The sequence below is a fragment of the Pseudomonas sp. HLS-6 TE3448 genome (assembly GCF_053629555.1).
Genome location: NZ_JBRJIO010000001.1, coordinates 2,572,489 through 2,627,085 on the forward strand (window position 1 = coordinate 2,572,489; position 54,597 = coordinate 2,627,085).

Here is a 54,597-nt window from a genome sequence, read left to right on the forward strand (position 1 = left end):
GGGTGTGCGCTGGGCCAACCAGACCATGAGCCTGAACATCGTCAATCTTGGCACCGGCGCAGCGCAGTTGTGGAAGGATGACGATCCCATCGACCGTGTGGCATTCGCAGACGAACAACGGCGTAATGCCATTGCCCAGAGTGGCATTGAGGTTATTCCGGTCAGCGGTGTGTTGGTCAGCCGTGGAAGTCACCTCAATGCCTGCGAGACGATGACCAGCTATGAAACGCTGCGCTCCCAACTGCAGCGTGCTGTGGGTGACCCGATGGTCGAGCATATCGTGCTGGATATCGACAGCCCCGGTGGCTCGGCCGTAGGCGCCTTCGAACTGGCCGACGATATCCGGGCGATGACCGCGCAAAAGCCTATCACTGGCCTGGTCAACTTCATGGCCTACAGCGGCGGCTACCTGATCGGATCGGCCTGCAGTGAACTGGTGGTCAGTCGTACCAGTGGGGTCGGCTCCATTGGTGTTATTGCCAGCCATATGGACCGCTCGAAGATGGAAGAGGGGATGGGCGTAAAGGTGACCACAGTGTTTGCTGGGGCGCACAAGAACGACCTGTCGCCGCATGAGCCGATTACACAGCAGTCACTGGCCTTCCTCGACGAGCTGGTGCAGGAGAGCTACCTGATGTTTGTGAATGCTGTCGCCGAGTATCGCGGATTGCCGGTCGCCAAGGTGATCGCTACCGAGGCCGCGCTGTATCGCGGTCAGAACGCAATCAATGCAGGGTTGGCTGACCGCATGCAGAACCCTCAGCACACCGTTGATGAATTGTCGCGTGCTGTTGCGCAGAACCGCGCAACCCGCCAATCAAGCCGCATCAGCGTGCGTGCAGCAGCGTTGGCGATGCAATCGCTCGCCTGACCTAATCAACCGTATCAACTGAATCCAGACCCGCTTAATGCGGGTTTTTTTATGCCCAGGAGGCAGCATGTCCCTTGTACTTCAAATGCGTAACGAACGCGCCGGTCTGGTTGCCCAGGTGCAAGCGCTGGCCCAGATCGAGGCAGGTGGTGGAAGCTTGAGCGCCGAGCAGTTGCAGCAGTTCACCAGCCTGGAATCGCAGATCAACGATCTGACCGCCAAGATCAGTCGTGCAGAGTCGGCTGAGCGGCTGGCGGCTGCGAGCGCGGTGCCAGTCAACGAGTCGGCCCAAGGCGCTACTAGCCCACCTCAAAGCAGCATTTCCGGCCCGTTCGGCGAAAAGGCCAAGCCCGGTACCGGCATGGCGCAGATGGCGCGCTTGTTGGCCGCTGCGCAGGGCAATCAGCAGACTGCTGCTCAGATGGCCAAAGACGGCGGATTCCCTGCTGATGTTCACATGGCGCTGAGCGCCGTTACTCCAGGCGCTGGTGGTGTTCTGGTGCCGCAGAACTTCGCGACCGACGTCATTGAGTCGCTTCGGCCTGTGTCCATTGTCCGCAAGATGGGTGTGACCAGCTTGCCGCTGAACAACGGCAACCTGACTCAGCCACGCATCACCGGCAACACTGTGGTGACGTACATCGGTAGTGATACTGATATCCCTATCACCGGTATGACGTTCGCTGACACCAAGCTGTCGGCGAAGAAAGCAGCAGCCATCGTGCCGATCTCCAACGACCTGCTGGCCATGAGCGGGGTTAACCCTCGCGTCGATGGGCTGGTGCTGAACGACCTGACCGTCAGCATGGGGCTGTCGGAGGATCTGCACTTCATCCGTGCTGACGGCTCCGGTTCGTTGCCCAAGGGTATGCGCCATTGGGCGCTGCCATTCAACATCCTGCCTGCGCCCGTGGTGGATGGCCTGACCCTGGAGAAGATCGATCTGTTCCTGGGCGGGATGATGCTGCGCCTGGAAACGGCGAACGTGATGATGAAGTCGTGCGGCTGGTTGATGGCGCCGCGTGTGTTGCGTTGGTTGCAGTCGTTGCGAGACGGCAACGGCAACAAGGCCTACCCGGAGATCGATGCTGGCATGCTCAAGGGCTACCCAGTCGGCCTGAGCAACCAGATCCCAGTGAACCTGGGTGCTGACGGCAACGAAACCGAGATCTACTTCGTCAACTTCGCTGACTGCATGATCGGTGAAGACATGGACCTGACCCTCAGCTTCAGCAACGAGGCTTCCTACAAGGACGCCCAAGGCGAACTGGTCAGCGCCTTCCAGCGTGATCAGACCTTGCTGCGTGTGATCGCTAAGCACGACTTCGGCCCGCGCCATGTCGAGAGCATCGTGGTAGCGGTGGCCGTGAAGTGGGGCGCTGGCATGTAATCCCTGGCCCCGGATGAGCCGGGGCCGCTCAACTGGATGGAGTGTTTATGGCAAAGGCAATTGTTACGTTCACCGGTGCCTGGCGTGGTTATGGCAAGGGCGAGGTAGCGGGTTTCGAGGAAGATGTAGCGCAGTCGCTGATCGATGGCGGCCGTGCTGAGTTGTACGAAGGCAAGAAAGCTGGCAAGTCCGGTAGCGGTAAGGGCAAGCCGGCACCGGGTGCGAAAGGGCCAGCCCAGTCCGGCCCATCGACGGAGCCGCCACCGAACGAAGGTCCGGACACAACTGGTCCGGAAGACGATGAAGACAAGCCCTGATCATGGCGCGCCGCATCGCCTACACGGGGGCGCCCGTGCTGACGTTGGAGCAGGTCGCGTATCAGTGTCGGGCTGAACCGGAAGACCTTCAGCCCGAGCTGATCAACCAGATCATCATCCCTGGGGTGACGAGCCAAGGCGAATCGAAGACAGGGGCGGCAATCCGTGAAGCGATCTACGAGGAGGACTGGCCGGCGGCCTATCCGTCGGGGCATTCGCTGGATGTTGGCCAGGTGGTTGCCGTCGAGTCCGTGGTAGTGCTGGGGGACGCCGGGCAGGTAAGTCCGTTCACTGGCGAGGTGGAGCTTATCCAGGGAGGAAGGGAGAGCTACCTGCACTTTCCGGGAGGCCGACCCGATGGCCGGCTGCGCATCCGTTACCGGGCTGGTGTGGACTTGGAGGCCTACCCCGGTGTACTGAGCTGGTTGCTGATGGCGGCGGAAACGGTCTTCACCCACCGAGGGCTTTTGGTCGTCGGGCAATCCCTGGCCGAAGTCCCGGCGAGCTTCGTCGACCACCTGTTGGCAGATATCACCGTGCCGCCGAGGTTCTAGCCATGGCGATCAGAGAGCCTTCCTCGGGCGAGCTTCGCGCTCGCATGGCTGTTCGAGTTCGTGTCGACAAGCCAGCAGGCGCCGGCCTGGCGCCTGAGTTCACCCACGTTTGCAACCGCTGGGTAAAGGTTGAGCCGCTGGGAACGGCGACCTATGCCAATGCTCAGCAAACCGGCAACAAGATCACTCACCGCCTTTACTGCCGTCACATTCCGGGTTTGGACTCGGCGCATGAGCTCGTTTGGCATGATCGGGTGTTCCGCGTCCGCCGGCCAACCGATCTGGCGGGGCGCATGGTGTGGTCGGTGATCGAAGTTGAGGAACTGGGGCCAGATGGTCCGCCGGCCAACGAAGGTGGAAGCGATGAGCAATTCGGTTTCCGTTGACGGCTACCTGCATATCGAAGGCTTTGAAAAGTTCGATTTTGAAGCCTTCAACAAGCGCAAGGTTCGGGCAGGCATGCGCAAGGTTGGTGCCTTGGTCACTGGCCGTGCGCAGATGAACCTGGCGCTTGGCGGTGGGCAGGAGGGCTACCCAGAAAGTCGAACCGGCGCGACGGTCGATTCGATCAGCTACAAGGTGTCGCGCTCTGGCTTTCTGGTGCGTATTGCACCGACCAAGACCGAAAGCATGGAAGAATTCTATCCCGCGTATCTGCACTATGGGGTGCGGCTTGGGTCCAGGCCTCGGGCGTTAGCCCCGGGGAAGGGGCGTGGCAAGAGTAATCGCCGTGCCAGTGGCCAGCGGCAGGCGTTGGTGGCTGCCCGGCAGGGAAGCGGGTGGCGTATCACGCCGCGAGACAACTACATGACCGATGCCTTGGCGGATACCAAGGCGGACGTCCAGCGCATCCTGCGACAGACCTTTGCCGATGCGCTGTTGAACTGACGCCCCATGCGCCGCCCAAGCCCCGTAATGGGGCTTTTTTGTGCCCGAGAGGAAAGCATGCGAATCACCCCAGTGATCGAGCAACTGAAACAGCGCTGCCCGTCTTTTGAAAACCGGGTGGCGGGCGGCCTGGATTGGGACCCGGTAAAGGGCAGTGCGCTGATGAAGCTGCCTGCAGCGTATGTGATCCCCACCGGTGACGGGGCCGATGAGCCGGAGCAGCAGAACGTCATTGTTCAGCAGGTCAGGGACGCCATTGATGTGTGCGTCGTACTGAAGAACTACGACGAGCGCGGGCAGCAGGTTGCCGACCAGTTGCATTTGGTTCGGGCCAGTCTCTGGCGTGCTCTGGTTGGGTTTGAGCCTGATAAGGATTACGGGCAACTGCTGTATGACGGCGGGTCTTTGCTGCTTATCGACCGTGATCGGGTGGTTTACCGGTTCCGGTTCTTCGCTGACTTCCAGCTGGGCAACTTCACCATTGGGTCTGGTACCAGCCCGGAAACGTGGCAGGCATGCACGCTGCTGGGCCTTCCTGCGCTGGAAGGGGTCGACACGTCGTTCGACTTTATCGACCCCGTGGTCGACCGCAATGTCGCCCCCGAGGGGCCTGACGGGCGTATCGAAATCAAAACCCGAGAGGACTTATCTCAATGACTCAGATTTACCTGAAGCCGGTAGCGGGGCGTGACAACCCGATGCCGGAGAAGGGCGGCGAACTGCTGCCCGAAGAGGGCGCCTATGTGCCCCGTAATGCGTACTGGGTGCGCCGCCTGAATGCAGGTGACGTGGTAGAAGCCAAGCCCAAGAAAGAGGCCAAGGTATGAGCGTCGGTTTCAGCAGTATTCCGTCTGATATTCGTGTCCCGCTGTTCTACGCCGAGGTTGATAACTCGATGGCGAACAGTGGCGCCGGTGCAGGACTTCGCCGCCTGATCATTGGCCAGGTCAACGACAACGCTGATGCCGCCGAAATCGGTGGTCTGGTGCTGGTGTCGCGCACCGCTGAAGCCATTGCCATCGGCGGCGCCGGCTCGATGCTGGCCGCAATGCACCAAAAGCACCGCGCTATCGACATTTCTGGTGAGGTCTGGTGCCTGCCGTTGAAGGTCGACACCGGCGTGGCAGCGACCTGCAGCGTTACCGTAACGGGCAACGTGACAGCGGCGGGCTTGATCAACCTGTACGTGGCTGGCCAGCGTGTGCGCTCTACCGTGGTTGCCTCGGCGTCGGCTGAGGCAGTGGCCACCAGCTTGGCGGCCAGCATCAACGCCGCCACTGACCTGCCTGTTACTGCTCAGGCTGCAGGCGCTGTCGTGACGCTGACGGCAAAGTTCAAGGGTGACCTCGGCAACGACATTCAGGTCGAGCTGAATCGCCTCGGGCGCGTCAATGGCGAGGTGACACCGGCAGGCCTGGTGCTGGCAGTTACTGCCATGACTGGCGGTGCTGGTTCGCCTGACATGGCCATGGCGCTGGCAGCACTGGGCGATGAAGAGTTTGAGTTCATCACCCAGCCCTGGACCGACAGCGCTACGCTCGATGACTGGAAAGACGTCATGGATGACAGCGCCGGTCGCTGGTCGTGGGCCAAGCAGCTCTATGGCCATGTGTACAGCGCCAAGCGCGGTACGCTCGGCCAACTGGTGGCGGCGGGACGCTTGCGCAATGACCCGCACATGACGATTCACGGCTTTGAGCCCGGCGTGCCCCAACCCGTCTGGGAGGTCGCGGCGCAGTGGGGAGCACGCACGGCGGTGTTCATCAGCGCAGACCCGGCTCGGCCCACGCAGACCGGTGTGTTGGGGGCTATTGCTCCCGCTGCTGCGAGCGACCGTTTCATGTTGTCCGAGGCGGATTCCCTGCTGAAAAGCGGCATCGCTACGGCATCGAGCAGTGGCGGCGAGTACCGCATTCAGCGCGCCGTTACGACCTACCAGCGTAACGCCTTCGGCCAGCCGGATGACTCCTATCTGGACAGCGAAACACTGCACCAGTCGGCGCACGTTATCCGCTACCTGCGCAGCCGGATTACCAGCAAGTACGGGCGCTGCAAGCTGGCCAACGATGGCACCAACTTCGGCGCTGGTCAGGCAATCGTCACGCCGCTGGTGATCCGTGGTGAGCTGATCGCGGCGTACCGCGAGCTGGAGCGCGCCGGGATCGTTGAGAACACCGAGCTGTTCAAGGCGCAGCTGATTGTCGAGCGCGACGCGAGCAACCCGAACCGCCTGAACGTGTTGTTCCCGCCGGATCTGGTCAATCAGTTGCGCGTGTTTGCGCTGCTCTATCAGTTCCGCCTGCAGTACGAAGACGCGGCGTAACCCTTCCACATCCACCCTGGCCCGCCTTATGCGGGCTTTTTTATGGGAGATCCCTTTATGGGTCAGAAAGTCGCGGGCACCTGTTACGTCAAGGTCGACGGCGAGCAGTTGACGATTACCGGCGGTGTTGAGGTGCCGTTGTCCAAGTTCAAGCGCGAGACGATTACCACGGGGGTGTTCAAGGAAGAAGACCTGACGCCCTATGTGGCGGTCGATGCGGTCAAAACCCCTGATTTTCCTCGGGCGAAGCTGGAAAACGGCACCAACATGACGGTCACCGCTGAGTTCAAGGACGGCAGTTGTTACGTGCTGTCCGGTGCGTATGTGGTGGACGAAATGAAAGTGTCTGCCGATGACGCAAAGGTTGCGATCAAGTTCGATGGTATTTCTGGAGACTGGCAGTAATGAGCACTATTAACCACCCGTTGGCCGCGCCGATTAATGCTCACGGTGAGCAACTGACCGAACTGAATCTGCGTCGCCCAACCCCGCAAGAAGCATGCAAAATCAAGACGCTTCCTTACTCCCTCAGCGACAGTATGCAGCCGGTGGCGGATATCGAATCCGCGTCGAAGTACATCGCGGTTTGTGCCGGTATCCCGCCCAGCTCTGTTAGCCAGTTGGACCTGTTCGACCTGAACACATTGGTGTGGATGGTCATTGGTTTTTTCCTGTCACCGGCGACGAAAGCCCCCGATTCCGAAGCCTCAAGCAACTGACTGAGTTGGTCTATGACCTCGCCTGGTTCTGGAAAGTGAACCCGAACGAGGTCATGAACTGGCCGTTAGACCAGCTGTTTGAGAGTGAAGAAAACGCGTGGCGAATCCAGGCGATGTTAGGGGGCGGCAATGGCGGATAAGTTCCAGCTAAAGGCGCTCATCACTGGCGTCGACAAGTTGTCGCCGGTGTTGAGTGGGGTGCGCAAGAACGCAGCCGTTCTGCGCAAGCAGTTGAATAGCTCAGGCCTCGGCAAAATCACCTTCATGGATGCGATTCAAGGGGGCGCTATTGCGACCCCTTTTGTCATGGGGGTTCAGGCTGCCATCGGCTTTGAAAGCGCGATGGCCGACGTCAAGAAGGTGGTCAACTTTGAGACGCCGGCCCAGTTCAAGGAGATGGGTGAGGACGTGCTGAGCATGTCCGAGCGGTTGCCGATGGCTGCCGAAGGTATCGCGCAGATCGTCGCGGCGGGTGGTCAGTCGGGTATTGCCCGGGAAGAACTCAACAGCTTTGCCGAAGCGGCCGTCAAAATGGGTGTGGCCTTCGATCAGAGCGCCGCCGAATCCGGTCAGATGATGGCCAAGTGGCGAACGGCCTTCCACATGAACCAGCAGGAAGTGGTCGCGCTGGCCGACAAGATCAACTACCTGGGTAACACCGGTGCGGCCAGTACCGGGCAAATCTCGGCGATCCTGACGGCCATTGGCCCGCTGGGTGAGGTGGCCGGGGTCAACGCCGGGCAGATTGCGGCGATGGGCTCGGCACTGGCCGGGGTGGGTATCGCCCAGGACGTGGCGGCTACAGGCATCAAAAACTTCATGCTGACCCTGACCGCTGGCACGGCGGCCACCAAGTCGCAGCAAGAGGCCTACAAGGCGCTGCGCCTGGACGCCAACGAAATCGCCAAGGGTATGCAAACCGACTCTGAGGGCACTATCAACAAGGTGCTCAAGACCCTGTCCAAGGTCGAGAAAAGCAAGCAGGCGGCGGTGTTAACCAACCTGTTTGGCAAGGAGTCGGTGGGGGCTATTGCGCCGTTGCTGACCAATCTGGACACCCTGCAGAAGAACTTCAAGTCGGTTGGTGATTCAACGCTATACGCCGGTTCTATGCAGGCTGAGTACGAATCGCGGTCGGCGACCACGCAGAACGCCATGCAGTTACTGCGCAACCGCGTGACCCGGCTGGGCATTACGGTCGGTTCTGTACTGCTGCCGCCGTTTAACGACTTCATGGCGACGGTCGGGCCGATCATCACCAGCGTGACCCAGTTGGCCGGTGCGCACCCGTGGCTGATCAAGGGCATCATCGGGGCGGCGGTCGGCTTCACCGTGTTGCGCTTGGCCACGGCGGGGGCTACTTCCGCGCTCATGCTGATGGATGGTGTGGCAAAAATGAGCGTCATCGGCCTGGTCGTGCGTGGTGTGGCGATTGCGGCGGGTGTGCTGATTGCGAACTGGTCGAGCGTCGCGCCTTACTTCGCTTGGGTATGGGAGAGGATCAAAGACCCGGCTATGACGGTCTGGTCGTGGATGAAAGAGGCCTTCAACTGGAGCCCGCTCGGCCTGGCCATTGCCAACTGGGGGCCGCTGACGGAGTTCTTTAGCGCGCTGTGGGATCTGGTCAAGGCGCTGTCGGTACCGTTCGCGGAGTTCCTTGGGACGTTGTTCGACTGGTCGCCGCTGGGTTTGATCATCAAGCACTGGGAGCCCATCAGCGGTTTCTTCAGGGGACTATGGGACGAGTTGTGGCCCATCGTTGAACCGATGATGAAGTTCCTTGGCATCGAGACGGACGGCGCCGGGGTGATTGGTGCCGCGACGGATAAGGTCAAGCAGTGGACTGCCGAGCAGGAAGCGCGCAACGCGCAGACCGGCATGGCGCCGGGGCAACTGGTCAAGCCGATTGCGCAAGCCCCTGAGTTGATGCCAGAGGCCACGAAGGTGGCCAGCCTGATGCGCAACCCCGCCAATCAGCCGTTGCCCGGCATGGCGCCTTTGGCATTGGTTAGCGCGGTACCGGGTACTCAGGTTGCTCAGGTATCCGGTACTGGGCGACCAAGCCTAAGTGCGGGTGGCTCGGCCTTGCCTGCAGGAAGCCTGCCGCAAAGCCGTGGCTCGTTGGTTCAGGCTGCTGCTGCGACAGCCGCGGCGCGCACCGAACTGGAGGGGTCCATGGTGGTGCGCTTTGAAAATGCACCGCCGGGCATGCGTGTTGATCCTGCGAAGACCAATCAACCGGGACTGTCGGTAAGCCCGTCAGTCGGTTATCGCTCATTGGGTAGGGAGGCAGGATGACGACGTGGCGCGATCAACTGCACCCGGCTTCGTTTCGCGGCGTGGCGTTTCTGGTCGACAGTGACGCTACGCCAGTCGGGCGGCGGGTGCAGGTCCACGAATACCCCCAGCGGGACAAGCCGCTGGTGGAGGATATGGGCAGCAAGACCCGCGAAATCAAACTGACGGCCTTTATCGGCGGTGACGATTGCCTGGACCGGCGGGACGATCTGCTCAATGCCCTGGATAAGCCCGGGGCGGGCGAGCTGGTACACCCGTGGTTCGGGCGCTTGCTGGTCACCGCCGGGGATGGCTGCCAAGTTTCGCATGAGCGCCGTGAGGGTGGCATCGTGCGGTTTGAGCTGGTGTTTATCGAAGGTGGGGAAAAGGGCTACCCGGTCGGGGTGCCCAAGGCATCGCGGCAGGTAGAGGCATCCAGCGAGAGCTTTCTGGAGTCCGCGTTGGCCCGCTACAAAGCCGCGATGGCGGTGGTCAACCGGGCCCGTATGGCGGTAACGGCGCTGCAGAACAGTATCGCCGGGATTCAGATGGCGATTCAGCGGGAGTTTAGCCAGGTGCTTGGCCTTGTCAGTTCGGCTGAGGCGCTGGCTGACATGCTGATCAATGCCCCGGGTAATTTCTCGGCCATGATCCGGGCGCAGTTTTCCAGCGTGGGCGGCAGCACTCGGTCGTCGGGTTACAGCTGGTCGCCGTCGTCCAGCAGCTCGGCCACGGTGGCGGCTGACCCTGAGTTTGCCAATACCGTGGCGCGCCTGGCGAGCACTGAAGAGGTCTTTTCGGGGTTCGTGGACTCAGGTCGTGGCATCACGTCACAGCTTGAACTGGCCCGGCAGTTGATGGCCGAACAGCAGTTCGATGACCTGATGACCAATCCGCCGGGCGGGCTGGCGACAGCCGCTGCCGTCAAGGCGGCACGGGAGTTGATGCGTGATGCCTTGATCGTCAAGGCGGTGCGGGCAGCGGCACTGATGCCGGTGGTGTCGGCGCCTGCCGAGCTGCCCGGTGTTCCAGCCTTGGCGCAGCAGGTGGCGTCACCCCTGGAGCGGCCAGAAGTACCGGCAGCAGATGACGTGATTAGCCTGCGTGATGGGCTTAGCGCGGCGCTGTGGGAGGCCGGGCTGTCGGCATCGCATGAACACTTTGAGCTGATCGAGGCGGTGCGCAAACACGTTAAAGGGCACCTCTCCGAGGTGGCCCGCTCGGGCGTTCGATTGGTTGAGATTGAGCCGAAGGAAAGCCTGCCCGCGTTAGTGCTGGCCTATCAGTGCTTTGGCGACGCATCCCGCGCCGCTGAAATCGTTACGCGTAACAAAGTGCCGCACCCGGGGTTCCTGCCTGTCGGGGTGCTGCACATCGCCCAGGAGTAACCCATGGACCCGTTAAACGCTGTCACGCTGCGCGTGAACGGCCTGGATTATCGCGGCTGGAAGAAAGCCAGCATCAGTGCCGGCATCGAGCGACAGACCCGAGATTTTTCGCTGGATGTGACGTGGCGCTGGCCGGATCAGGCTGAGGAAATTCCGGTAAGGCAGGGCGACTTCTGCGAGGTGTTGATAGGTGATGACCTGGTGCTGACGGGCTGGGTCTTTGCTACCCCGGTGAACTACGACAGCAAGACGGTGAGCCGGGCAATCAGCGGGCGTTCGCTGACGGCTGATCTGGTCGACTGCTCGGCGATCAATCAGCCCGGGCAGTGGCGTGGCCAGAGTGTGCAGAAGATCGTTCAGAGCCTGGCCGAGCCCTACAGGGTCAAGGTGCTGAGCCAGGTGGCCGAGACTACCAAATTGGCTGAGCACAGCATCGAGCCCGGGGAGACTGTGTTTGAGTCGATAGACCGGCTGCTAACACTGTCGCGGCTGCTATCCACCGATGACTCCCGGGGACGCCTGGTGATCATCAATCCGGGCAGCGCGGGGCGGGCGGTTGACCGGCTGGAACTGGGCCAGAACATCCTGACCGGCTCGGCGTCGCTCGACTTTTCCGGGGTGTTCTCCGACTACAAGGTTGTTGGCCAGCGTTCGGGCACGGATGACGAACACGGCGCCAAGGCCTCCGAGGTGCAGGCTGAAGTCACGGACCCGCGTGCGGCACGTAAGCGGGTGTTGATGATTCACGAAAGCGGCCAGATGACGCCCGGCCTTGCCGAGGCGCGGGCGAACTGGGAACGCGGCAGCCGCATGGGTAAGGCGCTGACCCTGCAGTACAAGGTACAGGGTTGGCGGCAGTCGAATGGGGCGCTGTGGCTGCACAACATGATTGTGCGAGTGGTCGACCCTTGGGTCGGTATCGACCGCGACATGCTCATCAGTGAAATCCAGTACAGCCTGGATGAGAGCGGCACCGTGGCCAACATCACGGTGGCCCCGCCAGACAGCTTCGACCCTGAGCCGAAAGACCCGCACAACAGCCGCAAGCTCAAGAAAGGCGGCAAGGCGGACAACTTTGAATACTTGATCCCAGCAGATTGGAAGCCCGAGCAATGAGCGGACTAAAACAGATTTTGGCCCGGGGCGTGGTCACGCTAGTCAAGGCCACGAGCAAGTTGCAAAGCCTGCAGATGACCCTGTTGGCCGGTGAAGTGAAAAGCGGCATGGAGCACTTCGAGCCGTATGGTTTCACCTCAAACGCGCACCCGGGCGCCGAGGGGATCGCGCTCTTTGTGGGGGGCGACCGTTCGCACGGCGTGGTGGTGTGTGTCGCGGATCGACAGTTTCGCCTGCAGGGGCTGAAAAGTGGCGAGGTGGCGTTGTACACCGACGAGGGCGACCGCCTGCACTTCAAGCGCGGGCGGGTGATCGAGGTCGAGACGCTGACGCTCAAGGTCAAGGCCGACACCGCCGTCGAGTTTGACACCCCGGTGATTCGCACCACGGGCCGTATCGAGTCAGCGGGCGATCAGGTGGCTGGTGGTGTGAGCCAGATGCAGCACGTTCATGAAGGCTCGGACAAAAAGCCAGTGGCAGGAGGGTGATATGCCGCTGATTGAAAGCGACGACACCGACCGGGCTTGGCGTCGGGCAACAGAGATCAGTCTTTTTACCTGGCGCCGTGCAAGCCCTGATGACCCACTCGATGACGCCCAGCGCTTTGGCTGGTGGGGCGACAGTTTCCCCACGCAGGCCAACGACTGCATTGGCTCACGTCTGTGGCTGTTGCGCCGGCGGACGCTGACGGCGGACACCGAGCGGGATGCTCAAGCCTTCGCCCGCGAGGCCTTGGCCTGGATGCTGGAAGACGGGCGCGTTACGGCGGTCGGCGTAACGACGACACGCGGTGTTGACCGGCTGGCAATGCGGGTGGTGTTGACCTTGCGCGATGGCCGAACCATCGACGTTCCATTTGAGAATTTATGGGTGGTGATCAATGCCGTTTGAAACCCCAAGTTTGCCCGCGCTGATCAGCCGGGCGCAGTCTGACCTGGGCGGCTCGGCCCTGCTGCGATCCGACGCCGAGGTGCTGGCTCGGGTGCAGGCGGCGGCTTCCTTCGGGCGCTACGGGCATCAGGAATACATCGCCGCGCAGATCCTGCCGGACACAGCAGATGAAGACACCTTGCGGCGAATGGCCCGGGTGCGGCTCAAGCGTGACCGCTTGGAGGCGGTGGTTTCCAGTGGTGCCGCGACCTTTACCGGTGCTGCCTCGGCGCTGCTCGATGCAGGCGTGCTGCTGCAGCGTGATGACGGTGTGCGCTTTCGGGTGACGGCCAGCGTTGTCTTGGTCGGTCAGAGCGGCACCGTCAAGCTGGAAGCCTTGGAGGCCGGCCAGTTGGGTAATACCCCAGCCGGTACGGTTCTGCGCTTGATCTCCCCGGTGCTGGGAATCAATGACACGGTGACCGTTGATGCGCCTGGCCTGCAGGGCGGTACCGAACAAGAGAGCATTGAGGCGCTGCGCGCCCGGGTGATTCGCTCGTATCAGGTGATCCCTCACGGCGGCAACCAAGATGACTATGTGACCTGGGCGTTGGAAGTCCCGGGCGTCACCCGTGCCTGGCTTGTGCGGCACTGGATGGGGCCGGGCACGGTTGGTTTGTTCTTCGTCCGCGACGGCGATCTAGATCCCATTCCCAGCGCAGCCGCCTGCGAAGAGGTGCGGGTGTACATCGAGAAACAGCGCCCGGTCACCGCTGAGCTTTACGTACTGCCGCCGCTGGAAAAGCCGGTTCAGTACGAACTGAAGATTATCCCCGACGGCGGCGCAGTACGCCGGGCAGTGGAGGCTGCCCTGGTCGATCTGCACAACCGCGAGTCGGACCTTGGCGCCGGTCTGCTTTGGACGCACATCGGCGAGGCCCTCAGCGGCGCGCTTGGTGAGCGTGATCATCAGTTGATCAGTCCGGCTGCCGACGTGGTAGCGGCGCGCAACGAGATGCTGACCTATGGGGGTGTGCTGTGGCGATAAGGACCGCCTCCGACTACTACGCGCAGTTACGGGCGCTGCTGCCGCCCGGTCCTGCGTGGGACAAAGAACTGAACCCCGAAGTGGACCAGCTGCTGCAGGCCGCAGCCCAAGAGCTGGCCCGGGAGGATCTGCGCGCCGCCGACCTGCTGGAGGAAAGCTTTCCCGAAACCGTTCGGGAGCTGGTCCCCGACTGGGAGCGGGTCATGCGGTTGCCCGATCCCTGCCTTGGGGATTCACCCAAGTTTGAGGACCGTCAGTTGGCGGTGCGCCGTCGTCTGGTCGAGGTCGGTGGCCAGTCACCGGCGTACTTCGTTGAGCTGGCCATCAGTCATGGCTACCCCGAGGCCCGGGTAATTGAACACCGAGCCCCACGCTTCGGGCGCTCACGCTTCGGCGCGGCGTACTTCGGTACGTGGGTCGCGCAATTCATGTGGACGCTTGAAACCGGGCCTCGGCGCCGCCTTGGTCGCCGGTTCGGCGTGAGCTACTTCGGCGAGCAATTCGGCGGCAACCCAAGCGGCGCCCTGGAGTGTGTGCTGCGCCGTAGTGCGCCGGCGCATGCGGTTGAATTTATTAAGTATGGTGAGGACTGAATGGATTACCCAAAGAGCGTACCCAATGTCGGCCTGGTGGATGGTCAGTTTGCCGACGAGAATCCCGCAACTGGTCAGGTGGGTTCCCTGATCCCATCTGCCTGGGGTAACGCGGTTACCCAGGAACTGCTGAACGTGATCAAGGCGGCAGGCTTTGCGCCTGCCGAAGGTCAGACAAACCAGTTGCTCAAGGCCATTCAGGGGCTGGTGTCTCAGGGCATTAAAAACTCTGTCCGGGTTGCGACCACGGGTGCCATTGCACTGAGTGGCGTCCAGACAATCGACGCGATCGTGCTGGTCGCTGGTGATCGGGTGCTGGTGAAGAATCAGGCCAGCAGTGCACAGAATGGCATCTACGTCGTGGCCGCTGGAGCATGGGTGCGTGCGCTCGATGCTGACGAAAGTGTCGAGGTGAAGCCGGGCATGCTGGTCGGTGTGGATGCAGGTACGGTCAACGGTGGTTCTGTCTGGCGCCTGTCCAATGCTACGCCGCCAACGCTGGGTACCACTGCACTGACCTTTGAACAGGTCTTCGGCAAGACCGGCGTGGTTGCGGGTAGTTATAAAAGTGTCACGGTGGGTGCCGATGGCCGGGTTACGGGGGGCACGAACCCCACTACCTTGGCCGGATTTGGCATCACCGACGCCTTTACCAAGGCTGAAAGTAATGCGGCTATGCAGGCGGCAATTGCGGCCCTGGTGGGTTCTTCTCCAGACGCATTGAATACCATCAATGAGCTGGCAGCCGCTTTGGGCAATGACCCTAACTTTTTGACCACAATGCTCAATCTGCTTGCGGGTAAAGCGGATAAGGCCACCACCCTGGATGGGTACGGCATTATCGACGCACTAAAAATAGGTACCGTGGGGCTGGCTGCGAAAACGGCGCCTCTTTTGCCCGACTTCAAAGCAGTGAACCCGGGTGGTTTATACCAAGCCTACGGCGCTACATACGTTGCAGCGACGCCAAATTCACCGGCAGGAAGCCAAGGTAATGTGTTGGGTGTGATTGCCGTCACGCCGAGGACTGATGCTACTTACTACTTTGTGTTTGAAAATGCTGGAAACTCGTTGAATCGGCGCTTCTGGGTAGGGCAGTACAACAGTGGTACCGATACGCTGTTCTGGTCGGGTTTAATGACCACGGACAAAATCGCCACGCAGGAACAGGTCAATGCGGGCGCCGACGACACGACTATTGTGACGCCGAAAAAGCTGCGTTGGGGTGTTTCGTACTTGCTGGCTGCCAATGGCTATTTAGCGCTCCCAAGTTGGCTTGGTGGGCTCATCATCCAATGGGGTACGGCAATCATTACAACTAACTCCACTGGCGGAAGCACAACCGTAAGCCTGCCATATAGCTACCCAAACAATCATTTTGGGGCCGTTGGTAACTACAAAAAGAGCAGCACTATCAACGACTCATTTCCGGTCAATACCTATCCAACCAGTCTAAGCACCATGGCCATTACCCTTGACGCAGCGACGGCGGGGAGCACCCCCACTGGCGCTCAAGAGGCGTTTTATATTTCGGTGGGGAACTAAGCATGCAGTATCTATTTTGTCACGAAACGATGGGGCTTTATCCGGGCGGCCTGACTGGCGACGCGGTGGGCCGCCCATATATTGAACTGAGTGAGGCAGAGTACCGGGAACTGGCGGGCCATGCGTTAGCCCTGTCCACCGATGGGCGGCCTGTCTTGGCTTCCTCGGTGCCTCCTACCCCTGAGCAGTTGCAGGCATCTGAGCGTGCGTGGCGAGATGGCGAACTGGCGGCTTTGGCTTGGTTGCGTGACCGGCACCGCGATCAGTTGGAAGTCGGTGTTACTACCAACTTGTCGGCGGATCAGTTCGCCGAGTTGCTGGTGTACATGCAGGCGCTACGCGACTGGCCCCAGTCAGAGCAGTTCCCTGTGAATGAGTACCGACCCGTGGCGCCGCCCTGGGTCGCCGAACAACACCAATAGAGCCCCGCACTGTCGGGGCTTTTTCTTTCCTACCGTTTACTTAGGGATGCAACCGATGGCTATTAGCGAGCAGCAACTGCTGCAGATTCTTCCCAACGCTGGCCAGAAAGCCGGCGTTTTTGTTCCTGCTCTCAATGCCGCTATGGGCAAGTATGGGATCGTCACCCGACTGCGCACGGCGGCGTTCATCGCCCAGATCGGCCATGAGTCCGGCCAGCTTCGCTACGTCCGGGAGTTGGGCGGTGACGCTTATCTGGCCAAGTACGATACGGGCACCTTGGCTCAGCGTTTGGGTAATACGCCGGAGCCAGATGGTGACGGTCAGAAGTACCGGGGCAGGGGGCTGATTCAGATAACAGGTCGGGACAACTATGAAGCCTGCAGCGAGGCACTGTTCTGCGACAGTCGTTTGCTCAACACGCCTGAGCTTCTCGAGCACCCTGTCTATGCGTGTCTGTCTGCAGGGTGGTTCTGGCATCGAGCAGGGCTGAATACGCTGGCTGACAAAGGAGCTTTTGTGCTGATCACCAAACGCATCAATGGCGGTATCAATGGTCTGGCTGACCGTGAAGTGCTGTATGAGCGTGCTCTGAAGGTGTTGCCATGAAAGGCATGAATTTTCGTCTGGCCTTCTTGGCTCTGCTGCTAGGGCTCGCCCTGGGTGGTCGGGTGGTGTGGCTGTGGCAGGCCACCAGCTACGGCCAGCAACTGGCCGTGCAGTCCGAAACATTCCAGAGAGAGCGTGAGCAGGCTGCTGCAGCCGTGATTGATTGGCAGGAAGAAGAGCAAGGGCGGCGCCGCGAACTGGAAGACCGCCTGCAGGCCAGTGATGAGGTCCACTACAAGGAATTGACCGATGAACAGAATGACCAGGCTCGCCTGCGTGACCGGCTGGCTACTGCTGATTTGCGGCTGTCAGTCCTACTCGCCGGCCCCGCCACCGTCCCGAGTGGTGGCAGTGGGATGCGAGAAGCCTCCGGTCCCAGCTGCGTGGTTCATGGAGGCACGCGAGCCCAACTTGACCCAGCGCATGCTCAACGAATTGTCGGCATCACCAGTGACGGCGACGAAGGATTGATCGCTCTGAAGGCCTGTCAGGCCTACGTGCGCGGCATCGCGCAATGAAATGAAAGGAGCGAGCCGAGTGGATGCGTCAACATCTGCTCGGCCCGCCAAACCCGCAGACCCTTCCTGCAAGTCCAGCCGAGGCTCCTGCTCTGTGCACAAAGCGCGGGGAGCCTAACACCTGTTTATCCATACAGTAAAGACTTGCTCTCAAATGACGACTCCTATCATTCCTTGGATGGGCGGCAAGCGCCGCCTGGCCGACCGCCTCATTCCGCTCTTTCCCCCTCATGAATGCTATGTTGAGGTCTTTGCCGGTGGTGCTGCGCTGTTCTTTATGCGCCCGCAGCCCGCACCGGTCGAGGTGCTCAATGATCTTAACGGTGACTTGGTGACGCTCTATCGGGTGGTGCAGAACCACCTGGAGGAATTCGTCCGCCAGTTCAAATGGGCGCTGAGCTCACGCCAAATTTTCGAGTGGCAGAAGATGACCCGGCCCGAGACGCTGACGGACATCCAGCGTGCCGCCCGGTTCTTCTACCTGCAGCAGCACGCTTTCGGTGGCAAAGTTACCGGGCAAACGTTCGGTACCGCCACCACCGGGCCTGCCATCAACCTGCTGCGTATTGAAGAGAACCTGTCAGCCGCGTGGCAGCGCCTCGCCGGCACCTACGTCGAAAACCTATCCTGGCTTGCCTGCTCCGAGCGCTACGATCGAGAGCACACCTTCTTCTATATGGACCCTCCTTACTGGCAGACCGCCGGCTACGGCGTGGACTTCCCTTTCGAGGAGTACAAGCGCATGGCCGACTTCATGCGCCGGTGCAAGGGCCGGGTGATGGTCAGCATAAACGACCATCCGGACATCCGCAGAGCGTTCGATGGCTTCCACTTCGAGAGCCTGGATATCCGATACAGCAATACCAACCAGCGGCAGGGCAAGGCCGAGGTTACAGGCGAACTGGTGATCCTAAATTGGCGCCCTGCAGGTCTGGGGCAGCTGTTCTAGTTACGGCATTCGGATTCGTTGGGGTAGGTGCTGCAGACCTGTGGTCCGCCCCTGCGATCTCCTCAAGCCGCGTGTGTGTGATCACCTAGCCAGGTCAAATGATGCGACGAGAAACCGACATTTCCCATTCCATTATTTTCCTTCTGTCGTAGAATCCGCGCTGCCTGCCAGGTTGGTGGCACATGGATATCGTGGATGGGATGATGATTCGGTACAGATCGGAAATTGATGGGCTTCGCGCCTTGGCTATTCTCAGCGTGCTTTTTTATCACGCAGGCTTCGCGTTTATTCCTGGCGGGTTTGTTGGAGTAGATATTTTCTTCGTGATTTCGGGTTTTTTAATAACCTCCATTATCTTGAAGGAAGCCCAGGATGGAACGTTCACATATGCAAGATTTTATGAAAGGCGGATTCGGAGGTTACTCCCTCCTGTGGTCCCTGTGATTTCTGGCTGTTTCCTGTTTTCATTCTTCCTGCTAAGTCCTGATCAATTTTCCAGTTTCGTTAGCAGTTGCTATGCTGTTGTGTTGTTCGTAGCTAATTGGTTCTTCCTCTCGACAGTCGATTATTTCGGCGGTCCAGGAGACCTGACGCCCTTGTTGCATGCGTGGTCGCTCGCAGTTGAAGAACAGTTTTACTTCATTTTTCCTTTCTTTTTGGTGCTGCTTGCTTCGCGGCCGAAGTCAGCGCGCTATGTATTTTGCGCCTCGGTACTAGCCTTGTCTCTAGGTTACTCCGCGTATCTGCTATCACAGGGAGAAGCAGAGACGGCTTTCTATAATTCTTTCGCTAGGTTTTGGGAGTTGATGATCGGCGCGATGTTGGCAGTTTGGAGTCCATCGAAGCCGGAGCAGGCTAAGGCGGATGTCTGTGAGGCCATTGGCGTTGCCTTGATTGCTTATTCGTTTATTTTTTATAATAAGCAGACCATTTTCCCTGGGTTTGGAGCAGTCCCTCCGACGTTGGGTGCCGCTCTGTTAATTTATGCAGCAGGTAACGGTCGAGTAATTTCTAAAATATTGCAATCAAGACCAATGGTCTGGGTGGGGTTGGTATCGTATTCCCTATATCTTTGGCACTGGCCAGTCATCGTATTTATAAAGCTTGTTAAGCCCGGCGCCGGCCCCCTCTTGATGGTGGCTGGACTTCTGGTTTCCTTGGTTTTTGCTGTGCTGTCCTACAAGCTCGTTGAACAGCCGTTCCGTAGGAAGCTTGTGGCTAAGTCAAGGGGGGCGTCGTTCGCATTTGCGGTTTTTTTCATGGCTTCCATTGCTTCAGTCGCCCTTGTGTTGAGCTCTACAAAGGTGGAAGAGCGTCGGGTAGAGTTGTTCGCGAAGGTACGCTCCATGCTGTTTGATGGCGATAAATTGGCTATCGTCGCAACCATAGATACTGAAAACAGATTCTACATGAAGAATCTGAATGTTAACTACTTTGGTAATATGCCTGAGTATAATCAGAGTGTATATGCTGGCTTCACCTGTAGCTACGATAGGAATAATACCGTAGATCGAATTTTTGCATGCGTTAAAGCTCAGGCGAAAGATAGGAACGTCCTGGTGTTGGGCGATAGTGTTGGTAGGGATACCATGCACTCTCTTCGCCGGGTGTACCCTGAGCTGAATTTTATTATGATTCACCAATCAAGTTGTCCGCCTGGTGATGTGGGGGCTCGCTGCTTCCGCCAATCGCGCGAATTGCTGGGTAGGGTTGGTAGAGAGTTAAAGTTTGAGGCTGTTATTATCAATTTCCGGTATCGCCCTCAAGAGTGGCGGGATGTCGAACCTGGAATTGATGCTGCGAAACAAGTTTCTCCGAATGTACTCATGTTCGGTGTGTCGCCCATGTATGCACAGAAAACATCTGACTACATAAAGTCATTGCCTGATTCGTCACCTATCCCCGTATTCATCTCGGCAAAAGACAAAGCTTTGACGCAATGGAGTTACGCTGAGCTTGCCGACCAAGCTAAAGCTATGGCAGAAAAACATAATGTAACCTTTGTGCCCGTTCTCGATTTCTTCTGTCCGTCCGCCAAGTGTCGTATGTGGGTAGACAATCGCCCAGGAGATCCACTGTTTATTGATGAGCAGCATCTCACGAGTAAAGGTATGGACGAATTTGGGGCTTATTTAAAAAATCAAGGGCCTGTGAAATCACTGCTGTAATTAGTCTTGACTTGTAAAGGCTCGCTTCTGCGGGCCTTTTTTTGGTGCGCCCGGCAGGGCGCACTCACTGAGGGGTGAAAGTGCACCTCACACCCGACTGGGGGATGCGCCGGGAAATGATGAGTCGCTCCTACATGACCCAGATCGATCAGCTTTGGCGAGTGAGCTGTACCTAAGACTTGATCGATGGGGCAAAAATGGGGCAAACCGAACGCCTATCTATGCCAATTCACGCCAATTTATGTACGTTTGCGCATATGCAAAAAGGCGCCAAAGCCCTTATGTTATTGTGCTTTGGCGCCTTTTCTCGTTAATACTCCAGCACAATCGGAGTGTGTGCGGAAAGATCAGACATTCAAGGCCTTACAGCGAGCAGTCTTTTGGACAATTGCGAATCGTCTAATACTACAGGGATTTTTTCTGCATTGCTGGCGCTTGGGTAATGTCAATTGCATGCTGGGTCAGTGAGTTGGACGCTCTTTATGCTCATGCATTTTAAGTTCGTTCGGCTGCATTCATTGCTTAGCGCAGTCGGCCGTGGATGTCTTTGAAACTGCTGCGCGCTGCGACACTCGATACCGCAAGGGCGGAGCAGTAGTCGCGCGACCTGCCGCGAGCGTTTCTGCCAAACGATGCTTGGTGTAGGGTAGTGCAGACTTTCAAGGAGCTTGCCATGGACCCGATTACCGTTCTTGCTGCCCGGCTGGGTGAGCATCTGCGTCGCTTCAAGGCTCATGTGACCACCGCCGAGTCCTGCACGGGGGGCGGCATTGCCGAGGCGATTACCCGAATTCCTGGCAGCTCTGCCTGGTTCGAGGCCGGTTATGTGACCTATTCCAATGCACAGAAGACCCGCCAACTCGGGGTTCCTGCGGCGTTGTTCGGCCAGGTTGGTGCAGTCAGTCAGGAGGTTGTCGAGGCCATGGTGCGAGGTGCGCAGGCCGCCAGCGGGGCACGTTTTGCCGTGGCAGTCAGTGGTGTGGCCGGCCCGGAGGGTGGTTCTGCTGCCAAGCCGGTGGGCACTGTATGGCTGGCGTGGGCCGACGGCGAGCAGGTGACGGCCGAGCGCAGGCACTTCGAGGGTGACCGCGAGGCGGTTCGCCGACAAGCGGTAATCGCCGCGCTAGACGGCTTGTTACAGCTTGGGGCGGAGTAAATCGCTATTCGGGGGTAGGCGGAAACAAAACCCTGTGAAATAATACTGGCTACTTATACAGGTGTTCTGGCCGTCAGGGCCTATCGATTACGTGAGGACTTCAATGGACGACAACAAGAAGCGTGCCTTGGCTGCGGCCCTGGGTCAAATCGAACGTCAATTCGGTAAAGGCGCGGTCATGCGCATGGGTGACCATGAGCGCCAGGCGATCCCGGCCATCTCCACTGGCTCGCTGGGGCTGGACATTGCCCTGGGTATTGGCGGTCTGCCAAAAGGCCGTATTGTCGAGATCTACGGTCCTGAGTCGTCCGGTAAAACCACGCTGACCCTGTCGGTGATCGCTCAGGCCCAGAAAATGGGTGCTACTTGCGCTTTCGTCGACGCCGAACACGCACTCGACCCGGAATACGCTGGCAAGCTGGGCGTCAATGTCGACGACCTGCTGGTTTCGCAGCCTGACACGGGTGAGCAGGCACTGGAAATCACCGACATGCTGGTGCGTTCCAATGCAGTTGACGTGATCATCGTCGACTCCGTTGCCGCATTGGTGCCAAAGGCTGAAATCGAAGGTGAAATGGGCGACATGCACGTGGGTCTGCAGGCTCGCCTCATGTCCCAGGCACTGCGTAAGATTACCGGCAACATCAAGAACGCCAACTGCCTGGTGATCTTCATCAACCAGATCCGCATGAAGATCGGTGTGATGTTCGGTAGCCCGGAAACCACCACCGGTGGTAACGCGCTGAAATTCTACGCCTCGGTTCGTCTGGACATCCGCCGTACCGGCGCGGTCAAGGAAGGCGACGAAGTGGTCGGTAGCGAAACCCGCGTCAAGATCGTCAAGAACAAGGTGGCCCCGCCATTCCGCCAGGCCGAGTTCCAGATCCTCTACGGTAAGGGCATCTACCTCAACGGCGAGATCATTGACCTGGGTGTGCAGCACGGTCTGCTGGAAAAATCGGGCGCCTGGTACAGCTATCAGGGCAGCAAGATTGGTCAAGGCAAGGCCAACTCGGCCAAGTTCCTGCAGGACAACCCGGAGATCGCTGCCACCCTTGAGAAGCAGATCCGCGACAAGCTCCTGAACCCGGGTGCGGTAGAGGCTGCTGGCAAGGCTGCGGTCGCCGATGCCGCTCCTGAAGACGATCTGGTCGACGCTGACGCTGACTTCTGATCCCGCCCATGTCCGTCGTACTCGATACCCCCGTCGCCGTAAGGCGGACAGCCATGGACCTGCTCGCGCGCCGCGAGCATGGTCGTGTCGAGCTGACGCGCAAGTTGCGTCAGCGCGGCGCATCTCCCGAGATGATCGAACAGGAACTTGACCGTTTGACGGACGAGGGGCTGCTCAGTGAGGCTCGCTACCTGGAAAGCTTCATCAGTTACCGCTCTCGCTCCGGCTATGGCCCTGCTCGCATACGAGAGGAGTTGAGCCAGCGCGGTTTGCAGCGCTCGGATATCGAGCAGGCCCTGCGTGAGTCAGGGGTAGACTGGCAGGCGCAATTGCTCGATGTCTGGCAGCGCAAGTTCGCAGGGCAATTGCCAAGCGATCCTCGCGGTCGCGCCCAGCAAACCCGCTTTCTGGTTTACCGGGGCTTTCCCATGGACTTGGTCGGCCGCTTGCTGAGCGGCCGAGGTCTGGATGACTAACGTTCCGGGTACTCAGCCTCGATCACATAGCTTCACGTGACCTTCAGCGCTTCCCGTGCATGCTGTGTGGTGTGCATGGGTTGGGGTTTGGCCCAGTTTTCCGGATGGTTGATGAAGTCCACCAGTTCGCGTAGGCGACCGTAATCGCGACCATTGAAGGCGAATGCCAACCGATGCAAATGGCTGAATTGCGGGTCGTCAAGTTCCACACAGCTGTGGGTGTGTTGATGGAAATGACCATGCTGGCGTAGATCTGCAAACACTTCTGCAATATCGAGCATCGCAGCGTCGCTGAGGCGATGATGCATGCGAATGATGAACTGGTTCTTCATCCAGCGACTGGAGTGGTAGTTACTGTAGAACTGGTTGATCTCTTCGACCGCTTCCTCTGTGCTGTGCACCAGGCGCAGCAACTTCATGTCGCTTGGCAGGATGTAGCGGTTTTCTTCCAGCTGATGGGTAATGAATTTCAGGGCGTCCTGCCAGAATGAGCCGCCAGGGGCATCCAGCAGTACCACGGGTACCAACGGGCTCTTGCCCGTCTGGATAAGGGTCAGGACCTCCAGTGCTTCATCCAGCGTGCCAAAGCCACCAGGGCATAGCACCAGCGCATCGGCCTCTTTCACGAAGAAGAGTTTGCGGATAAAGAAGAAGTGGAACGGCAGCAGCTTGTCTGTGCCTTCGACTGTTGCGTTGGCGTGTTGCTCGAATGGCAGAGTGATATTGAAACCCAGGCTATGTTCCACGCCAGCTCCTTCATGGGCGGCAGCCATGATGCCACCACCAGCACCTGTGATGACCATCATGTCCGAGCGAGCCAGTGTGGCGCCCAGTTCTTTTGCCAGGCCATACATGGGGTGTTCGATCGGGGTTCGGGCCGAGCCGAAGACCGTTACCTTGCGCTGGCCTTTGTACTGTTCCAGCACGCGGAAGGCATGATCCAGTTCGCGCAGGGCCTGGAGGGTGATCTTCGCATTCCAGCGGTTGCTGTCGTCATGCGCCATCCGCAGGACGGTCAGCATCATGTCCCGGTAGAGCGACAAGTTGGGGCTGTTGGGGGCGACCAGCTTCAGTTGTTCGTCGACGTTGTCGAGGTTGATTCCGTTGTTCTTGAAGTAGTTCGCAAGAAGCTCATTCGGTTTGTTAGGCATTCAACTTCTCCTTTTGCAGCAAAACTGCTGGCCAGAACGCGTATTTCGATCTGGCTGCAACACTCATGTGTTGCTGGCTGCTTCAGTCCGATTTGCGAGGTCGGCATCTCGATAGGCTCTCTGGGCCTACTGGCAGCACTGATTATCGGTATGGCTATTGTTGCCGCCAGAGGCAGTAGTGTACCGGGTGTGGATACGCCTCCTTGTTGTGCCCGAAATAAAAGTGGTGGTTGGTTATTAATCTAGACCCTGTCGGGTGTTCATGCTGTCGTGATGGCCTGTTCTTCATAGCATAACGATCATGGATTCATGCCGTTTCAGGTGCAGATGTCGACCGCTCATCTGATCGGATCCAATTAGCAGGACAATCTGATTAACTTCAAGGACGATCACAGTGTTTGAGTGCAGGGAGGCATAACCTATGCGTCGGTTGATTCTGGATGTGGATACACAGTTGTATGCGTCGCTGCAAAGCGCAGCGCAGGCCGGTGACCTGAGCCTTGAGGAGGAGTGCCTGCGACGTCTCGAAGGGGGAGAGTGTCGTTCGCGTTACATCCAGGCACTCGTGTCCGAGTTGCGTGCCGATGAAGAGCAGCGGCGCGCCAGTGAGGGGTAACCTGATTATTTCTTTTTCTGGTTCAGGCCGCAGTCGGAGGCGCTGAAGCGCTGTACGGCTACCGGGCGATTGGTTTTGTACTCGGTAAACTCGTAGCGCAGAACCGCACCGCGCGCCAGTAGCTGACGGTAGCCCGTGTTACGACAGACGCTGGCGCCCAATTGCCCACGAACCATATCCGGATTCGCTCGCATTTGCTGCGCATGGCTTTCACGTACGCTCAAATGGTTGATCAGCTCCTTGCCGTCAACGGTATAACCCTGGTCGAGAATGTCCTCGTTGATCGCCCGAGGTGTGCCAACACTGCTTTCCTTGGCAACCTTGTCCAGCATTTTGCCAAGCTCATAGTCCTGCAGCGAAGCAGCATTTGCCGCCAGAGGCAGAGCCAGCAACAGGCCGAGGGTTGGGGCGATAAAGCGCAGCATGAATTTCTCCTGGTTCGGTAACTGGCGGTTGGACCTGCGCTCTGGCGTTGCGTTCCACCATCGGCAGGCCTGTTTGCGCCAGCGCGCATCGATAGGCTGGCGATTATAGGGGAGCACAGAGCCCGGCTCCATGGCAAAAACACTCGGTGGCTGACGGCCTCTGGTAAACTGCGTCAATTGTCTCCTGCCTTCGTTGTGCCATCCATGACCCATGCTGTCTCCCGTCTGCGAGCCGATCGACTGGCCCGCAGCGTCAAACCTTTTGTTGCACGTGGTTCGCGTGCGCCTCGTTGCCCAGGCTGTCGAGTCATTGACAGCCATTGCCTGTGTGCGTGGAAGCCACGGGTTGCCGCCGAGTCGGCCATGTGCCTGTTGATGCATGATACCGAGCCACTGAAACCGACCAATACGGGATGGCTGATTGCCGACATCATTGCCGACACGACGGCTTTTGGCTGGCAGCGCACCTCAGTGGATGAGCAGTTGCTGGCACTGCTGGAGCAGCCTCACTGGCAGCCTTACATTGTGTTCCCAGGGGAGTTTGTCGAGCCGCAACGGGTGGTGACCGAGGTTGTTCGTGAGCCTGGCAAGCGGCCGCTATTCATCTTGCTGGATGCGACCTGGACCGAGGCGCGAAAAATGTTTCGCAAAAGCCCGTACCTGGACCGCTTCCCTGTACTGAGCCTGCAACCTGAGCAACTGTCACGCTATCGTCTGCGTCGGTCCAAGCGCGATGATCATTTTTGTACCGCCGAAGTGGCAGCCATGTGTCTGGAGTTGGCCGCCGATCAGCGAGCTGCCGAGGCGCTTGATGCCTATCTGGATGTCTTCAGTGCGCACTACCTGGGCGCCAAGTTCCACCGTCCTGTCGATGAACAGGATGACGTGCATCAACGGCTGCAGCCCTTCCTATAGTACAAGGGCGTCCACAGTGTGTTCGGTTCATAATGAGCACGCAGGCAGCGCCGCAAGGTGCCGAACTTGACCACCCGGTCTGAGCTCGGCATCCTTGGCGCCGATTCAGTTGTGACGAAGCTTGAAACACTTTTATCGCCTCGTTACGCCATTTTGGCATGTGGTACTGCCTCCCAAGCCTTGAGTTGCTCCCCGCCAGGCGTCCGGTCTTTAGCGCGCCTGCATAGAACAGGATCATTAGATCGATGGCCACGTACGAAATCCTGATTGCCGATGACCACCCACTTTTTCGCAGTGCGATGCGCCAGGCCGTGACGTTGGGCCTTGGCCCGGACGTGCGGCTGGTGGAAGTGGCGAGCATCGCCGAACTGGAAACCCGATTGACTGAAAAGGCCGACTGGGATCTGGTGTTGCTGGACCTCAATATGCCAGGCGCCTACGGATTCTCCGGTTTGGTCCTGCTGCGCGGGCAGTACCCGCAGATTCCTGTGGTGATGGTTTCCGCTCAGGAAGAGGCATCGGTGGTAGTGAAGTCTCGTGAATTCGGTGCTAGCGGCTTTATTCCGAAGTCGAGCCCGCTGGAGACGATTCAGGATGCCGTGCGCAAGGTTCTGGATGGTGATGTCTGGTGGCCGCCTCAGGCGTTCGAGAAAGTTGATGTTTCAGCTGAAGCCAAGGCGGCCAGTGAAGGGCTTGCCAGTTTGACGCCACAGCAATTCCGGGTGCTGACCATGGTCTGCGAAGGTTTGCTGAACAAGCAGATCGCCTATGAATTGAGTGTTTCCGAGGCGACCATCAAAGCGCACGTCACGGCGATTTTCCGCAAGCTGGGTGTGCGCACTCGCACTCAGGCGGCCTTGCTGCTGCAACAACTTGAGTCAGTTTCGGGAAGCTAAAGCCGTCTGCCTTCACGCTTTTTTGACCCGAGCTGAACTAGCCTTCAGCGTTTTTAAGGATGAAGTGGTTCTTTATGTCGCCATTCAAGGGCCAAACCGGCCTCAAGCGTATTTTCAATGCTGCTGGTTATTCGTTCGATGGCTTGCGTGCTGCCTTCACCGGCGAAGCAGCCTTTCGCCAGTTGGTATTGCTCAATGTCGTGTTGATCCCGTTGGCGTTCTGGCTTCAGGTCAGCCGTGCCGAGCGGGCGATTCTGATCGCTGTCTGCCTGCTTGGCCTGATCGTCGAGTTGCTGAACTCGGCGGTGGAAGCAGCAATCGACCGTATCTCGCTTGAGCGCCACCCATTGTCGAAGAACGCCAAGGACATGGGCAGTGCTGCACAGTTGGTGGCCTTGAGCATGGTCGGCCTGGTCTGGGCGGTAATCCTGCTTTAAGGAATGCGGGGTAGCACGATTTCGTCGCTGCGCTGCACCCCGGCCGTGAAGGTTCTGCATAGCTCCAGGAATTCGCGCATCGCCGAGGTCTGGTACTTCTGTTTATGCCAGATGAAGTAGAACTGTCGGGCGAGGTCAAGCTCGGGGGTTTCCAAGGCTACCAGGCTGCCTCGGCGAAAGGCGTCTCGCAGGGCAAGGCGGGAAATGCAGCCGATGCCCAGCCCTGATTCCACTGCACGTTTGATTGCTTCGGTATGTTCCAGTTCAAGGCGGATATTAAGTGCCGAGCGGTGGTGGCGCATCGCTTGATCGAAGGTCAGGCGAGTGCCTGAGCCTTGCTCGCGCAGAATCCATGCCTCCCGTGTCAGCTCGTCAAGGCTGGCCTGGCCGCGCTGCGCCAAGGGGTGCTGGGGGGCGCAGAACACTACCAGTTCGTCCTCGACCCAAGGCTGAACTTCCAGGTCCGGGTGGTTGCAGTCGCCTTCGATTAGACCCAGGTCAATTTCGTAGTGCGCTACCTGATGCACGATATGCGCCGTGTTCTGCACGTGCAGTTTGACCTGGCTTTCAGGGTGAACCTGCATGAAGCTGCCGATCAGCAGCGTAGCGAGGTAGTTTCCGATCGTCAGCGTAGCGCCGACAGCCAAGGAGCCAAACCCGGACTTACCATTGAGCAGGTCCTCAATTTCCTTGGCCTGGTCGAGCAGTGCGACGGCCTGAGGCAGCAGTTGCTGACCCAGTGCGTTGAGGCTGAGGCGCTTGCCGGCACGGTCGAAGAGCTGGCAACTGGATTGACGTTCAAGCTCTGTGATTGATGTGCTGGCGGCGGATTGCGACAACGCCAGTATGCCAGCGGCGCGTGAGACGCTCTGGTACTGGGCTACGGCGACGAAGACTTGAAGCTGACGAAGCGTAAATCGCATATCTATATAACCGATAAGACATATCTTGATAATTCATTTAACAGATATTGTCGCTGCCACTAAACTATTGCGCAATCGCGCTCACGGTTAGCGCCGCGTTTTTCTTCAGGAGCCCTATACATGAGCAACATGAACCACGAACGTGTTCTCAGTGTCCATCACTGGAACGACACCCTGTTCAGCTTCAAGTGCACCCGCGATCCGGGCCTGCGCTTCGAGAACGGTCAGTTCGTGATGATCGGCCTGCAACAACCTAATGGCCGTCCGCTCATGCGCGCCTATTCGATTGCCAGCCCAAACTGGGAAGAGCATCTGGAGTTCTTCAGCATCAAGGTGCCGGACGGCCCGCTGACCTCGCAGTTGCAGCACCTCAAGGAAGGCGATGAGATCATCATCAGCAAGAAGCCTACCGGCACGCTGGTCCTTGACGACCTGAAGCCGGGCAAGCACTTGTACCTGCTGAGCACGGGTACCGGCCTGGCGCCGTTCATGAGCGTCATCCAGGACCCGGAAACCTACGAGCGCTTCGAGAAAGTCATTCTGGTTCATGGCGTGCGCTATGTGAACGAAGTCGCCTACCGCGAGTTCATCACCGAGCACCTGCCACAGAATGAGTTCTTCGGCGAGGCGCTGCGTGACAAGCTGATCTACTACCCAACCGTAACCCGTGAGCCATTCGAGAACCAGGGGCGTCTGACTGACCTGATGCGCAGCGGCAAGCTGTTCAGCGACATTGGTCTGCCGCCGATCAACCCGGAAGATGACCGCGCGATGATCTGTGGTAGCCCGAGCATGCTGGATGAAACCAGTGAAGTGCTCGACAGCTTCGGTCTGAAGGTCTCGCCACGTATGCGCGAGCCGGGCGACTATCTGATCGAGCGGGCATTCGTCGAGAAGTAATCTCGCGGTTTGAACGAAAAAAAGCAGGCTTAGGCCTGCTTTTTTCGTTTTTACACCTTGCTGGTTCGGGGCTATGGCTCGCGCACGACTTCCAGCACCCGGATCATGTCCGGGTGGGGATAGTGCCAGCGCACCTGCACATCCCAGAACTTTACGCCGTAGATTCGCTCGGCGGGGGGAACCTGGTACGCCGGGCGCGGGTCTTGCGCCAGACATTGCTCGATCAGCTCTGCCAGCGGCTCGCTGAGACGCAAGGCGTGCTCTTGTGCCTGATGCAATGCCTGATCGCTCCACTGCACCAGGATCGGTGCGGGCGGGGCGCTGGCCATCGTATTCACCGCATCGCCAATGCTGTCGGCATAGGGAACGTACGGCTTGATATCCAGCACGGGGGTGCCGTCCAGCAGGTCGATACCGGAGAGGAACAACCGACCCGGTTCAACCTTCTCCAGCCTGACAACCGACTGACCGATGCCGTTAGGGCGGTGGGTGGCGCGCGTTGCGAACACCCCCATGGACTTGTTGCCCCCCAGGCGTGGCGGACGCACCTTCAGTCGAGGTTTGTCCTCCAATGCCTGATGGAACAGGAACAGCAGCCAGACGTGGCTGACCTGCTCAAGACCGGCGACTGCATCGCCCTGATCGAACGGCGGCAGCAGTTCGAGCACCCCGCGCGCGGCTGGCGCCAGTTGGGGTTGACGCGGGATGGCAAACTTTTCCTTGAAGCAGGAGTGCAGGATGCCGACGGGGGCGACACTGTGGTTCATCGGCGCCTCAACCACGTACCCGCAGGGTCAGGCCCTTGAGGAAGTTGCGTAGCAACTGGTCGCCACAGGGGCGGTAGTTACTGTGCCCGACCTTGCGGAACAGTGCGCTGAGCTCTGGCTTGGAAACCGGGAAGTCGACGGCCTTGAGAATCGCGTGCAGGTCTTCTTCCTTGAGCTCAAAGGCGACACGCAATTTCTTCATGACGATGTTGTTGGTCACCGGAAGCTCGATCGGCAGGGCCGGGCGGCTCTCGTCCTTGCCGCGCTTGAAGTACACCAGACCGTCAAGGCAATGCGCCAGGACTTCATCCGGGCAGCGGACGAAGCCTTCTTCATCCTCTTTTTTCAGGTAGGTGGCGATGTCGGCCTTGCTGACGTCCAACCCGCCCAGCTTGATGAGTTCAATCAGCTTGGCGTCGTTGATTTCCAGCAGGTAGCGCAGGCTGCGCAGTACATCGTTGTGAATCATGAGAACAATCCTGATCGGGGGCGCCACCCGAGTGGTAGCGCCTGTGGTGCTAGAACTTTTCCTGAGCCGCCAGATAGCGCCATTGGCCCAGAGGCAACTTGCCCATGGCTACGCCGCCGAGGCGTAGCCTGCGCATGCTGACAACGCTCAGGCCGACACTTTTGCACAACTGCACGATGACGCCGGGTGCCGGGTTTTTCAGTGCGATGCGCAGGCGCGTTTCGTTCTGCCAGCTGGCCTTGACCGGCGGCAGTGTATTGCCTTGCCAGATCACCCCGCGGTTCAGTCGTTCAAGGCCGTGGGCGATGATCTCGCCACTGACTTCGACGACATACTCCTGCTCAAGCTTGGCAATGTCCTGGGTGAGCTTGCGCAATACCCGCCAGTCCTGGCTGAACACCTGCAACCCGCTGGCACCTTCCTGAAGCAGCGCGGCACTCGTCAGGCGGCTGAAGTGGCCCTTGAGTGGGCGCTTACCGTAACGGTGCAGTTCGGACAGGCTGAGCGCATTGATACTGGCCAATGCGCTGTCGAGGGTGTCTTCGGGCTGTTGATTGAGCAACAGGGTGACCGGTTCCAGTGCTTCGGCCTTGGCGCCGGGCAACAGTTCGACCTGCTCGCTGCTGACCTTGTGCTGTGGTTCGTCGACGATCTGGCCGTCCACTGTGACCCAGCCACCCTCAATGAACAGCTCTGCCTCGCGTCGGGAGCAGCCGACAACTTCGATAAGGCGTTTGGAAAGACGAATGGGTTCAGACATGACGACAGCCGTGGCACAGGGAAAGGCCACCATTGTACCCGGCTGGCCCCGGTTAATCCCGGCAACATTCGTCGATAGCGCGGTTTTGCCCTATTTCGGAGTAGTACTACGTTGGCTGTCAGCCTGAAGTTAAAGGCAGTGTATGAACAAGCCTTAAGTGGAGTAGGGGGTAAGGTTGTCCCATGCCGTCGGTTTCTGACCGGCCGATGATTTCAAAGCCTTGTTTGAGATAGAAGCCTAGCGCCTGGGGGTTTTGTTCATTGACATCCAGTTGCTCGGCATTCAGGTGCTCGATGGCGTAGCGCAATAGCTGTTTGCCCACGCCCTGGCCGCGGTAGTCCGGATCAACGAAGAGCATTTCCACGCGTCCGGCGGCAACCCCGGCAAAACCGCTGATACGCTGCTGGCGGTCTTTGCAGCAGATCAGCATGACGGCGTCGAGATACTGTTTGCGCATCTGCTCGCGCAGCAGGCAGATATAGTCGTTCGGCAGAAAGTCGTGGGTGGCGCGCACCGAGGCTTCCCAGACGCGGATCAGTTCTGGGTAGTCGTTGAAGCTGGGGGTTTGAACCCGATGAAGCTGGGGCATTTCAAGGGTCTCCTCTGTGGGATGAGGAAACCATAGCCGTAAAAAAGCCCCGCCATCGCTGGCAGGGCTTTTTCAGACGCGGTTGATCAGAGGGTTTCGGCCCACAGATCGTATTCGTCGGCTTCGGTTACGCGGCACAGCACTTTGTCACCAGGCTTGAGGTCGCGGTCGCTTTCGACATAGACCACACCGTCGATCTCTGGCGCATCGAAGAAACTGCGGCCAATGGCGCCTTGCTCGTCGACTTCATCGATGAGCACTTCGATTTCCTTGCCAACTCGCAATTGCAGGCGTGCGGCACTGATTTGCTGTTGGTGGGCCATGAAGCGGTCCCAGCGATCCTGCTTGACGTCGTCTGGTACGACTTCAAGGCCCAGGTCATTGGCCGGTGCGCCTTCGACGGGCGAGTACTGGAAGCAGCCGACACGGTCAAGCTGTGCCTCGCTGAGCCAGTCGAGTAGGTACTGGAAGTCTTCCTCGGTTTCACCCGGGAAGCCAACGATGAAGGTCGAGCGAATAATCAGCTCTGGGCACTGCTCGCGCCATTTCTTGATGCGTGCCAGGGTCTTGTCTTCGAAGGCCGGCCGCTTCATCGATTTGAGCACTTTCGGGCTGGCGTGCTGGAACGGAATGTCCAGGTACGGCAGGATTTTGCCCTCGGCCATCAGTGGGATCACGTCGTCGACGTTTGGATACGGGTAGACGTAGTGCAAGCGCACCCAGACGCCAAGGCTGCTCAGTGCTTCGCACAGTTCGAGCATGCGGGTCTTGACCGGACGACCGTTCCAGAAATCGGTTTTGTACTTGACGTCGACGCCGTAGGCGCTGGTGTCCTGAGAGATCACCAGCAGCTCCTTGACGCCGGCCTTGACCAGGCGCTCTGCCTCGCTCAGCACTTCGCCCACCGGGCGGCTGACCAGCTTGCCACGCATCGACGGGATGATGCAGAAGCTGCAGCTGTGGTTGCAGCCTTCGGAAATCTTCAGGTAGGCGTAGTGGCGGGGCGTCAGTTTGATGCCTTGTGGTGGCACCAGGTCGATCAACGGGTTGTGGTCCTGCTTGGGCGGAACCACCTCGTGGACGGCGTTGACCACTTGTTCATATTGTTGCGGACCGGTCACGGCCAGTACGCTTGGGTGTACGTCGCGAATGGCGCCTTCTTCGACACCCATGCAGCCGGTGACGATCACCTTGCCGTTTTCGGCAATGGCTTCTCCGATCACTTCCAGCGACTCGGCCTTGGCCGAATCGATGAAACCACAGGTGTTGACCACTACCACATCGGCATCCTGATAGGTGGGCACGACTTCGTAGCCTTCCATGCGCAGTTGGGTCAGGATGCGCTCGGAATCGACCAGGGCCTTGGGGCAACCCAGGGAAACAAAGCCAACCTTGGGCGTGGTGGGCGTAGGGGTGGTGGACATGACTAACCTCGGTGTTGAAGAGGTTGCCAGGCCGAATGGCGCGACAACCTTGGCGGGCGTTTGGGCGCCTCTGATCAAAAAGTGCGCAATTCTAGCGAGCGTAATCCCACTTGACCAGCAGAAATACGACGAACGCTGCGCTATGCTTCGCGGCGTTGTGCCAGCGTTGATGTCAGCTGCTGCGGGTCACCGTTCGCGGATTGCGTAAATGCTAGCATCTGGCGCGAATTTCTCAGGCTTCAGGGTCTTGGTTGCGGGAGTGGTTGATGGTTCAGGCAAGCAGTCATGCCGATACCGGGCAGTCGGCGGCAAAACCGCTAAGCCTGCTGGTGGCAGCGGTCGGGGTGGTTTACGGTGATATCGGGACCAGCCCTTTGTACACCCTCAAGGAAGTCTTTTCCGGCGGCTATGGGGTGCCGGTCAACCATGATGGAGTACTGGGTATTCTGTCATTGATCTTCTGGTCGCTGATTTGGGTTGTGTCCGTCAAGTACGTGCTGTTCATCCTGAGGGCTGATAACCAGGGTGAAGGCGGGATCATGGCGCTGACGGCGCTGGCCCGACGAGCGGCGTCTCCGTATCCGAAACTGCGCACGTTACTGGTGGTGTTTGGTTTGTTCGGTGCGGCGCTGTTCTACGGCGACAGCATGATCACCCCAGCAATCTCGGTACTGTCGGCTGTCGAGGGGATGGAGTTGGCCTTCGAGGGCATCGGTCATTGGGTCATTCCTGTGGCGCTGATCGTTCTGGTGGGGCTTTTCCTTATTCAGCGGCATGGCACGGCGCGAATCGGCATTTTGTTCGGTCCTGTGATGGTTGCCTGGTTTCTGGTACTGGCTGCGCTTGGCGTGCATGGCATTGTTCAGCGGCCTGAAGTGCTTCAGGCGCTCAATCCCCTGTGGGCGGTACGCTTCTTCATTGTGCATCCCGGTATGGGCGTAGCGATTCTTGGGGCGGTGGTGTTGGCGTTGACGGGCGCTGAAGCGCTGTATGCCGACATGGGGCATTTTGGTCGCAAGCCCATTGCACGGGCCTGGTTTGCCCTGGTGTTGCCAGCGCTGGTGCTCAATTACTTTGGTCAGGGTGCCTTGATCCTGGAGACGCCGGATGCCGCACGCAATCCGTTCTATCTGTTGGCACCGGACTGGGCACTGATACCTCTGGTCGGTTTGGCGACGCTGGCGACGGTCATTGCCTCCCAAGCGGTGATTTCCGGGGCATTTTCCCTGACTCGCCAGGCGATCCAGCTTGGCTATGTGCCGCGTATGCACATCCAGCACACCTCCAGTGACGAGCAAGGGCAGATCTATATCGGCGCCGTGAACTGGTCGCTGATGGTCGGTGTGATTTTGCTGGTGCTCGGTTTCGAGTCCTCGGGCGCCCTGGCCTCCGCTTACGGTGTAGCCGTGACCGGGACCATGCTGATCACGACCTTGCTGGTTTCTGCTGTCATGTTGCTGTTGTGGAAGTGGCCACCGGTTCTGGCTGTACCGGTATTGGTCGGCTTTCTCTTGGTCGATGGGCTGTTCTTTGCCGCCAACGTGCCGAAAATTTTCCAGGGTGGCGCATTTCCGGTCCTGGCGGGTATTGCCCTGTTCATGTTGATGACCACATGGAAGCGCGGTAAACAGATTCTGGTTGAACGGCTGGATGAAGGAAGCCTGCCGCTGCCGATCTTTATCAGCAGTATCCGCGTGCAGCCGCCCCATCGGGTTGAAGGTACTGCAGTGTTCCTCACTGCACGGGCGGATGCCGTGCCCCATGCGCTGCTGCATAACATGTTGCACAACCAGGTGTTGCATAAACAGGTCGTGCTGCTGACTGTAGTCAACGAGGATGCGCCGCGCGTGCCTGCCCAGCAGCGCTTTGAGGTCGAGGCCTACGGTGAGGGCTTCTACCGGGTCATTCTGCACTTCGGCTTCATGGACGAGCCAGATGTGCCTGCAGCACTGAAGTTGTGTCATCTCGAGGAACTGGACTTCAGCCCAATGCGCACCACCTACTTCCTCAGCCGGGAGACCGTTATCGCTTCGCGTCTTGTGGGGATGGCGCGGTGGCGTGCGACGGTGTTCGCGTTCCTGCTGAAGAATGCCAACAGTAACTTGCGCTTCTTCAACCTGCCGCTTAACCGTGTGATTGAACTGGGAACCCAGGTCGAAATGTAACGGGCAAAAAAAACGGGCTCCGCTGGGAGCCCGTTTGCACAGTCGACTTACTGTTGTTCGGCGACGCTGGTTTTACCTTGACGGTTTTCGATGCCGTCGATCAGGCGTTTGGCCAGGGCCGGGTAGTTCTCGTCGAAGTGATGGCCGCCCGGCAGCTTGAGCCGCTCGCCAACGGCCGTACTTTCGGTACAGCCACTTTCGTCGGTTTCCTCCAGGCCATAGACACAAAGCACCTTGGCTGCGGGCAATTTGGCCATTTCCGGGCCGGTTGGCGCCTCTTTGCCAGCATTGCCCAGCCAGCCTTCGACTTCGATTTCAAAGCTGCCGCTGCGGGCAAAGGCCAGCAAAATCACTGCGTCAATGCGCTTTTGATCTTCGCTGGGTAAGCGGTTGTAGATTGCCGGCAGCACGTCGGCGCCGAAGGAGTAGCCCGTCAGTACGAAGCGCTTGGTGCCCCATTTCTGGCGATAGTGTTGCATCAACTCGGACAGGTCGACGGCGCTTTGCTCTGGAGTTTTGTGCTGCCAGTAGTAACGCAGGGTATCGATACCTACCACCGGGTACCCCAGTTTGGCCATTTCACCCGCGACGTCCCGGTCCAGGTCGCGCCAGCCGCCGTCACCGGATAGGAACAGCGTTACGGTGTCAGCCGTTTGCCCGGCAGGTACTTCAACAACCGGGATGCTCATGGCGTTGCCGTCCTGACCAATCAGTGCCTGGGTCAGTTGAGCCTTGAGTACTTGAGGCAAGTGGACGTCGTAGTCGCTGATGCTGGTTTCTGCATTTTGCTGATCACGGACGAAGGCCGCACTGGCGTCATCCGGATTGTCGTTCCAGGCCACGCTCCAGTGGCCGTGCGCGGCTGACTTCGGCAGAGGGGCAGGGCAGCCTGCCTGCTCAAGGGTGAAATCGACCGAAATCGCCTGAGCCTTGTCGTTTGTCTGTTCGGACAGCCAGCGCCATGCCTGTGCGGCGCCAGGGCCGATGCCCGCAACCAGAGTGGCGTCGCCCTGAAGTTGCTTGAGCGCCTCCTGCACCACCTGCTGCTGTTTAGCGCAGTCGGTGACCGGTAGGATCACTTGAACGAGTTGGGCGCTGCCACTCTGGCTCAGGTCGAGCAGTTGTTTATCACTCAGGGTTTGATCCTGAGGGACGGCTACGAGCACGCGGGCCTTGGCTTGGGTGCCAGGCGTTGTACGGGTCACGGGGCTACCGTCCTGCAGTGACAGGTGTTCCAGTTGTGCCTGTGGTGCTGGTCGTGTCCAGAGCCAGAAGCCCAAGGCGGCGGCAATCAGGGCTGCCACCAAGGTTGTCAGTGCGTACAGCCAATAGCGTCGAATCATTAGCGTTTCACCAATCCAGTCAGGCCGCCGGCGATCAGGGCGGCAGTGTCGGCCAGCGCTACCAGCGGATCAAGTCCTGCGGGTACGGCCATGTAACGGGGTTCCCAGTCGGGCTGGAACTTGTCTTTGAAGCGGCGCAGGCCCTGAAAGTTGTAGAGTTGTTCGCCGCGCTGAAAAACCAATGAGCCCAATCGTTGAGTCAGTGGTGCGCCACGCCGTGGTTGCAGCCCGGACAAGGGCACCATGCCCAGGCTGAAACGAGCGTAGTCATGTTTTTTATAGTGTTGGATCAGGCCGATCATCATGAACTCCATGGTCAGCTTCGGTGCTTCTGGGTGTGCGCGCATCAGGTCAAGGCTGGCCAGTTCATGGCTGTGGGTTTCCAGCAGGTTGGCGAACGCCACCGGACGGCCTTCGAACCGGATCAAGGCAATGCGAAAGTGCTGCAGGTAATCGGCGCTGAAGCGGCCCAGTGAGAAGCCTTTCTCACGTACGTTCTTACCGGTCAGCCACGCATCGGATATGACCTTCAGTTCTTCCAGCGGTGCTTCTCCTGGTTCATGAATTTCCAGGGTCAGGCCGTCCCGACCGCCGCGGTTCCAGGTGTAGCGCAGATCCTTCATTTCCTTGCCCTTGGCTTCAAGGTCGAAGCGCTTGAGGTCGACGCGTGCTTCTTCGCCCAGCTTGAGTGCGGTCAGGCCGATGTCCATATAGAACGGCAGGTTCTCCGCGCGTACCTGATAGAACACTGGACGGGCGTGGTGAACATCGCAGAGGTCGCGGAACTGCCAGATCATCTCGGCACGTTGTTGAGCAGGGCCGATGGGGTCATACAAGGCGACCAGGCTGCGGCCGCGACGTGCATACATGAGGAAGGCATTGTTATCGGGGTGAAACAGCAGGGCCTTGTCGCCGGTCAGGGCCAGGCCACCGTCGGGCTGGTCCGATGCGAGCAGGATGTGCTTGGCGCGCTGCAGTTCGTCGTCGTTTGGCAGGTGAATGACAGGCCTGGCGGTGCGCAGTAGCCACGTGAGTGCCACGATCACCAGCACTACTGCGCTGCCCAGCGCCGAGCGCAGGCCTCGCGGTGCATCAGCATCCAGGGTGAATTGCCACCACAGTTGATGGCTGTAAGGAACGTCCTGATAGGCGAATAGCAGAAGCCAGATCGAGGCGCCCAGTACGCAGGCGCTGGCGACAACGTAGACAGGTGAAAACGGTAACTCCAGAAGGCGACTGGGGCGATAGAACGAGCGACGAAACAGCGCCAGCAGGCATGCGGTGAGGATCAGAATGCTGGCTTCTTCCCAGTCGAAACCCTTGAGCAAGGACAGCAAAGCGCCCACCAGCAGCAGGATGGTGGTTAGCATCCAGGCTGCCGAAAGGCGCCGACGCAACCCTTGGGCCAGCAGTAGGCAGAGTACGCCAACCAAACTGGCACCGAAGTGAGATGCGTCGATTAGCCGATGGGGTACCAGGAAGCCCATGTGTTCCAGGCGGGTGTCAATCTCAGGGGTAGCACCCGAAAACAGCAGGACCACACCGGAAAGGAACACCAGAACCGCCAGTACTGGCGCGGCAAGGCCGGAGGCCGCCCGCATGGCTTGACGGGCAAAAAGAAAGCGTCTCGCCTCGGTGGCCAGCAGCGCTACGCAAGCCAGCAGCAGAGGAAGCACTACATAGATCAGTCGGTAAAGCAGCAGTGCTGCAGCCAGTGGGGCAGCACCCAATTGGTTGGCGAAGGCTGCCAGCAGAATGGCCTCAAATACACCAACGCCGCCGGGAACATGACTCAATACACCAGCAGCCAGTGCGATGAGGTACACCAGCAGGAAGGCACCAAAGGGCGGTGCTTCTGGCAGGAGCAGATAAAGCACTGTGGCTGCAGCGGCGACATCCAGTGCAGTAATGACCAGTTGCAGTGCGGTCAGTCGAACGCCTGGCAGGCGCAAGGTGCGTCGACCAATCTGAACCAGCAGGTTATCGGTAATGGGCTGTTCGGGCAGGCGTCGACGGTAAAGGCCAAACGCAAGGAGCGCGCTTAGCGCGAGAACCAGTACCGCAAGGCTCGCCAGCAGGTTCGCTGGCAGGCGCAGCGCCATAGACGCAGCGTGCAGGTCGCTAAGGGTCGCGAGCGCGGCCAGCGGCGGTAGCGCGCAACCCAGGGAGAGGCTGGCGAACAAGGTCATGCGCGCCACCTCGGACGCTCCCAGACCATGCCGCGCATAGAGGCGATAGCGCACGGAGCCACCAGACAGCAGCGACAGGCCAATGGCGTTGCCAATGGCGAATGCAGTAAAACCGCCCAGTACCAGGGTTTGGGGGGCGAGCTTCACATTTGCATAGCGGCTGGCCGACCACTCATAACCGAGCAGGATGATAAAGCCGATCAGGGTGGCCAGCAGTGCGCCACCAAGTGATGGCAATGGAATACTCAGCAGTGAGTCGTGCAGCGCATAGATATCCAGCTCATTGAGCATGTGCCGACAGGCCACCAGGGCAATGCCGAACAGCAGCAAGGTTACGGTCAGGCCAATGGGCTGGCGGTACTTGCTGACCCGCTCAAGCCAGCGCAAGCGCTGCGGCGCAATTGGCTGGGCTGCAGTTACCGAAGTCTCGACGTCAGTGGTGTGAGTGCGCATCAATCACCTATTGGATTGTGCGCGACAGGATGGAAGTACCCAGTCAAGTTACCAATCCCTGTGGAATATATTTACAGAATATTACCCTGTGATGACGCTTATGCGATGCACCGGGTTGGTTAAAGAAGTTTCATGCTGCCCTGTAGTAGGGCGGAGAAGGGTTGCGTATGACGAGCGCAAAAAAAAAGGCCACTTTTTTCAAAGTGGCCTTTTTCAGACGTTTGGTTGCGGGAGCCGGATTTGAACCGACGACCTTCGGGTTATGAGCCCGACGAGCTACCAGGCTGCTCCATCCCGCGTCTGTGGGGCGCATTCTACAGCGTTGGCTATTGCTGTCAATGCTTAATTATTGAATTTCAATGGAAAACCCTGTGGGGCTTTTTTCGGCGCAAAGAAAAAGGCCACTCTTTCGAGTGGCCTTTTCTTAATCTGGTTGCGGGAGCCGGATTTGAACCGACGACCTTCGGGTTATGAGCCCGACGAGCTACCAGGCTGCTCCATCCCGCGCCTGTGGAATGAGATTCTACAGTTTTGCGCGATGCTGTCAATAGCGATGTGGAAAAAAACCTTTTCGTTCAACTATTTAGCCAGCCTGTAATGCCCTGCGAGGCAGGCGGGCCATGGCCTGTGCCGGGTTTTGCATCCTGTCGGGTGCACGGTTCGGCAACAGGGTGAGATACTGCGAGCACTCTTTTTACGGGTTGCTTGGCCAATCATGCCTCAACGCAAGATCATCCATATCGACTGCGATTGCTTTTATGCCGCCATCGAAATGCGCGATGACCCCCGCTTGGCGGGTCGGCCTATGGCGGTCGGCGGCGCTGCCGAGCGGCGAGGGGTCATTGCGACCTGTAACTATGAGGCCCGGGCCTTCGGTGTGCGCTCTGCCATGTCATCACGGCATGCGCTAAAGCTGTGTCCAGACCTGTTGATCGTCAAGCCGCGCATGGATGCTTATAAAGAAGCATCGCGTGAGATACAAAACATCTTCCGCGACTACACCGATCTCATCGAGCCCCTGTCTCTGGATGAGGCTTACCTGGATGTGTCAGACAGCCCGCACTTTTCCGGTAGCGCCACGCGCATTGCCGAAGATATCCGTCGGCGGGTTTCCCAGCGTTTGCACATCACGGTCTCGGCGGGAGTGGCGCCCAACAAGTTTTTGGCCAAGATCGCCAGTGACTGGCGCAAACCCAACGGTTTGTTTGTGATTACGCCTGCGCAGGTTGAGGAATTTGTCGCGGTGTTGCCGGTGAGCAAGCTGCATGGTGTCGGCAAGGTAACGGCGGACAAGCTCGGTCGGCTGGGCGTTGTCAATTGCCTGGAGTTGCGCGATTGGAGTCGCTTGGCGCTGGTGCGCGAGTTTGGCAGTTTTGGCGAGCGACTTTTCAATTTGGCGCGGGGCATTGATGAGCGCGCCGTGCAGAATGATTGTCGGCGTCAGTCGGTCAGTGTTGAGAACACCTATGATGCCGACTTGCCCGATCTGGCAAGTTGTCTGGATAAATTACCCGCATTGCTGGATGCACTGGCAGGTCGCATGGCGCGTATCGATAGCAGTTATCGGCCGGGTAAACCGTTCGTCAAGGTCAAGTTCCATGACTTTACTCAGACCACGCTGGAGCAGGCGGGGGCAAGCCGCGACTTGGAGAGCTATCAGCATCTGATGAGCCAGGCATTTGCCCGTGGCGGCAAGCCTGTGAGGCTGCTTGGGATTGGGGTGCGCTTGCAGGATTTGCGCGGGGCGCATGAGCAACTAGAGCTGTTTTCGCTCGATTGAGGTGGGGCACGTCAGGCACGTACCCACTACTCATCGGTCAGGTAATCAGTGAGCGCCAGGATCGGCAACCAGACGGCCGGCTTCTGTGGTCAGTGACTTGAGGAACTCCTGCTGCAGTTCTGGATCGTTGCGGGTCAGCTCGATCAGGCTCTGCTCCAGTTCGCTCGCCTCTTCTTCCATGCCCAGTTCTGAAAGACGCTTGACGCGATGAACCCATTGGCTGACTTCATCGTCTTCCAGGTCGTCGAAAATCAGGTCGTGGGCTTCTACCAATTTGCCACGCAGCGTACTGCTGAGCAGCAGGCTGGCATCGGCACGGACGTTGTTTTCCTCATCGGTTACTTGCAGATGCAAGGTGCCGACATGGCTGAGGTTTTGGTCGGTGAAGGGGTCGTCAAGCAGGTTCAGGCGCAGAATACCGTTACGGTCGGTAGTCAGCTCATGTGTCAGCTTGCCTGCCTTGATCTCCACGGGGCGTTCGCTCCAGGGCAGGCTGGTTTTTTCCTGGCGCTTGTCCTTCTGAACCTCATCGATAGCGGCCAGATTCTGCTGGGCGCGACCGTTGGATTGTGTGTTCATGAATGGGTTCAGGCCAGCGAAGCCATAGCTGAGCCAGTCGTGAGTAACGCTGTCTGGCAGATTGCCCAGTGTGAAGACGTTGACGATGTTAGCGCCTGCACCGGCTACCACCGCGACCGCACCCAGCGGGATCTCATAGATTTCCCGCCAGGGCTGATAGGGGGTGTAGCGATCGTAACGACGCGTCACTTCAAACTCGGTGACTTCGAAGTTTTTCTGCTCTTGAATGCGCACGCGGCGTTGTGGCAGCTCAAGCACCTTGGGCTCCCCGACATCGATCTGCAGGCTATGCTCGAGCAATTTGCGCTCGATGCGCTCCTCGTGCTCGCTGCGCTGGGACATCTGATTGGCGCAGCCGCTGAGGAGCAGGGCACCGCACAGTGCGGTGCCCCCCAAGGTAAAGGTACTTCGCTTGAACATGATTACTCTTGCGTTGGCTGTCAGCGACGGATACGAGCTTGCAGGAACGACAGGGCATCGGCCAGCGCCAGAGGCTGAGCGTCGCGTTCGGTGCGGTGCTTGTACTCCAGGTTGCCTTCGGCCAGGCCGCGATCACTGATTACGATCCGGTGCGGGATACCGATGAGTTCCATGTCGGCAAACTTGATGCCTGGGCTGGTCTTCTTGTCACGATCGTCCAGCAGGACCTCGAAGCCGGCAGCGGTCAGGTCGGCATACAGTTTGTCGGTTGCTTCACGAACCTGCTCAGTCTCATAGCGCAGCGGTACCAGGGCGATCTGGAACGGTGCCAGGGTATCGCTCCAGATAATGCCGTTTTCGTCATAATTCTGCTCGATTGCAGCCGCAACGACACGGGATACGCCAATGCCGTAGCAGCCCATCGTCAGGGTTACAGGCTTGCCGTTCTCGCCCAGCACCTGGCACTTCAGGGCTTCGCTGTACTTGGTGCCGAGTTGGAAGATATGCCCGACTTCGATGCCGCGCTTGATTACCAGAGTGCCTTTGCCGTCAGGGCTTGGGTCGCCTTCCACGACGTTGCGCAGGTCAGCGATCTGCGGAACCGGCAGATCGCGCTCCCAGTTCACGCCGAAGTAGTGCTTGTCGTCGATATTGGCGCCGATGGCAAAATCGCTCATCAGGGCTACGGAGCGGTCGATAATGCACTCCAGTGGCAGGTTCAGCGGGCCCAGGGAGCCGGCGCCAGCACCAATGGCGTCGCGCAGTTCGGCGTCGCTGGCCATGACCAGCGGGTCAGCGACCTGCTCAAGTTTGGCGGCCTTGATTTCGTTCAGTTCGTGGTCGCCACGTACAACCAGGGCAACCAGCTTGCCTTCTTCGGCGCCATGAACGATCAGGGTCTTGATGGTGCGCTCAATCGGCAGTCCGTGGCCTTCGACCAGTTGGGCGATGGTCTTGGTATCTGGCGTATCGACCAGGCGCAGTTCCTGGGTAGGGGCAGGGCGAGCCGTTTCCCGTGGAATCGCTTCGGCTTTTTCGATGTTCGCTGCGTAGTCGGAGCTGTCGCTGAAGATCACATCGTCTTCACCCGACTCGGCCAGTACGTGGAACTCGTGGGAGTAGGAGCCGCCGATGGAGCCGGTATCGGCTTCTACCGGACGGAAGTTCAGGCCCAGGCGGGTAAAGATATTGCAGTAGGCCTGGTGCATGCGGTCGTAGGTTTGCTGCAGGGAAGCCTGGTCAGTATGGAAGGAGTAGGCATCCTTCATGATGAACTCACGGCCACGCATCAGGCCGAAGCGTGGGCGGATCTCATCACGGAATTTGGTCTGGATCTGGTACAGATTCAGTGGCAGCTGTTTATAGCTGTTCAGCTCGTTGCGGGCCAGATCGGTGATGACTTCTTCGTGGGTTGGGCCGACGCAGAACTCACGGTTGTGTCGATCCTTCAGGCGAAGCAGCTCTGGGCCGTACTGCTCCCAGCGGCCAGACTCCTGCCACAATTCGGCAGGCTGGATGCTTGGCATCAGCACTTCCAGGGCTCCGGCAGCGTTCATTTCCTCGCGCACCACGGCTTCGACCTTGCGCATTACCCGCAGGCCCATCGGCAGCCAGGTATAAAGGCCGGATGCCAGCTTGCGGATCATGCCTGCACGCAGCATCAGTTGGTGGCTGATGACGACTGCATCGGAAGGGGTTTCTTTCTGGGTGGCGAGCAAATATTGACTGGTGCGCATGGTAGGCCGTTGTCGGTTGCTTAACTGAAATGACCCGCATTGTACGGGCGGGATTCGGTGACGTACAGGATGGTGGCGGCTGAAACTGCAGCTATCTGTTTGCAATAAAAGAAAAAGCCCGGCAATGCCGGGCTTTTTCGTACTGATTACCGGTAGCCGAAGGGCTTACAGGATGCTCAGCGGGTACTCGACGATCACACGTACTTCGTCGATGGATGGCGAACCGTAGTAAACGCCGTCTGCGGAGCGGTAGGTCGCCTGGCGAACACGGAAGCTCAGGTCTTTTGCTGGGCCTTCCTGCAGGACGTACTTCGCTTCGATGTTACGCTCCCACTCTTTGCCGTTGTTAGTACCTTCTACGTTAGCATCGGTACCACGGATATAGCGGGTCATGAAGCTCAGGCCTGGAACGCCGTAGGTGGCCATGTTCAGGTCGTAGCGAGCTTGCCAGGATTTTTCGTCTTCAGCGTTGAAGTCGGAGCGTTGTACCGAGTTGGCCAGGAAAATGGTACCGCCACCATCAACGCCATAAGCGTAGTCACCGTCACCGGTTACACGCTGATGGGCAAGGGTGAATGTATGAGCGCCAATGTTGTATGCAGCCGAAAGGCTGAACGCACGGTTGTCAAGTTTTTGACCGTCATACGCCGTGACGTTGTTAGCGCCTTCGCCTTTGGTGTCATAGATGTTGAAGTCGAATACCAAGCCTTGCGCGTCGCTGATCGGCAGGCTCCAGTTCACGTTGGCGTAGTACTTGCGCCAGTAATCTTCTACTTTCGAATAGTACAGGCTGGTGCTCAGGGTGTCGGTGATTGCGTAGGTGCCACCGAGAACATCGGCTTTTTTCAGGTGCAGGCTGTCACGGTCGGTTTGATCTTGGGCGTTGATGCCAGTGAAGTGACCGGCGTGCAGGGTCAGGCCTTTGATTTCGTTGCTGGTGATCAGGGCGCCCTCTGCAACTTCAGGCAGCAAACGGCTGTCGTCGGTAGCGAGAACCGGCAGCGCGGTGAACTGGTCGCCGACTTTCAGAACGGTGTCAGAGATGCGGAGTTTGACTGCGCCACCACCCTCGGAGTAGTCGTCTTGCGAGCGACCATCAGAGCCCGTCGGGAACAAGCCGGTGCCTGCACGGCCTTTGCCGCTGTCCAGTTTCAGACCCAGCAAGCCAATGGCGTCTACACCAAAACCAACGGTGCCTTGGGTGAAGCCCGATTCAAAGGTACCGATGAAGCCTTGGCCCCACTCTTCGCGGCGGCTCTGGCCACTGTCGTTATTGCGGAAGTCACGGCTGAAATACAGGTTGCGAAGTTTGACGTTCAGCGCGCTGTCTTCAACAAAACCCTTGGATTCATCCTGGGAAGATGCCATTGCCAGTTGTGAGGTACCCGCGGCTACGGCCAGGGCGATAATGCTCCACTTCATCACGCGCATCGTGACTTGCTCCTTTGGTTTTTAGGAAGAGTTGCTGCCAGCCCAACTGGTTTTTTTATGCGGGCGGCTCTTTCTTTTTTTGCGTCGGCGGAATGTATATCACGCTGACGCATGTTGGCGATACTTGCGAAATGAACCTTTCGGTAACTTTACGGTCATGTCGCAAACAGTGTTGTCCCTGTCGCAAATCACGTCCCGGTTTTACGGGGCGTAGAACTCCAGCGCTGTTTTGGGCGGCTTAAGGATAGGTAAAAATAATCTAACCCTCGGCGCCAGCAACTCCCTGGTTACCCATGCAGCTGTTGTTATCTGTCGCACTCACCGTGTTCAGGATGGTGCTGTGTCGACTATGGTCAGCAATGGATGCAACAAGCGTGCACAAATCAGTGCCGGCCTCACAAATTTTTCACCTTTTTTTACGAAAACGCCTGCAAATGCCGAAAACGCGGGGGGCTAAGATCGCTTGGTTTGATCGGTTCTGCACTAATGACATAAGGCTTTTTTCGGGTTTTCACGTGGGCGTTACTGTCGGCGCAACGGGTGTTGGGTAGATTTTGGATACTCGCTGCATTCGGCTGGAGCGGGTGGCGTCATTTTGGTGCGAAAAGTAGCGCTTCTGTTACCGTTAGATTGTTAGCTATGTAACTAAGGGGCTTTTGTTTCAATAAATTGGCGCTGCTGATGCGTGTGGCCTTGATCGGTCGTGCTCTGTCGGATGAACAGCGGTATTCTGCGTGTAGTGGTCTGCTTGGTGTCAATGCAAGTGAGACGGGTTATCGACTGTCGGGAGATGTGCCGTGTTTGTTCTGGATCCGCGCCTTGAACAGGATACGTATGTGCTGGGTGATTTTCCGCTCTGCCGTCTGTTACTGAGTAAGGATGCGAACTACCCTTGGTTTATTCTGGTGCCTCGCCGTGCTGAAGTCAGTGAGTTGTTTCAGCTTGATGGGGGTGATCAGCAGCAGCTCTGGAAGGAAACGACTGAGCTGGCTGAAACCCTCAAAGACAGCTTTGCCGCAGACAAGATGAATGTGGCAACGCTGGGGAATGTGGTCAGTCAGTTACACATGCACGTCATTGTTCGGCGTCGGAGTGATCTGGCCTGGCCTTCGCCGGTGTGGGGGCATTCGCCTGCCAGTCAGTACACGGCAGAGCAGCTTGCCGAAATTCGCCAGCGCCTGAAGATGGCGCTGGATGATGATTTTCAAGTCGTGGAGGGTTGAGCCATGTCGCTTGAGTTAAGAATCATGGAGCTGGAGAGCCGCCTGGCATTTCAGGACGACACCGTTCAGGCATTGAATGATGTGCTGGTCGAGCAGCAACGTGTGGTTGAGCGCCTGCAGTTGCAAATGTCGGCGTTGCTCAAGCGCTATGAGGAGATGGTAGGTCAGTACCAGAGCGCTGAAGAGGAAGCGCCGCCTCCGCATTATTGAGAGCACCGTTCAACGGGTACAAAAAAACCGCGATCAGCCAGGCTGTCGCGGTTTTTTATTGTATGCAATCAGCGGCGTGGTGCGGCAATCACGTCTTCTGCCTGGAGGCCCTTGTCGCGGTTCATGACCGAGAACTCGACACGCTGGCCTTCGACCAGTACTCGGTGGCCTTCCCCGCGAATGGCGCGAAAGTGAACGAAGATGTCATCGCCAGAGTCGCGGGAAATGAAGCCGAAGCCTTTAGAGGTGTTGAACCACTTCACGGTGCCTGTATCACGATTGCTCATATCGTAGTTTGGGGCTTGATTGTGAAGGGGGCGGGTTTTTACCAGGTTTGCGATCAGGTGGGTAATGACTGCAAGCACTGCGCAGATCAGGGCGGGCAGGCTTCCCATGTCCTGGCGGGCAAGCAGGGTGATGGTTTGCAGAACCACTGCCAGTACCAGCAGTGCGCTTGCCAGTTGTTGCAGGTGCTGACGAGGACGCGGCAGCGTTGCAACAGGAGCCAGGGTCAGGTTGAGCAGGCCGAAGAGTGCCAGGTAGACGGCGTCCGGTTGCTGCAGGAAAGGTGCCGCATCGGCTCTCAGGCTGGGTATTAAGGACAGCAGCAAAGCGGCTGCGCCCGTCAGGATGTGGACGATCTTGAACATGGTGGTTGGCTCACATTGTATAAGGAGGATCACAGGAAGAGCTGGCTCCATGGCGCGCAGGTGCACATTAGGGCGCAAAAACATGGAGGAGCAGCCTATGCGTCATGGCCTGGATGATTGGTAATGACAACACGCTACCTATTTAACAGCAAAGCTTGGGGGTTCTCAAATCGGCGGTCGGCGGCGGCTCATATGGCATGAGGTTTGGCCGATTCTGCCGCTGCAATCTGTCGCAGGTCTGCCGGGAAGGCTGCAGGGGTAGGCGAGTCTTGGTAGAGTGGCAAACATACCTGCTTGATGAGCAGGCACCATAGGAAGGGGAATGACATGGCAATTGATATCGGTATCAGTGAAGAAGACCGCAAATCTATCGTGGAAGGTTTGTCCCGTCTGTTGTCGGATACGTATGTCTTGTATCTGAAAACGCATAACTTTCATTGGAATGTCAGTGGTCCAATGTTTCGTACGCTACACCTGATGTTTGAAGAGCAGTATAACGAATTGGCCTTGGCCGTGGACTTAATTGCCGAGCGTATTCGTGCGTTGGGCTTTCCTGCGCCGGGAACTTATTCCACCTATGCGCGCCTTTCTTCCATTAAGGAAGAGGAAGGCGTGCCGTCGGCTGAAGAAATGATTCGTCAGCTGGTGGAAGGCCAGGAGGCGGTCGTGCGGACCGCGCGCGGCCTCTTTCCGTTGCTCGACAAGGTCAGTGATGAGCCGACCGCCGACCTGCTGACTCAGCGTATGCAGGTGCATGAAAAGACCGCCTGGATGTTGCGTGTGTTGTTGGATAAGTAATGTTTGGGTGTTAATCAGGCAATATTTCCTTATCTGATTAAAAAGCCTGGCCCTTTAGGGGTCAGGCTTTTTTATTTATAACGCTGTTGTCGGTGCGCAGGGAAGTGTTTCGTCGGTAGAATTTTTATCTCGTGTCTGGCGGATTGCTCCTACGGCAATAGCGTTTTGTTCTTCTAGAATGAAAATTATGTTCGGCGCTTTATAAGAGGGCGTGCGGCGTTAGTCGCTTATTTGTTCTCTTATTTATAAAGCGTGGTACTGATATGTCTCGAATGTTGAGTCGCGATGCTCGAGGAGCACTGGGCTTTCACGGCGTGACCGTTGATCCGTTCGAAGCGGATTTCAATATGAGCCTGGCACAACCGCTGTCGCGCTCGGTGCGCTTGAATGGCTTTGCGACCTGCCTGCGACTGGAGGAGGTCTACTGGAAGATTCTTGAGCGTATTGCGGTTGCCAATGGTTGCACGGTCAATTGCGTGCTCTCTTATGTGGACCGGGAGGTGCACCTGCGCCATGGTGGCGTGAAAAATTTCAGCGGTCTGGTGCGGGTCATTTGCGTGGTCTACCTGCTTGGCAGGGCTGCCGAGGCCTAGAATCATTCGCCCGGTGGGATGCTGGCGGGCTGCACAGGCTTCCTTAACCATATATAATCGCGCTTTTTACTGCGAGGCGTAGGCCCGCAGCGTAGTTAGCGAGACGTCCTCATGCCCCTGTACGACTATCAATGTGCTTCCTGCAATCATCAGATGGAAGTGCTTCAGAAGATCAGCGCTGCCCCACTGACCGACTGTCCGGCCTGTCAGGCGCCAGCGCTGAAAAAGCTGCTGTCCGTGCCAGGCTTTCGCCTGAGCGGTACCGGTTGGTACGAAACCGATTTCAAGACCGGCGCGAAAAAGAATCTTGCAGGCGGCGACAAGGCTGACTGAGTTGAACTGCACCGGCAGGGTCTTGCACTATTAGCCCCTTGCGGCGCCAAGACCTCCACTGAATTTTCGAATGACGAGAAGCGAAACCACCATCATGATGCGCAGCCATTATTGCGGCCAACTGAACGAGAGCCTGGAAGGTCAGGAAATTACCCTTTGCGGCTGGGTCCATCGTCGCCGCGACCACGGCGGGGTGATTTTCCTCGATATCCGTGATCGCGAAGGCATGGCCCAGGTCGTGTTCGACCCGGATCGCGCAGACAGCTTTGCTGCCGCCGATCGCGTGCGCAGCGAGTACGTGGTGCAGATTACCGGCAAGGTACGTCCGCGCCCGGCCGGAGCGGTCAACCCAAACATGGCCTCCGGTGCCATCGAAGTACTGGGTTACGAACTGACCGTGCTGAACGAAGCGGAAACCCCGCCGTTCCCGCTCAACGAGTATTCCGATGTTGGTGAAGAGACGCGCCTGCGTTATCGCTTTATCGACCTGCGTCGTCCGGAAATGGCCGACAAGCTGCGTCTGCGTTCGCGCATCACGTCCAGCATCCGCCGTTTCCTTGATGAAAACGGTTTCCTTGACGTCGAAACGCCAATCCTGACCCGTGCCACCCCTGAGGGTGCGCGCGATTACCTAGTGCCAAGCCGTACGCATGCAGGCAGCTTCTTTGCCCTGCCGCAATCGCCACAACTGTTCAAGCAGCTGCTGATGGTGGCGGGTTTCGACCGCTACTACCAGATCGCCAAGTGCTTCCGTGACGAAGACCTGCGTGCCGACCGTCAGCCGGAATTCACCCAGATCGACATCGAGACCAGCTTCCTCGATGAGTCCGAGATCATGGGCCTGACCGAGAGCATGATCCGCAAGCTGTTCAAGGAAGTGCTGGACCTGGAGTTCGGTGAGTTCCCGCACATGACCTTCGAAGAGGCCATGCGTCGTTACGGTTCGGACAAGCCAGACCTGCGTATTCCCCTGGAGCTGGTCGATGTTGCCGACCAACTCAAGGAAGTCGATTTCAAGGTATTCAGTGGCCCGGCCAACGATCCGAAGAGCCGCGTTGCCGCGCTGCGTGTCCCAGGTGGCGCGAGCATGCCGCGTAGCCGTATCGACGAGTACACCAAGTTCGTCGGTATCTACGGCGCCAAGGGCCTGGCCTACATCAAGGTCAACGAGCGCGCCAAGGGTGTCGAGGGTCTGCAGTCGCCGATCGTCAAGAACATCCCGGAAGCCAACCTGAATGTGATCCTCGATCGCGTCGGTGCGGTCGATGGCGATATCGTCTTCTTCGGTGCGGACAAGGCCAAGGTGGTCAGTGAAGCGCTGGGTGCCCTGCGTATCCGCGTCGGTAACGATTTCAACCTGCACACCTGCGAGTGGGCACCTATGTGGGTTGTCGATTTCCCGATGTTCGAGGAAAACGAAGACGGTAGCTTCAGCGCGCTGCACCACCCGTTCACCGCGCCTAAATGCACCCCTGAGGAGCTTGAGGCGAACCCGGCGACTGCGCTGTCGCGTGCCTACGACATGGTCCTGAACGGTACCGAGCTGGGCGGTGGTTCGATTCGTATCCACCGCAAGGAAATGCAACAGGCGGTCTTCCGTCTGCTGGGTATCGAGGCGGCGGAACAGGAAGAGAAGTTTGGCTTCCTGCTTGATGCCCTGAAGTTCGGTGCACCGCCACACGGCGGCCTGGCCTTCGGCCTGGACCGTCTGGTGATGCTGATGACCGGCGCCCAGTCGATTCGTGAAGTGATCGCCTTCCCGAAAACGCAGAGTGCGGCCTGCGTCATGACCCAGGCGCCTGGCGTGGTCGATGCCAAGGCCCTGCGCGAACTGCACATCCGACTGCGCGAACAGCAGAAGGCTGAGTAAGGCGAAAACAGGGCGCATCTTCGGATGCGCCCTTGCGTTTCGGTAGTAACAAAGCTGCTGGGCATGCCCGGTAAGTGTTTCAAGCAGAATTCGGAGTTGCGTTATGGCAGGTCATTCCAAGTGGGCGAACATCAAGCACCGCAAAGAGCGCCAGGATGCCAAGAGAGGCAAGATTTTCACCAAGTGGATTCGTGAGCTGACGGTTGCTGCCAAACAAGGCGGTGGCGATCCGGGGTCCAACCCGCGTTTGCGTCTGGCACTGGACAAGGCGCTCGGTGCCAACATGAGCCGTGACATCATCGACCGCGCCATTGCGCGGGGTGCCGGTGCCACTGAGGCCGACAACGTTGAAGAGCTCAGTTACGAAGGCTACGGCCCGGGTGGCGTGGCGATCATGGTCGAGGCCATGACCGATAACCGTAACCGTACGGCTGCAGCAGTGCGTCATGCCTTCAGCAAGTGTGGCGGCAACTTGGGCACTGATGGTTCTGTGGCCTACCTGTTTGAGCGCAAAGGGCAGATATCCTTCGCTGCCGGTGTCGATGAAGACGCGCTGATGGAGGCGGCCATGGAGGCCGACGCCGATGATGTGGTCGACAACGGCGATGGTTCCTTCGATGTCTTTACCTCCTTCGCCAGCTTCTATGCGGTGCGCAGTGCGCTTGAAGCGGCGGGCTTCAAGGCCGCAGATGCGGAAATCGTGATGCAGCCGACCACCAGTGCCGAGCTGGATCTGGATGGCGCGCAGAAGGTGTTGAAGCTGATTGATATGCTGGAAGACCTGGATGACGTGCAGAACGTCTATTCCAATGCGGAAATTCCTGACGAGATCATGGAACAGCTCGCCTGAGTCTTTTGTTACGAGCTTTGTTCGAAGCCGGACCGCAGCCATTGCCTTGCACTGGCTGCGGTCCGGCTTCTGTCTTTTGACCGGCGCATCAAGGCGTCATTGTGCATGCGGGCGTTATGACTCTGATTCTTGGTATCGACCCAGGTTCGCGGATTACCGGCTACGGTGTGGTGAGGCATACCGGGCGTGGCTGTGAGTATGTCGCCTCGGGTTGCATTCGCACTGGCAATGGAGAGCTGCATGAGCGCTTGCACATCGTTTATCGCGGCGTTCGCGAGATTATCCAGGCGCATGGGCCGGTAACGATGGGTATTGAGCGCGTATTCATGGCACGCAATGCGGACTCGGCGCTAAAGCTTGGCCAGGCGCGTGGCGCGGCCATTGTTGCCGCCGCCGAGGAGGGGCTGGAGATTGCCGAGTACACGGCGACTCAGGTCAAGCAGGCGGTTGCCGGAACGGGCGGGGCGAACAAGGAACAGGTGCAGATGATGGTCATGCACCTGCTCAAACTGACCCAAAAGCCACAGATCGATGCCTCCGACGCCTTGGCAATTGCACTGTGCCATGCGCACACTCGATCCAGTCTGGTGCCGCATGGGTTGGGTAGCGCCCGCAGCCGCAGCGGGCGTCTGAGGCTCTGAACGCCATATGGGTTCAGGTAGATTTTGCCGGTGCGGTGCCCCGTGCTGCTGTCTGTGCTGTTAAGGTGAGCAGCGTGTTGCTGTCACCCTTGGAAAGGATCGAAACGTGATTGGACGTTTGCGCGGGACGTTGGCTGAAAAGCAGCCTCCGCACTTGATTATTGACGTCAACGGCCTTGGCTATGAGCTGGAAGTGCCGATGACGACCTTGTATCGCCTGCCCAAGGTGGGTGAGGCGGTGACATTGCACACCCATCTGGTGGTGCGAGAGGACGCTCATCTGCTCTATGGGTTCCATGAGAAGCGTGAGCGCGAGTTGTTTCGCGAACTTATCCGGCTCAATGGTGTGGGGCCCAAGTTGGCGCTGGCACTGATGTCAGGGCTGGACGTCGATGAACTGGTACGCTGTGTTCAGGCGCAGGATGCTTCAGCGCTGGTCAAGGTTCCGGGGGTTGGCAAGAAGACGGCTGAGCGATTGCTGGTTGAGCTCAAGGACCGCTTCAAGGCCTGGGAAACCGCGCCGAGCCTGTTCGCCTTGGTGCCCAATGGCCCGCTGCCGGTTGCGCCAGTCTCCAGTGCCGAGTCGGATGCTGTCAGCGCGCTGATTTCCTTGGGTTACAAGCCGCAGGAGGCCAGTCGGGCGGTGGCCGCTGTGGACGCCAAGGGACTGAGCAGTGAAGAACTGATCCGCCGCAGCCTGAAGGGAATGATCTAAGTGATCGAAGCAGACCGTTTGATTGCAGCCACCGGGCGTGATCGAGAAGAAGTTCAGGATCGGGCTATCCGTCCATTGCGCCTGGCCGAGTACATCGGTCAGCCGGTTGTGCGCGAGCAAATGAGCCTGTTCATTCAAGCTGCTCGTGGGCGCAATGAGTCGCTGGACCATACCCTGATATTCGGCCCGCCAGGGCTGGGTAAAACCACATTGGCCAATATCATTGCCCAGGAAATGGGGGTTTCGATCAAAAGCACCTCGGGCCCGATTCTGGAGCGCCCCGGCGACCTCGCGGCGCTGCTGACCAACCTTGAGCCGCATGATGTGCTGTTTATCGATGAGATTCATCGGTTGTCGCCGATCGTGGAGGAGGTGCTGTATCCGGCAATGGAAGACTTCCAGCTGGATATCATGATCGGTGAGGGGCCGGCTGCTCGCTCGATCAAGCTCGATCTGCCGCCGTTTACGCTGGTTGGCGCCACCACGCGTGCGGGGATGTTGACCAACCCGTTACGTGATCGTTTCGGTATTGTGCAGCGTCTGGAGTTTTACAGTACGGAGGACCTGGCGACGATCGTCAGCCGCTCCGGTGGCATTCTGGGTTTGCCGATCGAGGACGAGGGCGCATTCGAAATCGCTCGGCGCGCGCGTGGTACTCCGCGGATTGCCAACAGGCTGTTGCGTCGGGTGCGTGACTATGCCGAAGTACGTGGCAAGGGGCATATCACCAAGCCTGTCGCGGATATGGCCTTGAACCTGCTGGATGTCGACGAACGTGGCTTTGATCATCAAGACCGCCGTCTACTGCTGACCATGATCGAAAAGTTTGATGGTGGGCCAGTCGGTGTCGACAGCCTTGCCGCGGCGATCAGTGAAGAGCGGCATACTATCGAGGATGTGCTGGAGCCATATCTGATTCAGCAGGGCTATATCATGCGGACGCCGCGTGGGCGGGTGGTGACCCGGCATGCTTACTT

The 54,597-nt window shown here is 58.6% G+C and carries 58 protein-coding genes, 2 tRNA genes and 1 pseudogene (2 of these 61 cut by a window edge); 45 read left to right on the forward strand and 16 right to left on the reverse strand.

From position 1 onward, the window contains the following. From AB7M23_RS11875 to recX, 28 genes and pseudogenes are all read left to right on the forward strand, one after another. Window positions 1-871 carry the 3' portion of a S49 family peptidase gene (locus AB7M23_RS11875; RefSeq protein WP_454240898.1) on the forward strand. It extends 77 nt beyond the left edge of the window, so the window shows 871 of its 948 coding nt (coding positions 78-948); its start codon lies off the left edge, out of view; it ends in the stop codon at window positions 869-871. Between the two features lie 67 nt (window positions 872-938). Beyond that, entirely contained in the window at window positions 939-2,261 is a 1,323-nt protein-coding gene (locus AB7M23_RS11880) for a phage major capsid protein (protein ID WP_454240899.1), read from the forward strand. A 47-nt stretch (window positions 2,262-2,308) separates the two neighbouring features. After that, window positions 2,309-2,578: a hypothetical protein gene (locus AB7M23_RS11885; protein WP_454240900.1), complete on the forward strand. Its 270-nt coding sequence runs from the start codon at window positions 2,309-2,311 to the stop codon at window positions 2,576-2,578. A 2-nt stretch (window positions 2,579-2,580) separates the two neighbouring features. Next, window positions 2,581-3,132: a hypothetical protein gene (locus AB7M23_RS11890; RefSeq protein WP_454240901.1), complete on the forward strand. Its 552-nt coding sequence runs from the start codon at window positions 2,581-2,583 to the stop codon at window positions 3,130-3,132. A gap of 2 nt (window positions 3,133-3,134) precedes the next feature. Next, window positions 3,135-3,518, forward strand: a complete 384-nt coding sequence (locus AB7M23_RS11895) for a head-tail adaptor protein (RefSeq protein ID WP_099774412.1) — start codon at window positions 3,135-3,137, stop codon at window positions 3,516-3,518. Continuing rightward, on the forward strand, window positions 3,496-4,020 hold the full coding sequence (locus tag AB7M23_RS11900; RefSeq protein WP_454240902.1) for a hypothetical protein: 525 nt from the start codon (window positions 3,496-3,498) through the stop codon (window positions 4,018-4,020). Before AB7M23_RS11895 ends, AB7M23_RS11900 begins: the two co-directional genes overlap by 23 nt. Before the next feature lie 57 nt (window positions 4,021-4,077). Continuing rightward, a complete protein-coding gene (locus AB7M23_RS11905; protein ID WP_454240903.1) occupies window positions 4,078-4,677 on the forward strand; it encodes a phage tail terminator protein in 600 nt (199 codons plus the stop codon). Further along, complete coding sequence (locus AB7M23_RS11910) at window positions 4,674-4,847, forward strand: DUF2635 domain-containing protein (protein ID WP_083199776.1); 174 nt, start codon at window positions 4,674-4,676, stop codon at window positions 4,845-4,847. The genes AB7M23_RS11905 and AB7M23_RS11910 overlap by 4 nt, the downstream gene beginning before the upstream one ends. Beyond that, window positions 4,844-6,343 carry a phage tail sheath subtilisin-like domain-containing protein gene (locus AB7M23_RS11915; protein WP_454240904.1) on the forward strand — a complete coding sequence of 500 codons (1,500 nt, stop codon included), beginning with the start codon at window positions 4,844-4,846 and terminating at the stop codon, window positions 6,341-6,343. The genes AB7M23_RS11910 and AB7M23_RS11915 overlap by 4 nt, the downstream gene beginning before the upstream one ends. A 57-nt stretch (window positions 6,344-6,400) precedes the next feature. After that, the gene (locus AB7M23_RS11920) at window positions 6,401-6,748 is read left to right on the forward strand and encodes a phage tail tube protein (protein ID WP_454240905.1); all 348 of its coding nucleotides are present in this window, start codon (window positions 6,401-6,403) and stop codon (window positions 6,746-6,748) included. Beyond that, window positions 6,748-7,062, forward strand: coding sequence for a phage tail assembly protein (locus tag AB7M23_RS11925; protein ID WP_454240906.1), 315 nt, complete (start codon window positions 6,748-6,750; stop codon window positions 7,060-7,062). The genes AB7M23_RS11920 and AB7M23_RS11925 overlap by 1 nt, the downstream gene beginning before the upstream one ends. 129 nt (window positions 7,063-7,191) lie before the next feature. Continuing rightward, complete coding sequence (locus tag AB7M23_RS11930; RefSeq protein ID WP_454240907.1) at window positions 7,192-9,360, forward strand: phage tail tape measure protein; 2,169 nt, start codon at window positions 7,192-7,194, stop codon at window positions 9,358-9,360. Then, on the forward strand, window positions 9,357-10,727 hold the full coding sequence (locus AB7M23_RS11935; protein WP_454240908.1) for a DNA circularization protein: 1,371 nt from the start codon (window positions 9,357-9,359) through the stop codon (window positions 10,725-10,727). The genes AB7M23_RS11930 and AB7M23_RS11935 overlap by 4 nt, the downstream gene beginning before the upstream one ends. Window positions 10,728-10,730: 3 nt before the next feature. Then, entirely contained in the window at window positions 10,731-11,843 is a 1,113-nt protein-coding gene (locus AB7M23_RS11940) for a phage baseplate assembly protein (RefSeq protein ID WP_454240909.1), read from the forward strand. Next, window positions 11,840-12,331 (forward strand): phage baseplate assembly protein V, encoded by a 492-nt coding sequence (locus AB7M23_RS11945; RefSeq protein WP_330524038.1) that lies wholly within the window; start codon window positions 11,840-11,842, stop codon window positions 12,329-12,331. Before AB7M23_RS11940 ends, AB7M23_RS11945 begins: the two co-directional genes overlap by 4 nt. 7 nt (window positions 12,332-12,338) lie before the next feature. Further along, the gene (locus tag AB7M23_RS11950) at window positions 12,339-12,734 is read left to right on the forward strand and encodes a phage GP46 family protein (protein ID WP_454242171.1); all 396 of its coding nucleotides are present in this window, start codon (window positions 12,339-12,341) and stop codon (window positions 12,732-12,734) included. After that, window positions 12,724-13,761, forward strand: a complete 1,038-nt coding sequence (locus AB7M23_RS11955; protein WP_454240910.1) for a baseplate J/gp47 family protein — start codon at window positions 12,724-12,726, stop codon at window positions 13,759-13,761. Before AB7M23_RS11950 ends, AB7M23_RS11955 begins: the two co-directional genes overlap by 11 nt. Continuing rightward, on the forward strand, window positions 13,752-14,354 hold the full coding sequence (locus tag AB7M23_RS11960) for a YmfQ family protein (protein WP_065759234.1): 603 nt from the start codon (window positions 13,752-13,754) through the stop codon (window positions 14,352-14,354). The genes AB7M23_RS11955 and AB7M23_RS11960 overlap by 10 nt, the downstream gene beginning before the upstream one ends. Next, a complete protein-coding gene (locus AB7M23_RS11965) occupies window positions 14,355-15,899 on the forward strand; it encodes a gp53-like domain-containing protein (protein WP_454240911.1) in 1,545 nt (514 codons plus the stop codon). Between the two features lie 2 nt (window positions 15,900-15,901). Next, on the forward strand, window positions 15,902-16,321 hold the full coding sequence (locus AB7M23_RS11970) for a phage tail assembly chaperone (RefSeq protein WP_454240912.1): 420 nt from the start codon (window positions 15,902-15,904) through the stop codon (window positions 16,319-16,321). Between the two features lie 55 nt (window positions 16,322-16,376). After that, window positions 16,377-16,928 (forward strand): glycoside hydrolase family 19 protein, encoded by a 552-nt coding sequence (locus AB7M23_RS11975; RefSeq protein WP_454240913.1) that lies wholly within the window; start codon window positions 16,377-16,379, stop codon window positions 16,926-16,928. Continuing rightward, window positions 16,925-17,446 (forward strand): lysis protein, encoded by a 522-nt coding sequence (locus AB7M23_RS11980; protein WP_454240914.1) that lies wholly within the window; start codon window positions 16,925-16,927, stop codon window positions 17,444-17,446. Before AB7M23_RS11975 ends, AB7M23_RS11980 begins: the two co-directional genes overlap by 4 nt. 154 nt (window positions 17,447-17,600) lie before the next feature. Continuing rightward, window positions 17,601-18,395 (forward strand): DNA adenine methylase, encoded by a 795-nt coding sequence (locus AB7M23_RS11985; RefSeq protein ID WP_454240915.1) that lies wholly within the window; start codon window positions 17,601-17,603, stop codon window positions 18,393-18,395. Between the two features lie 182 nt (window positions 18,396-18,577). Continuing rightward, the gene (locus tag AB7M23_RS11990) at window positions 18,578-20,563 is read left to right on the forward strand and encodes an acyltransferase family protein (RefSeq protein ID WP_454240916.1); all 1,986 of its coding nucleotides are present in this window, start codon (window positions 18,578-18,580) and stop codon (window positions 20,561-20,563) included. A gap of 80 nt (window positions 20,564-20,643) precedes the next feature. Further along, window positions 20,644-20,739, forward strand: a pseudogene (locus tag AB7M23_RS11995) (DUF4113 domain-containing protein); the annotation flags it as partial. Window positions 20,740-21,236: 497 nt separating this feature from the next. Continuing rightward, the gene (locus AB7M23_RS12000) at window positions 21,237-21,719 is read left to right on the forward strand and encodes a CinA family protein (RefSeq protein WP_065760815.1); all 483 of its coding nucleotides are present in this window, start codon (window positions 21,237-21,239) and stop codon (window positions 21,717-21,719) included. A gap of 103 nt (window positions 21,720-21,822) precedes the next feature. Further along, window positions 21,823-22,893, forward strand: coding sequence for a recombinase RecA (recA, locus tag AB7M23_RS12005; RefSeq protein ID WP_065760814.1), 1,071 nt, complete (start codon window positions 21,823-21,825; stop codon window positions 22,891-22,893). 8 nt (window positions 22,894-22,901) lie between these two features. Further along, the gene (gene recX, locus AB7M23_RS12010; RefSeq protein WP_065760813.1) at window positions 22,902-23,369 is read left to right on the forward strand and encodes a recombination regulator RecX; all 468 of its coding nucleotides are present in this window, start codon (window positions 22,902-22,904) and stop codon (window positions 23,367-23,369) included. Window positions 23,370-23,401: 32 nt separating this feature from the next. On the opposite strand, the gene AB7M23_RS12015 is transcribed toward recX, so the two are convergent. After that, window positions 23,402-24,520 (reverse strand): LOG family protein, encoded by a 1,119-nt coding sequence (locus AB7M23_RS12015; protein WP_330522092.1) that lies wholly within the window; start codon window positions 24,518-24,520, stop codon window positions 23,402-23,404. Window positions 24,521-24,941: 421 nt separating this feature from the next. Here AB7M23_RS12015 and AB7M23_RS12020 point away from each other — a divergent pair, with 421 nt between their 5' ends. Continuing rightward, a complete protein-coding gene (locus AB7M23_RS12020) occupies window positions 24,942-25,136 on the forward strand; it encodes a hypothetical protein (RefSeq protein ID WP_330522093.1) in 195 nt (64 codons plus the stop codon). A 5-nt stretch (window positions 25,137-25,141) separates the two neighbouring features. On the opposite strand, the gene AB7M23_RS12025 is transcribed toward AB7M23_RS12020, so the two are convergent. Continuing rightward, window positions 25,142-25,561 carry a quorum-sensing-regulated virulence factor family protein gene (locus AB7M23_RS12025; RefSeq protein WP_330522094.1) on the reverse strand — a complete coding sequence of 140 codons (420 nt, stop codon included), beginning with the start codon at window positions 25,559-25,561 and terminating at the stop codon, window positions 25,142-25,144. A gap of 204 nt (window positions 25,562-25,765) precedes the next feature. Between AB7M23_RS12025 and AB7M23_RS12030 the strand changes: the two genes are divergently transcribed. The 3 genes from AB7M23_RS12030 (at window position 25,766) to AB7M23_RS12040 (ending at window position 27,809) form a co-directional block, all read left to right on the forward strand. Then, window positions 25,766-26,476, forward strand: a complete 711-nt coding sequence (locus AB7M23_RS12030; protein ID WP_163931816.1) for a tRNA-uridine aminocarboxypropyltransferase — start codon at window positions 25,766-25,768, stop codon at window positions 26,474-26,476. A 245-nt stretch (window positions 26,477-26,721) separates the two neighbouring features. Then, window positions 26,722-27,372 (forward strand): response regulator transcription factor ErdR, encoded by a 651-nt coding sequence (erdR, locus tag AB7M23_RS12035; RefSeq protein ID WP_065760808.1) that lies wholly within the window; start codon window positions 26,722-26,724, stop codon window positions 27,370-27,372. Window positions 27,373-27,446: 74 nt separating this feature from the next. Continuing rightward, complete coding sequence (locus AB7M23_RS12040; protein WP_065760807.1) at window positions 27,447-27,809, forward strand: diacylglycerol kinase; 363 nt, start codon at window positions 27,447-27,449, stop codon at window positions 27,807-27,809. Here AB7M23_RS12040 and AB7M23_RS12045 read toward each other — a convergent pair. After that, window positions 27,806-28,732: a LysR family transcriptional regulator gene (locus AB7M23_RS12045; RefSeq protein WP_065760806.1), complete on the reverse strand. Its 927-nt coding sequence runs from the start codon at window positions 28,730-28,732 to the stop codon at window positions 27,806-27,808. The genes AB7M23_RS12040 and AB7M23_RS12045 overlap by 4 nt on opposite strands. 120 nt (window positions 28,733-28,852) lie before the next feature. Here AB7M23_RS12045 and fpr point away from each other — a divergent pair, with 120 nt between their 5' ends. Next, window positions 28,853-29,632, forward strand: a complete 780-nt coding sequence (fpr, locus tag AB7M23_RS12050) for a ferredoxin-NADP reductase (protein ID WP_065760805.1) — start codon at window positions 28,853-28,855, stop codon at window positions 29,630-29,632. Window positions 29,633-29,703: 71 nt separating this feature from the next. On the opposite strand, the gene tsaA is transcribed toward fpr, so the two are convergent. The 5 genes from tsaA to rimO all read right to left on the reverse strand — a co-directional run bounded on the left by tsaA (window position 29,704) and on the right by rimO (window position 33,641). Then, complete coding sequence (tsaA, locus tag AB7M23_RS12055; protein ID WP_454240917.1) at window positions 29,704-30,399, reverse strand: tRNA (N6-threonylcarbamoyladenosine(37)-N6)-methyltransferase TrmO; 696 nt, start codon at window positions 30,397-30,399, stop codon at window positions 29,704-29,706. Between the two features lie 7 nt (window positions 30,400-30,406). Continuing rightward, window positions 30,407-30,868, reverse strand: a complete 462-nt coding sequence (locus AB7M23_RS12060; RefSeq protein ID WP_065760803.1) for a YehS family protein — start codon at window positions 30,866-30,868, stop codon at window positions 30,407-30,409. Window positions 30,869-30,917: 49 nt separating this feature from the next. Continuing rightward, complete coding sequence (locus AB7M23_RS12065; RefSeq protein ID WP_099776560.1) at window positions 30,918-31,628, reverse strand: rRNA pseudouridine synthase; 711 nt, start codon at window positions 31,626-31,628, stop codon at window positions 30,918-30,920. Window positions 31,629-31,746: 118 nt separating this feature from the next. Continuing rightward, the gene (locus AB7M23_RS12070) at window positions 31,747-32,217 is read right to left on the reverse strand and encodes a GNAT family N-acetyltransferase (RefSeq protein WP_330522096.1); all 471 of its coding nucleotides are present in this window, start codon (window positions 32,215-32,217) and stop codon (window positions 31,747-31,749) included. Between the two features lie 86 nt (window positions 32,218-32,303). After that, the gene (gene rimO, locus AB7M23_RS12075; RefSeq protein WP_409276489.1) at window positions 32,304-33,641 is read right to left on the reverse strand and encodes a 30S ribosomal protein S12 methylthiotransferase RimO; all 1,338 of its coding nucleotides are present in this window, start codon (window positions 33,639-33,641) and stop codon (window positions 32,304-32,306) included. A gap of 266 nt (window positions 33,642-33,907) precedes the next feature. On the opposite strand from rimO, the gene AB7M23_RS12080 reads away from it, so the two are divergent. Next, window positions 33,908-35,806 carry a potassium transporter Kup gene (locus AB7M23_RS12080; RefSeq protein WP_454240918.1) on the forward strand — a complete coding sequence of 633 codons (1,899 nt, stop codon included), beginning with the start codon at window positions 33,908-33,910 and terminating at the stop codon, window positions 35,804-35,806. A 47-nt stretch (window positions 35,807-35,853) separates the two neighbouring features. On the opposite strand, the gene AB7M23_RS12085 is transcribed toward AB7M23_RS12080, so the two are convergent. The 4 genes from AB7M23_RS12085 to AB7M23_RS12100 form a co-directional block, all read right to left on the reverse strand. Beyond that, window positions 35,854-37,149, reverse strand: coding sequence for a virulence factor family protein (locus AB7M23_RS12085; protein WP_454240919.1), 1,296 nt, complete (start codon window positions 37,147-37,149; stop codon window positions 35,854-35,856). Continuing rightward, window positions 37,149-39,791 (reverse strand): bifunctional lysylphosphatidylglycerol flippase/synthetase MprF, encoded by a 2,643-nt coding sequence (mprF, locus tag AB7M23_RS12090; RefSeq protein ID WP_454240920.1) that lies wholly within the window; start codon window positions 39,789-39,791, stop codon window positions 37,149-37,151. The genes AB7M23_RS12085 and mprF overlap by 1 nt, the downstream gene beginning before the upstream one ends. Window positions 39,792-40,013: 222 nt before the next feature. Continuing rightward, window positions 40,014-40,090 (reverse strand) — tRNA-Met (locus tag AB7M23_RS12095). Window positions 40,091-40,221: 131 nt separating this feature from the next. After that, a tRNA-Met gene (locus tag AB7M23_RS12100) sits at window positions 40,222-40,298 on the reverse strand. A 208-nt stretch (window positions 40,299-40,506) separates the two neighbouring features. On the opposite strand from AB7M23_RS12100, the gene dinB reads away from it, so the two are divergent. After that, complete coding sequence (gene dinB, locus AB7M23_RS12105; RefSeq protein WP_065760796.1) at window positions 40,507-41,571, forward strand: DNA polymerase IV; 1,065 nt, start codon at window positions 40,507-40,509, stop codon at window positions 41,569-41,571. A gap of 45 nt (window positions 41,572-41,616) precedes the next feature. On the opposite strand, the gene AB7M23_RS12110 is transcribed toward dinB, so the two are convergent. From AB7M23_RS12110 to AB7M23_RS12120, 3 genes are all read right to left on the reverse strand, one after another. Continuing rightward, window positions 41,617-42,570 (reverse strand): hypothetical protein, encoded by a 954-nt coding sequence (locus AB7M23_RS12110; protein ID WP_099773796.1) that lies wholly within the window; start codon window positions 42,568-42,570, stop codon window positions 41,617-41,619. A gap of 20 nt (window positions 42,571-42,590) precedes the next feature. Next, window positions 42,591-44,306, reverse strand: a complete 1,716-nt coding sequence (locus AB7M23_RS12115) for a proline--tRNA ligase (protein ID WP_330522101.1) — start codon at window positions 44,304-44,306, stop codon at window positions 42,591-42,593. Between the two features lie 165 nt (window positions 44,307-44,471). Then, a complete protein-coding gene (locus AB7M23_RS12120) occupies window positions 44,472-45,737 on the reverse strand; it encodes an OprD family porin (protein WP_330522102.1) in 1,266 nt (421 codons plus the stop codon). Window positions 45,738-46,534: 797 nt separating this feature from the next. Here AB7M23_RS12120 and AB7M23_RS12125 point away from each other — a divergent pair. Together AB7M23_RS12125 and AB7M23_RS12130 are read left to right on the forward strand one after the other, a co-directional pair. After that, window positions 46,535-46,960, forward strand: coding sequence for an HIT family protein (locus tag AB7M23_RS12125; protein ID WP_330522103.1), 426 nt, complete (start codon window positions 46,535-46,537; stop codon window positions 46,958-46,960). A gap of 3 nt (window positions 46,961-46,963) precedes the next feature. Continuing rightward, window positions 46,964-47,170 carry a SlyX family protein gene (locus tag AB7M23_RS12130; protein ID WP_065761591.1) on the forward strand — a complete coding sequence of 69 codons (207 nt, stop codon included), beginning with the start codon at window positions 46,964-46,966 and terminating at the stop codon, window positions 47,168-47,170. Window positions 47,171-47,238: 68 nt separating this feature from the next. Here AB7M23_RS12130 and AB7M23_RS12135 read toward each other — a convergent pair whose 3' ends face one another. Further along, window positions 47,239-47,820: a cold-shock protein gene (locus AB7M23_RS12135; RefSeq protein WP_099773799.1), complete on the reverse strand. Its 582-nt coding sequence runs from the start codon at window positions 47,818-47,820 to the stop codon at window positions 47,239-47,241. Window positions 47,821-48,147: 327 nt separating this feature from the next. On the opposite strand from AB7M23_RS12135, the gene AB7M23_RS12140 reads away from it, so the two are divergent. From AB7M23_RS12140 to ruvB, 8 genes are all read left to right on the forward strand, one after another. Beyond that, window positions 48,148-48,618: a Dps family protein gene (locus tag AB7M23_RS12140; RefSeq protein WP_065761589.1), complete on the forward strand. Its 471-nt coding sequence runs from the start codon at window positions 48,148-48,150 to the stop codon at window positions 48,616-48,618. A 263-nt stretch (window positions 48,619-48,881) separates the two neighbouring features. Beyond that, on the forward strand, window positions 48,882-49,211 hold the full coding sequence (locus AB7M23_RS12145; protein ID WP_065761588.1) for a ribbon-helix-helix domain-containing protein: 330 nt from the start codon (window positions 48,882-48,884) through the stop codon (window positions 49,209-49,211). Window positions 49,212-49,322: 111 nt separating this feature from the next. Further along, entirely contained in the window at window positions 49,323-49,544 is a 222-nt protein-coding gene (locus tag AB7M23_RS12150) for an FmdB family zinc ribbon protein (protein WP_065761587.1), read from the forward strand. Between the two features lie 94 nt (window positions 49,545-49,638). After that, window positions 49,639-51,414, forward strand: coding sequence for an aspartate--tRNA ligase (gene aspS, locus AB7M23_RS12155; protein WP_065761594.1), 1,776 nt, complete (start codon window positions 49,639-49,641; stop codon window positions 51,412-51,414). Window positions 51,415-51,517: 103 nt separating this feature from the next. Beyond that, complete coding sequence (locus AB7M23_RS12160; RefSeq protein ID WP_065761586.1) at window positions 51,518-52,264, forward strand: YebC/PmpR family DNA-binding transcriptional regulator; 747 nt, start codon at window positions 51,518-51,520, stop codon at window positions 52,262-52,264. A gap of 116 nt (window positions 52,265-52,380) precedes the next feature. Then, a complete protein-coding gene (ruvC, locus tag AB7M23_RS12165) occupies window positions 52,381-52,905 on the forward strand; it encodes a crossover junction endodeoxyribonuclease RuvC (RefSeq protein ID WP_065761585.1) in 525 nt (174 codons plus the stop codon). A gap of 106 nt (window positions 52,906-53,011) precedes the next feature. Then, entirely contained in the window at window positions 53,012-53,620 is a 609-nt protein-coding gene (gene ruvA, locus AB7M23_RS12170) for a Holliday junction branch migration protein RuvA (RefSeq protein ID WP_099773800.1), read from the forward strand. Beyond that, window positions 53,621-54,597: the 5' portion of a Holliday junction branch migration DNA helicase RuvB gene (gene ruvB / locus AB7M23_RS12175; RefSeq protein ID WP_065761583.1), read on the forward strand. It continues 79 nt past the right edge of the window; 977 of the gene's 1,056 nt are visible here — the first part of the coding sequence; the start codon lies at window positions 53,621-53,623; the stop codon falls past the right edge of the window.

Excerpts from the sequence above, each read along its gene's own strand:
- AB7M23_RS11880 (WP_454240899.1), top strand. The coding sequence starts at position 939 with ATGTCCCTTGTACTTCAAATGCGTAACGAACGCGCCGGTCTGGTTGCC.
- AB7M23_RS11885 (WP_454240900.1), top strand. The coding sequence starts at position 2,309 with ATGGCAAAGGCAATTGTTACGTTCACCGGTGCCTGGCGTGGTTATGGC.
- AB7M23_RS11890 (WP_454240901.1), top strand. The coding sequence starts at position 2,581 with ATGGCGCGCCGCATCGCCTACACGGGGGCGCCCGTGCTGACGTTGGAG.
- AB7M23_RS11895 (WP_099774412.1), top strand. The coding sequence starts at position 3,135 with ATGGCGATCAGAGAGCCTTCCTCGGGCGAGCTTCGCGCTCGCATGGCT.
- AB7M23_RS11900 (WP_454240902.1), top strand. The coding sequence starts at position 3,496 with ATGAGCAATTCGGTTTCCGTTGACGGCTACCTGCATATCGAAGGCTTT.
- AB7M23_RS11905 (WP_454240903.1), top strand. The coding sequence starts at position 4,078 with ATGCGAATCACCCCAGTGATCGAGCAACTGAAACAGCGCTGCCCGTCT.
- AB7M23_RS11910 (WP_083199776.1), top strand. The coding sequence starts at position 4,674 with ATGACTCAGATTTACCTGAAGCCGGTAGCGGGGCGTGACAACCCGATG.
- AB7M23_RS11915 (WP_454240904.1), top strand. The coding sequence starts at position 4,844 with ATGAGCGTCGGTTTCAGCAGTATTCCGTCTGATATTCGTGTCCCGCTG.
- AB7M23_RS11920 (WP_454240905.1), top strand. The coding sequence starts at position 6,401 with ATGGGTCAGAAAGTCGCGGGCACCTGTTACGTCAAGGTCGACGGCGAG.
- AB7M23_RS11925 (WP_454240906.1), top strand. The coding sequence starts at position 6,748 with ATGAGCACTATTAACCACCCGTTGGCCGCGCCGATTAATGCTCACGGT.
- AB7M23_RS11930 (WP_454240907.1), top strand. The coding sequence starts at position 7,192 with ATGGCGGATAAGTTCCAGCTAAAGGCGCTCATCACTGGCGTCGACAAG.
- AB7M23_RS11935 (WP_454240908.1), top strand. The coding sequence starts at position 9,357 with ATGACGACGTGGCGCGATCAACTGCACCCGGCTTCGTTTCGCGGCGTG.
- AB7M23_RS11940 (WP_454240909.1), top strand. The coding sequence starts at position 10,731 with ATGGACCCGTTAAACGCTGTCACGCTGCGCGTGAACGGCCTGGATTAT.
- AB7M23_RS11945 (WP_330524038.1), top strand. The coding sequence starts at position 11,840 with ATGAGCGGACTAAAACAGATTTTGGCCCGGGGCGTGGTCACGCTAGTC.
- AB7M23_RS11955 (WP_454240910.1), top strand. The coding sequence starts at position 12,724 with ATGCCGTTTGAAACCCCAAGTTTGCCCGCGCTGATCAGCCGGGCGCAG.
- AB7M23_RS11965 (WP_454240911.1), top strand. The coding sequence starts at position 14,355 with ATGGATTACCCAAAGAGCGTACCCAATGTCGGCCTGGTGGATGGTCAG.
- AB7M23_RS11970 (WP_454240912.1), top strand. The coding sequence starts at position 15,902 with ATGCAGTATCTATTTTGTCACGAAACGATGGGGCTTTATCCGGGCGGC.
- AB7M23_RS11975 (WP_454240913.1), top strand. The coding sequence starts at position 16,377 with ATGGCTATTAGCGAGCAGCAACTGCTGCAGATTCTTCCCAACGCTGGC.
- AB7M23_RS11980 (WP_454240914.1), top strand. The coding sequence starts at position 16,925 with ATGAAAGGCATGAATTTTCGTCTGGCCTTCTTGGCTCTGCTGCTAGGG.
- AB7M23_RS11985 (WP_454240915.1), top strand. The coding sequence starts at position 17,601 with ATGACGACTCCTATCATTCCTTGGATGGGCGGCAAGCGCCGCCTGGCC.
- AB7M23_RS11990 (WP_454240916.1), top strand. The coding sequence starts at position 18,578 with ATGGATATCGTGGATGGGATGATGATTCGGTACAGATCGGAAATTGAT.
- AB7M23_RS12000 (WP_065760815.1), top strand. The coding sequence starts at position 21,237 with ATGGACCCGATTACCGTTCTTGCTGCCCGGCTGGGTGAGCATCTGCGT.
- recA (WP_065760814.1), top strand. The coding sequence starts at position 21,823 with ATGGACGACAACAAGAAGCGTGCCTTGGCTGCGGCCCTGGGTCAAATC.
- recX (WP_065760813.1), top strand. The coding sequence starts at position 22,902 with ATGTCCGTCGTACTCGATACCCCCGTCGCCGTAAGGCGGACAGCCATG.
- AB7M23_RS12015 (WP_330522092.1), bottom strand. The coding sequence starts at position 24,520 with ATGCCTAACAAACCGAATGAGCTTCTTGCGAACTACTTCAAGAACAAC.
- AB7M23_RS12020 (WP_330522093.1), top strand. The coding sequence starts at position 24,942 with ATGCGTCGGTTGATTCTGGATGTGGATACACAGTTGTATGCGTCGCTG.
- AB7M23_RS12025 (WP_330522094.1), bottom strand. The coding sequence starts at position 25,561 with ATGCTGCGCTTTATCGCCCCAACCCTCGGCCTGTTGCTGGCTCTGCCT.
- AB7M23_RS12030 (WP_163931816.1), top strand. The coding sequence starts at position 25,766 with ATGACCCATGCTGTCTCCCGTCTGCGAGCCGATCGACTGGCCCGCAGC.
- erdR (WP_065760808.1), top strand. The coding sequence starts at position 26,722 with ATGGCCACGTACGAAATCCTGATTGCCGATGACCACCCACTTTTTCGC.
- AB7M23_RS12040 (WP_065760807.1), top strand. The coding sequence starts at position 27,447 with ATGTCGCCATTCAAGGGCCAAACCGGCCTCAAGCGTATTTTCAATGCT.
- AB7M23_RS12045 (WP_065760806.1), bottom strand. The coding sequence starts at position 28,732 with ATGCGATTTACGCTTCGTCAGCTTCAAGTCTTCGTCGCCGTAGCCCAG.
- fpr (WP_065760805.1), top strand. The coding sequence starts at position 28,853 with ATGAGCAACATGAACCACGAACGTGTTCTCAGTGTCCATCACTGGAAC.
- tsaA (WP_454240917.1), bottom strand. The coding sequence starts at position 30,399 with ATGAACCACAGTGTCGCCCCCGTCGGCATCCTGCACTCCTGCTTCAAG.
- AB7M23_RS12060 (WP_065760803.1), bottom strand. The coding sequence starts at position 30,868 with ATGATTCACAACGATGTACTGCGCAGCCTGCGCTACCTGCTGGAAATC.
- AB7M23_RS12065 (WP_099776560.1), bottom strand. The coding sequence starts at position 31,628 with ATGTCTGAACCCATTCGTCTTTCCAAACGCCTTATCGAAGTTGTCGGC.
- AB7M23_RS12070 (WP_330522096.1), bottom strand. The coding sequence starts at position 32,217 with ATGCCCCAGCTTCATCGGGTTCAAACCCCCAGCTTCAACGACTACCCA.
- rimO (WP_409276489.1), bottom strand. The coding sequence starts at position 33,641 with ATGTCCACCACCCCTACGCCCACCACGCCCAAGGTTGGCTTTGTTTCC.
- AB7M23_RS12080 (WP_454240918.1), top strand. The coding sequence starts at position 33,908 with ATGGTTCAGGCAAGCAGTCATGCCGATACCGGGCAGTCGGCGGCAAAA.
- AB7M23_RS12085 (WP_454240919.1), bottom strand. The coding sequence starts at position 37,149 with ATGATTCGACGCTATTGGCTGTACGCACTGACAACCTTGGTGGCAGCC.
- mprF (WP_454240920.1), bottom strand. The coding sequence starts at position 39,791 with ATGCGCACTCACACCACTGACGTCGAGACTTCGGTAACTGCAGCCCAG.
- dinB (WP_065760796.1), top strand. The coding sequence starts at position 40,507 with ATGCCTCAACGCAAGATCATCCATATCGACTGCGATTGCTTTTATGCC.
- AB7M23_RS12110 (WP_099773796.1), bottom strand. The coding sequence starts at position 42,570 with ATGTTCAAGCGAAGTACCTTTACCTTGGGGGGCACCGCACTGTGCGGT.
- AB7M23_RS12115 (WP_330522101.1), bottom strand. The coding sequence starts at position 44,306 with ATGCGCACCAGTCAATATTTGCTCGCCACCCAGAAAGAAACCCCTTCC.
- AB7M23_RS12120 (WP_330522102.1), bottom strand. The coding sequence starts at position 45,737 with ATGCGCGTGATGAAGTGGAGCATTATCGCCCTGGCCGTAGCCGCGGGT.
- AB7M23_RS12130 (WP_065761591.1), top strand. The coding sequence starts at position 46,964 with ATGTCGCTTGAGTTAAGAATCATGGAGCTGGAGAGCCGCCTGGCATTT.
- AB7M23_RS12135 (WP_099773799.1), bottom strand. The coding sequence starts at position 47,820 with ATGTTCAAGATCGTCCACATCCTGACGGGCGCAGCCGCTTTGCTGCTG.
- AB7M23_RS12140 (WP_065761589.1), top strand. The coding sequence starts at position 48,148 with ATGGCAATTGATATCGGTATCAGTGAAGAAGACCGCAAATCTATCGTG.
- AB7M23_RS12145 (WP_065761588.1), top strand. The coding sequence starts at position 48,882 with ATGTCTCGAATGTTGAGTCGCGATGCTCGAGGAGCACTGGGCTTTCAC.
- AB7M23_RS12150 (WP_065761587.1), top strand. The coding sequence starts at position 49,323 with ATGCCCCTGTACGACTATCAATGTGCTTCCTGCAATCATCAGATGGAA.
- aspS (WP_065761594.1), top strand. The coding sequence starts at position 49,639 with ATGATGCGCAGCCATTATTGCGGCCAACTGAACGAGAGCCTGGAAGGT.
- AB7M23_RS12160 (WP_065761586.1), top strand. The coding sequence starts at position 51,518 with ATGGCAGGTCATTCCAAGTGGGCGAACATCAAGCACCGCAAAGAGCGC.
- ruvC (WP_065761585.1), top strand. The coding sequence starts at position 52,381 with ATGACTCTGATTCTTGGTATCGACCCAGGTTCGCGGATTACCGGCTAC.